Below are 57,671 nucleotides of genomic sequence, written 5' to 3'. Positions count from 1 at the left end.
GGCCGTGGTTGGCAAAAGCGGAGTAAGCGGCGGTCATCTCAAACACAGAAGCATCAAACGTACCCAGGCAAATTGAAGGATAAGGCGGAACATTGGTTGTAATACCCATCTTTTTGATCAGATCAACAACAGGTTCTGGTTTAACCTCGCCCATAACGTGGGCCGTAACCCAGTTTTGTGAGTGCGCCAGTGCCTGCCTTAAAGTAATAAAGCCCGGCAAAGTTTCGGATGGCGACGAGCGCGGGCACCACGGCGCACCATAACCACGAATGGTGTCGGGTACATTATTGATTTTCATGCATGGCGAGTAACCGTTATCAATAGCTACAGCATAAGTAAATGGTTTGGCTGTTGAGCCTACCTGGCGGGTGCCGTTCTTTACCTGGTCATATTTAAAGTGCTCGAAATTGGTGCCGCCAACCCATGCCTTAACATAGCCGGTTGTGGGATCCATACTCATGAGAGCATTACGCAAAAGCATTTTACAGTAGATAATACTGTCAATTGGCCTCATCATGGTATCGATATTGCCGTGCCAGGTAAACAGGTTAAGCATGGTTTTGGTCTTGAAGTTTTCTTCAATCTCCTCGTCAGATTTTTCCTGTTGTTTCAGTTGTTTGTACCTGTCAGATTTTTGCATGCCCTGGTCGAGCAAAAATTTGAAGTTGTGGATGCTTTTGTAAAGGTTACGGCCGCGCCAGTGATCATTGAACTGGGCCTGCAGATCTTTCATATAATCGCGCTGCGCATCCTCGGCATATTGCTGCATGGTAGCATCAATGGTGGTATATATTTTTAAGCCGTCGCGGTCAAGATCATAAGGGGTGCCATCAGGGCGGTTGATATTCTGTTCTTTAAAAATCTTTTGAAGCTCTTTCTTCAATACCGAACGGAAGTAGGGAGCAAGGCCGTCAAAGTGATTATTCTGGTGAAAATCCAAGCCCAGGGGCTTGCGTTTATATTCTTCGGCCTGACCTTCGCTCAGAAAATTTTGCTCAACCATGCGGTTTAGCACCAGGTTGCGCCTTTTAAGTGCATTATCCGGATGACGGATAGGCGAATAAATACCGGGGCCGTTAACCATGCCTATTAACAGGGCAGCCTGATCGGGTGTTAGTTTATCCGGCGTAGTGTTAAAATAAGTGCGCGCAGCCGATTTGATACCATAAGTGTTATAAGCACCAAAGTCGACCGTGTTGAGGTACATGGTCAGGATCTCTTCTTTGGTGTAATGGCGTTCAAGCTTAACAGCTGTAACCCACTCCTGGAGTTTTTGGATGATCCGCTTAAAAGGATTGGCAGATCGTTCTGAAAAAAGGTTAAGCGCCAGCTGTTGCGTTATGGTACTGCCACCCTGCTTTTGCCCAATGAGCAAATGCGCGAAGATGGTAAAGCTTCGGCCAAAGTCAATACCTGAATGGTCATAAAAGCGTTTATCTTCGGTAGCAACCAAAGCGTTAATTACGTTTGGTGACAGTTCGCGGTAAGTAACGTTGGAACGGTTTTGAATATAGTAAGTCCCCAATACCTGTTTGTCGGACGAGATGATCTCTGTAGCCTGGTTGCTCTTGGGGTTTTCCAGGTCGCGGAACGAAGGCAGCTGACCGAACACATCAAAAATAGTGAGTGTTATCATCATAACAACAAAAGCAAAAAGGCCAAGCACAATTCGCCATATGTACCAGTTGTATCTTCTTATATCTGCAGGCTGGAGTTGATTTTTCGAGTTAAACCTTGTGTTAGTGGTTCTCATTTTCTAATAAAATTTCTGATAGTAGTCAAAATAACTATCCAATATACTTTGGGTTGCTAATTTATCCAGATTTTCTTTGGTAATGATAAAAATGCTGTATTTATCCTTTGGAACCTTCATAATATCGGGTAGTAGAGGTACAATGGTACGTGCATAATCTTTAGCATCGGCAAGGCTGTAAAAACGGCCAACGTATATCAGCTGGTTATTTTCGCCAACGCTTTTAACGTGGTGGATTACTTCGCTGCGGGTGTATCGTGTACGGTTAAACTGCCCTACTCCAAAACGTGTAGAAGCCAGATTAGTTGTACCACTGGATACATTTATCACAAAGTAATAGTTGCTGCTGTCGCGCTTGCTGAATATGTAGTTTACCGCTGGTGTATTGTTAATGGCGGCCGGGTGAACCGTAGCCACAGTATCTTTTTGTTTAGGTGCCGGCTGCGTGGCTATATCCCTTGAAGTATCCGGCATTTGGTGTTGCGGTAAAGGGATCTGGCCTACGGCAAGTTGTTTTGGTTGTTGAATTGCAGCCTGCTGAATTTGTGGTGCCGATGTTTTAGCCCCGGCTATTATATGCGTGTCCCGTTCGGGCAGGCGCTCCTGGGGAGTTACATTTTGTGCCGATGGGGTATATGGCGGACGGTATTCTGTTTGTTTTTGATATGCTACCGGTGGGGTAAAAGGGATCTCGTTCGGATCATCATTAAATAATACCACCGGACGCGCAGCTATTTCGGCCTTGTTCGAATCGATATAGGCCAGGTGTTGGTTGACCAGTGGAGCGATGAGCTTATCCTGCGGATATGTTGCAGCGATTAACTGCAGATCGGCCTGAAATGGGGGCAACTTTTCCATATGCCCGGCAGCAATAGCTTTCAGATAGTATAACTGCGCTGCATACCGGTTGTCAGGATATTTGTTAAGCAAATCATTTGCTTTCTCAATCACTTTTGCGTATTGCTTTTGAGCATACTGATCATACACTTCGTTATAAAAGCCGTTAAATACAGCACCTACATCTGCCAGCTTGCGTGCATAATCCGGATCAAGAATTACTTTAGCAAATACACTTTCCGGATACTCTTTAAGCAGCCTGTTCTTGTAATCGTTTGATTTTGTCGCATCGATATCGGCATAAAGTCTGTAAAGGTTATAATAGATAGAAGGTTTATCGCTGCTTTGAGGAAAGCGGCTAAGCAAAGTTTCGTAAGTGGCAATGGCTTCCTTTTTATCTTCCAATACATCACGATAAAAATTGGCCATTTCAAAATAAGCGTTATAGATCTTGAAATTGGATTGCTGCAAAAGGGCAGGGGTGAGAGGCAAGTTTTTAACCAGGTCCTGCCTGAAAGTACCGGCCGATACATTTGTGCTATTGTACGCTACGCTACCAACCGGAGCATCCGGATCATTAACCTGTGAGCCAATGCCGGTATTGGCTGTAGGAATACCAGTATTTGAACGCCTGCTGCGACGCCAGTTATCCTCCAGCTTACGGTTGCCCCATAAACGCTTAAAGTCGTTATAGCCCTGGCTTACGGCGCTGTTGTTGTAAAAGTAAAATGTACTACCGCTGTTTTTATTGGAGGAAGGTGAATTACTGTTTCTGTCTAAGGTATTTGGCATAGTGCCGTTATTGACATTGGCAGCGGCACCGGTGGCTTCCAAAGCGGCTTGTTGTTGCTGGCGTGTTTTGCGGGCTACCATTTCATCTATATGGGCATCGCGGGTTTTATCATCCAAAGCGGCAAGCATTTGCAGGGTATCTTCGCGCGAGATGGTTTCAAGCAGGCGGGTAAGGATCTGCAGGTTATCGGCCTTTTTGCGGATGAGCTGATAACCGGGATAATTTGTCGACAGGTTATTGAGCGTACTGTCATAATAAAGCCTGGCATTTACGTAATCGGCCTTGTTTTTAAAGTTGATATCGGCAATACGTAAATACGAAAGGCCTTTTTGGTTTTGATTTTTGGTGCTTACCCGCACCGATTTCTTGTAACTTTTCAGGGCGTTGTCGATTTCGCCGGCTTTAAACTGCTGTTCACCAATCTGGTAATAGATCTGGTCGTAAAAATCAGTATTGTCTTCATTCTTAAGCAGGGCACGTAATAGGTCGATCTTACTGGCCTTAACACCGTTTTGATTGTCGCGGATGCGGATCCGGTTAAGGTTGGCATTAAATGCCATTTCAAAACTGGCGTTGCTTTTAACTATGCGGGTATAGCTTTCGTGGGCATCGGCCGGCTTGAGGTTAAGCTCCTGTAACTGGCCCAGGATAAAGATCCAGCGGAGTTTGAGATTGCTGATATAACTGTATTTAATGGCCAGTTTAGCCATCTCTTCGGCTTCGGCATAGTTTTGGGTTAGAATATCATATTGCAGCTTACTCGCGTAAACATCAGCAGTAACATTTTTTTTAGGGTTGATATCCTGTATGGCCGAATCAATTACCAGCTTAGCTAAAGGTAACTGGTTAAGGTACATAAGCCCGCGGGCTTTCCATACCAAAGCCTCCTGTTTTAAATTAGCTTGCTTGCCGAACGAACGGGTTACATAATTACAATACTCAACAGCATCAAAATAATTAGCTTCTAAATATCTTGCTTTGCCCAACACCAAATAGGCATCGCCCAAATAGTGGCTCTGTTCTTTTATGCTGATGATCTTGTTGGCTTTTACAATGGCTTCTTCCAGGTCCTTGTCAGGCGTACCTGTTTGTACAGTAGTATCGGGGTAAACATTTAATAGCTCGCTATAGGCATCGGGAAAGGATGCTGCGTAGCTTTCCTGCTTGAGCCTTAAAATTTCGTTAGCATTAAATAATATGTTATAGTGAGCAGTGAGGTTTTGCATGGTGCGGTTAAAGCCGCTTTGTTTTTCAAGCGAGCAACCGGCCGCTATCAATATAACTGCAAACAGAAAAAAAATGCTGGTGTTTGGTTTATAGGATGATGATAATCGCCTCAATGCTATATGGTAGTTAAAAAAGCATTGCTAAAATACTAAAGATTATGCAATAGGTTTAATAAATTTGCGCATGCCCGAAGATGAACAAAATAACGAAGATGAGGTAGGCAAGCCTTTAAGCGCTTATGCTAAATACAGCAGCATCGGTTTTCAGATGGTGGTTATCATTGGCATTTTTACATTTGCCGGTTATAAAATTGATGAAGCCGGCAAACATGATGTAAAATGGGCTACTGCCATACTTGCCCTTATCGGGGTATTCATTGCTTTGTTTATCGTCATCAGATCTGTTAAAAATTGAAACTGCACACTGTTATTTTATCGTTCCTGCTGTTTGCAGTTATCATAGCTGTGCCGCCATTTCTGTTAAGCAAATCAACACATGCCGCCTGGCTCGATCCTCATTTCTGGATGATATATGCTTTTGTAACCGGGCTCACATTTATCACCATTGTTTCCATATTGATGGTAACCAAAATTAACAAGGAAATATATGCTCAAACCTTCCTTGGGGCAACCATGATCAAGCTTTTGACCTGCATGTTTTTTTGCCTGTTTTTTTTAGTTAAAATCAAAGTAAACGGGGTGATATTTGTTGCTAATTTTTTTTACGTATATTTCTTTAACCTCGCCTTTGAAATTTACGGTTTGTTACGTACCTTGCGCAACCAAAAATTAAAGTAAAAATCTCTCTGCTAATGGATTTTAGCCATATTTTGAACTCAAAAAAAATTACCTTAAGCATCATTTTAGGCGTTTTTTCGCTATTTGTAACGTTAAATGCTAACGCTGTACAAGAAAAAAATGAGTCATCAACAACTGTTGAAAGTAAAGAAAAGGAAAAATTTGACCCTAATGAAGCCATTCTTGAACACATTGCCGATTCGCACTATTTTCACATAGGTGGTAAGGTTGCTATTGGTTTGCCTGTTATACTTTATACCGACGGCGGGCTGGAAGTATTTTCGGCTTCTGAATTTGAGCATGGTGAGAAAGCCCACCAGGGTAAATACCACAATTATGCGTTAATTAAAGACAAAATTAAAGTTGTTGGCGCCGATGGTACAACCGTTGATGAAACCGCAAAGATTTTTGATTTGTCAATTACCCGCAACGTGTTTTCAATGTGGATGTCAGTAATATTGCTGATCGTCATATTTGTAAGCGTAGCCGGCTCATACAAAAAGCGCGTAGGTAAAGCGCCTAAAGGTTTGCAATCATTATTGGAGCCGCTTATCCTGTTTATTCGTGACGAAGTAGCGCTGCCTAACATCGGTTACAAATACGCCCGCTTTATGCCGTTGCTGTTAACCATGTTCTTCTTTATCCTGATCAATAACCTGATTGGTATGGTGCCGTTTTTTCCCGGAGGTTCAAACCTTACCGGTAATATAGCGGTAACCATGGTGCTTGCTGTTATTACCCTTATCGTAGTTAATTTTAATGGTAACAAATACTATTGGAAACACATTTTTGCACCTGACGTTCCGTTTTGGCTTTACCCTATCATGTGGATAGTTGAGCTTGCCGGTATCATTTCAAAGCCTTTTGCGTTAATGGTGCGTTTGTTCGCAAACATCATGGCGGGCCACGTTATCGTATTGGCATTGATTTCATTAATCTTTATATTCCAGACACTTTGGGTATCGCCGGTATCAATAGCTTTCGCTTTGTTTATCGATGTGCTTGAGTTGCTGGTAGCTTTCTTACAGGCCTTCATCTTTACAATGCTTACCGCGTTGTTTATTGGCAGCGCTGTTGAAGAGCATCATCATTAATAATTTGTAATTAATAATAACACTATATTCATTTAAATTTAAAAACAATGGTTGGAAGTATTGCTGCATTAGGTGCAGGTTTAGCAGTTATCGGTGCTGGTATTGGTATCGGTCAAATCGGTGGTAAAGCGATGGAAGGTATTTCTCGTCAGCCGGAAGCTGCTTCAAAAATTCAGACTGCCATGATCATCGCTGCGGCACTTGTTGAAGGTGTTGCTCTTTTCGGTGTGATCGTTGCACTTTTGGGTAACAAATAATTTTACCCGAAAAAAATAAAAACCGGGTGGTGTAACGGTTGGTTACACACCGGTTTTTACTTGAATGAATAATGTTAATTAGAACTATAGTCACAACAATAATATAAAAGATGGATTTAGTAATGCCTGATTGGGGTTTGGTTGTATGGACATCCGTAACCTTTTTATTCTTACTTATTTTACTGAGGGCATTTGCCTGGAAACCGATCATGGCCGCCATTGGCGATCGTGAGCGTTCAATTGAAGATGCGTTATTGAAAGCAGAAGCTGCCAAAGAGGAAATGAGCCGTTTAACCAATGAAAACGAATCATTGATTAAACAGGCCCGTGCCGAGCGTGACCTGATCCTGTCTGAAGCGCGCAAAGCGAAAGAGCAGATCGTATCTGATGCTAAAGAACTTGCTCACAAAGAAGGCGCACGTATGATTGAACTTGCCCGTGTTGAAATCAACAACCAAAAAGCTATCGCTTTGGCTGATGTTAAAAACCAGGTAGCTACTTTATCTTTAGAGATTGCTGAGAAGATCCTTCGCAAGCAATTTGAAGATCAGCAGCAACAAGACGAATTGGTTAGCCAATTATTGAAAGAAGTGAAGTTATAAGATTTCGGATTTGGGATGTGGGATTTCGGATTTATTCCGGTACTCGCTAACCAGTTTAAATTCCGAAATTGAATATAAAAATTCCGAAATCGAAAATTCGAAATCCGAAATTAGAAAGAAATGTCAGAAATAACAGTAGCATCGAGATACGCCAAATCACTTATCGACCTTGCGCAGGAACAAAACATTGTTGATGCGGTGAATGCCGATATGGATCTTTTTTTGCATACTTTAAAAGGAAGTTCTGAACTGGCCGCTGTTTTGGCTAACCCTATTATTTCACAAGCTAAAAAGATTAATGTTCTTGAAGCTGTGTTTGGTGGTAAGGTAAACAAAGCGAGCATCATGTTCTTTAAGCTGATGATAAATAAAGGTCGTGGCGAGGTTTTGTATTTTACTGCCCAGGAGTATATCAACCTTTTCAATATTAAAAGGAACATTACTAAGGCTAAAGTTACATCAGCTACAGCATTATCTGATGCCAATAAAAAGACGCTGGTAGATGAATTGCAAAAAGCTATTGGTGGCACTGTAGTGTTGTATACTAAGATTGATCCGTCACTGATTGGCGGTTTTGTGCTTAACGTGGGCGACAGGCAGGTTGATACCAGCATTGCTGCAAGCCTCAGGAAGATGAAAAAAGAATTTGCTGCAAAAGCATAGTTAATTAAGTATTAAAAGTAAAACTCTAAATAAATTTTAAACAATGGTAGAGGTAAGACCAGACGAAGTATCAGCAATTTTGCGTCAGCAGTTGGCCGGCTTCAAGTCAGAATCTGAATTAGAAGAAGTGGGTACTGTACTCCAGGTGGGTGACGGTATCGCACGCGTTTATGGATTAACTAAAGTACAGTCGGGTGAGTTGGTTGAATTTGGCACAGGATTGCAAGGCATCGTACTTAACCTTGAAGAAGATAACGTGGGTGTGGTATTGTTAGGTAAATCTGACGATATTAAAGAAGGTGATACTGTTAAACGTACCAACAGGATTGCATCAATCAACGTAGGCGAAGGCATGCTTGGCCGTGTTGTTGATACCTTAGGCGCCCCTATTGATGGTAAAGGCCCAATCACCGGTCAAACTTATGAGATGCCGCTTGAGCGTAAAGCGCCTGGTGTAATCTACCGTCAGCCGGTAACCGAGCCATTACAAACAGGTATCAAAGCTATCGACGCGATGATCCCTATCGGTCGTGGCCAGCGTGAGTTGGTTATCGGTGATCGTCAAACAGGTAAAACTGCGGTTTGTATCGATACCATCATCAACCAAAAAGAATTTTACGATGCAGGTAAACCTGTAATCTGTATATATGTAGCTTGCGGACAAAAAGCATCAACTGTTGCCAACATCGTTCGTACGCTTGAAGAGAACGGCGCTATGCCTTACTCTATCGTAGTTGCTGCTAACGCTTCAGACTCTGCTACCATGCAGTTCTTTGCTCCGTTTGCTGGTGCTGCTATCGGTGAGTACTTCCGTGATACAGGCCGTCCGGCTTTGATCATCTATGATGACTTGTCAAAACAAGCTGTTGCTTACCGTGAGGTTTCATTGTTGCTACGTCGTCCGCCGGGCCGTGAGGCTTACCCAGGTGACGTATTTTACCTGCACAGCCGTTTATTAGAGCGTGCCGCTAAAATTAACTCAAATGATTCGATCGCACAGCAAATGAACGACCTTCCTGAGTCTATCAAAGGCATCGTTAAAGGTGGTGGTTCATTAACAGCTCTTCCAATCATTGAAACACAAGCTGGTGACGTATCTGCATACATCCCAACCAACGTAATTTCGATCACTGACGGTCAGATCTTCCTTGAATCTAACTTGTTCAATGCGGGTGTTCGTCCGGCTATCAACGTAGGTATCTCTGTATCACGTGTAGGTGGTAACGCACAGATCAAATCAATGAAGAAAGTTGCAGGTACTTTGAAACTTGACCAGGCCCAGTTCCGTGAGCTTGAGGCTTTCTCAAAATTTGGTTCAGACCTTGACGCTTCAACCAAAAACGTGTTAGATAAAGGTATCCGTAACGTAGAGATCCTGAAACAAGGTCAATACTCACCGGTAACTGTTGAAAAGCAAGTTGCTATCATTTACCTGGGTACTAAAAACTTAATGCGTAACGTACCGGTAAATAAAGTAAGGGAGTTCGAAACCGAATTTACCGATCAGTTAGAAGTTCGTCACCCTGAAGTTTTAGCAGCCCTTAAAGCAGGTAAATTTGACGACCAGCTTACCGGCGTACTGGAAACAGTAGCTAAAGAATTGTCAGCAAGGTATTAATTTTTAGATTTGAGATGTTAGATGTGAGATATGAGACTGGTCTCTTCCACATCTGACATCTTTATATAAATTAGATAAACAGATTGAAAGTGCAGATGTGAGGCTATCTCAAATCTCATATCTCAAATCTCACATCTCAATAAAGAATGGCTAATTTAAAAGAAGTAAGAAACAGGATCAAATCTGTATCATCAACCCAGCAGATCACCAAGGCTATGAAAATGGTTTCGGCTGCTAAGTTGAAACGTGCTACCAACGCTATTATTCAGCTGCGTCCTTACGCAAGTAAGTTGAAGGATCTGCTGGCTAACTTATCTGCAAGTTTGGAGGATAACACTTCGCCTTACCTTCAGGAGCGTGAGCCGGTACGTGTATTGGTAGTTGTGGTATCATCAAACCGTGGTTTGGCCGGTGCTTTCAATACCAACGTTATTAAAACTGCCAATAACCTTATTGCCGAAAAATATCCTAAGCAACTTGCCGCCGGTAACGTATCTATCGTTGCTATCGGTAAAAAAGCACAGGAGTTTTACCAAAGGCGTAAGTACAACGTAATTGGCAACAACAACGACCTGTACTCGGACCTTAACTTCGAGAACGCTTCAAAAATTACCGAAGCTATTATGCAGGGCTTTGTTAACGGCGATTACGACCGTGTGGAATTGGTGTATAACCACTTCCGTAACGCTGCAGTACAATACCTGATCACCGAGCAGTTATTGCCTGTGCCAAAGGCAGAGAAGAAAGAGGAAGTAAAAGCAGCTAACGTTGATTATATCCTTGAGCCATCACAACAGGAAATTGTTGAGCAACTGATCCCTAAAAACATCAAGATTCAACTTTACCGCGCTGTATTGGATTCAAACGCATCTGAACATGGTGCCCGTATGACAGCGATGGACAAAGCGACCGAAAATGCCGGCGAGCTTTTGAAATCATTGAAACTTTCATACAACCAGGCCCGTCAGGCAGCCATTACTACCGAGCTTACCGAGATAGTAAGTGGCGCGGCAGCCCTTTCAGGCGGTAACTAAGTTTAAGAGTACTTTTATATAGAAGAGGCTTTCCGAGAGGAGAGCCTTTTTTTGTTGAACCATGATTTTTGGGATTGGAGGATTGCCCTGATACCCCGTTACCCAAACGCTGATTAAAGTTACGCTATCGCTAAACTCAACCAGTACTTGCAAAAAAGCAAATCCCCAAATCAGTTTAATCCAAAAAATCCTGGTTCAGACAAAATCAGCGAAATCACCATAATCATAACAAAAATCAACGGTCAGGGTTACCTCTTGCCACTCTTCGGTATCAATGTATACCAAAGAAAATTAAACAGTTATGAAAACAAAGTTATTCCTGGCGTTACTGGCGGGCGTGTTGCTGCTGGGCGCTTGTAAGGGCTCAAATTATGAAGCCATCCGCGATGACAAAGCTTCTTCATCGAGCGCGGATACGGTGGCTAAGATGACCGACACGTCAAAGGTTGACATCCCGGCAACCAAACTGGTAAAAACGGCCGATATGCGTTTTAAAGTAAAAAATGTTCAGCAAACGGGCGATGCCATTGCCACCCTTACAGCCCGCGAGGGTGGTATGGTGATGCATCACCAAATGCAGGCTTATGTAGAGCGATCAGAAGATATCCGTGTGAGTAATGATTCGGTTAAACGAGTATCGGCGCTAAGAACTGATGCCGACATGACGGTTAAACTTCCTTCAGAGAAGCTTGAAAGCTTTATGACGGAGGTGGCACACATGGGTATGTATGTTACGCTGCGCAAAATGGATATTGAAGACCGTACGCTTGACTATCTTTCCGAAAAACTGAAATTGAAAAACCGGCAGGACCTGGTAGAGCAGCAAAAGAAAGGAAAAGTAGTTATCAAAAATCCGGTAAATGTGATGTTATTGAAGGACGATATGGTTGATCAGCAAATTGGCAATATGCGCACAGATGAAGCGGTAAAATACAGCATTGTTACCCTTAGCTTTTACCAAAGCAATTTTATCAACCAGGAAATGATAGCCAACGACGATCCTTCTGCCTATCAGTTGCCCTTCTTTAACCGGTTGATGATAGCTTTAAGCAATGGCTGGCACCTGTTTGTTGAGTTACTGTTGGGCCTTGCAAACATTTGGGTATTTATAGTACTGTCGGCAGCTTTATGGATGTTGTACCGATATTACAAGCGTAAACACCCTGCATGGTTTGCCGGCGGCATAAAATCATAAAAACTTTGTCGCTTTTTCGGTAAACATTTCTATTTTTGCGCAAACATTAAAAATCGGTACCATGGAATCAATGGAAAATGCTAACGCAGAAGGTCATTACAAATTATTAACTGTAGCTATTGTTATCGGTATAGTAGGCGTGTTCCTGCGTTTTGCCGGCGATGCCAACACAGGCTTCATGTTTACTTCTATATCAAATGTTATTTTGATCATTGGTATCCTGATCGCTTTGAAATGCGTTTTCGCAATTATGAAGTAATAAACCTGTAACAGGAAAATGATATAAAAAAGCGCCTTCATTTTGAAGACGCTTTTTTTGTGCCTTTTATTTGGGGTGATATCCCGATTCGTTCAGAAGCTTTTGGGCATCTTTATCGGCCATCAGCTGTGGTAGCGTTACATCAGGGTGCTTATCCATATATTTCCTTACTATCTGCCAGCCCGTCCACACAGCAAGTTTCGGTGCCGATTCATTCTTTTCGCCAAGGCCGGGAGTGAAGGGGGCTTCTGTAAGATATTTTTGGATTTTTTGATAATCAGTTTCGTACAGCAGGTTTTGTTCTAAAAAGTATCCCCAGATTTTACTTTCAAATTCATGGCACCATTTTAGTTGTTCGGTAGTGTACCGGATCTTGGTGCTATCAGCCACATCGGGCAGTATCTTGTCCATAAAGTACATGATCTTGCCGTTATAGATCATTTTATTCAGGAGGGCTTTGTCATTGTCATCTTCCGGAAACATGTCCTCACGTGCTATACCTTCAACAACGCGGGGCGTAATGTTATCAGGTGTAAACCACCTGGAAAGATAATGCGGAAAAGCATTGGTAAGCGAAGGATAAAAACGTGAATCCGCACCCAGAAACAAATCTATTCCGACGCCGAAGTAGCCATCGCCAATGGTAGTTTGTGCCTGAAAGCCAGAAATGTAGGCATATACCCGCGGGATCGGTTTTTGAGGGTAATAATATTTAATGTATTTAAATGCCTCGGTAAGGCTGGCGTTCTGCCGGTCCATATTAGGGAAGGCGGCATCGGCGTCGTGCTTGAGGTCGTTATAGGCTTTGCCCGCGAATACCTGCCGAAGTGGTTTAAAATAGGTGGTATCCTTAGTACTGCCAACCTGTAAAATGCGTTCGATAAAATCAGGGTAAAAACTGCCGTATTGTTTTTGCAGGTAGGAAGCCTGCAAGACCATCGGTTTGCTGTGCATGGCATCAAAATCATGGTCGAACCGTTCAATTTTGACATTAACGTTGATATTGCTTACATCAATTTTTTTGTTGCGGGTACAACTGCTTAATATCAGGCCGATGGAAAAAATTAAGTAAATTTGCTTTGCTATATACCGGGTAGGGTTCATCTTTATCCTTTAAGGCAAAAGTAAATTTATTTGCATTAATGTTGTTACTATTGTTAAGTCAATAGTCGGTAGTCTTAAATTGAAAGTCTTATTTTTTGACTTTGTACTAAAGACTTGCGACTTAAGACTAAAATATACATATACTATGAAAATCGCGTTAGCCCAGCTCAACTATCACGTAGGTAATTTTGAATCGAATACCAATAAAATCATTGATCATATTATCAAGGCGAAAAATAACGGGGCCGACCTGGTTGTATTTGCCGAGCTATGTGTTTGCGGTTATCCTTCGCGCGATTTTTTAGAGTTTGATGAATTTATAGGCCTGTGCGATGAAGCTGCTAAAAAGATAGCTGAAGTATGTGTTGATATAGCCTGCATCATAGGCTTACCAACACCCAACCATAAAACAGAGGGTAAAGATCTGAGCAATTCTGCTTATTTTATTGAGAATGGCGAGGTGAAAGCAGTGGTAAACAAGGCCTTGCTGCCTAATTACGATGTATTTGACGAATACCGTTACTTTGAGCCCTCAACCGAGTTTAATTGTATTGAGTTTAAAGGCAAGCGAATAGCGCTTACTATTTGCGAGGATCTGTGGAATACCATCGAAAACCCGCTATACGTTACCCGACCGATGGATACCCTCATTCATCAAAACCCGCACCTAATGATCAATATAGCTGCGTCACCGTTCGCTTATAATCACGATGAGGAGCGTATTGAGATATTGAGTGATAACGCCAGCCGGTATAAGTTGCCATTGTTGTATGTTAATCACGTTGGCGCCCAAACGGAACTGATATTTGACGGAGGTTCGTTGGTGTTTGATAATACAGGTAAGCTAATTGATGAGATGCCTTATTTTGAGGAAAGCATGGCTTATTATACCTTAACTGAAGATAACACGCTAAGCTTTGATCATCCAACAACGATAAAAACCGAACGTCCGGGAGATATTGAGCAGATCCATCAGGCGGTGATTCTTGGCATCCGCGATTACTTTTATAAATCGGGATTTAAGCAGGCAATTTTAGGCTTATCAGGTGGTATCGATTCGGCTGTGGTTTGCGCGCTGGCTGCCGAGGCGCTTGGCCCGCAAAATGTGATGGCTGTATTATTGCCTTCACGATTTTCAACAGATCATTCATTAAAAGATGCGCAGGATTTGGTTGATAACCTTGGCTGTAAGCATGAGATTGTGGCTATCAAAACCATCACAGAAGCCTTTGAAACAGCGTTGCACCCACAGTTTGACGGCCTGCCGTTCAACATTGCCGAAGAAAATATCCAATCGCGCAGTAGGGCTGTTTTATTAATGGCGATGTGCAATAAATTCGGGTATATTTTGCTGAACACCAGTAACAAGAGCGAGGCTGCTGTAGGCTATGGCACTTTATATGGCGATATGTGCGGCGGTATCTCTGTTATTGGCGATGTTTACAAAACCCAGGTTTTTGAGCTTGCGCGATACATTAATCGCGATAAGGAGATCATCCCGATCAATTCAATCGTTAAACCACCATCAGCCGAGTTAAGGCCAGACCAAAAAGATACCGATTCGCTGCCCGAATACGATGTGCTTGACAAGATTCTGGCCGAGTATATCGAAAATCGCTGCTCATCGGCCGAGATCATCAGGATGGGATATGACGAGGCAACCGTTCGCCGGGTTATCAAACTTACTAATTCGGCCGAGCATAAGCGTTATCAAACACCGCCTATTTTAAGGGTATCACCAAAAGCATTTGGTATGGGCCGCAGGATGCCTATTGTGGGTAAATACCTGTCGTAACAGCTAAAATTTCACTCTTTAATTGTCAAGTTTACGAATATTGTAAAGCGTTGGTTGTTTTGTTTTAGTTGAGGTTGATTTTTCTTAAAATTGCCTATCTTTCAAACCAATGATCAAACTTTACACAATTATTTCTTTTTGCTTTTTGCTGTTGTTTGCAGTAAGCGACGCTATGGCCCAACAGCCTTTGATCAGCGAAAAGAACAGGCTTCAGCTTAACGATATTTCACAGCAATCGCTCACAAACTATAAAGCATCTCACGACAAGGCAGTGTCATTAGCGTCCACGCATGGATGGACATTATCCCGCCGTACAAAAAACGGCAACCTGGTTGCCTTACAGGGAGTTAATAAATTAGGGTTCCCTATATATCTTATTACGCATAATAATACCACCGCGGCAGCCACCACAGGTACTAATACCCTGCAGCCCGGAGGTTCATTAGGTTTGAACTTGTCAGGATCGTCAGATTTTTTGACCAACAAGCTGGCCATATGGGATGGCGGCGCAGTTTACAAAGCGCACCAGGAATTTGCAGGTAAAACCATCACACTAAAAACAACCGAACCGGTAAATGACCATTCATCACACGTGGCAGGTACCATGATTGCCAAAGGCATTTATGCACCGGCCAAAGGCATGGCATTTGGGGCAACAACGCTTCAGTCGTATGATTTTAATAATGATGAAACCACCATGAGTGCCGCTGCTGCCAATCTTCTACTTTCCAATCACTCATACGGGGTGGTAACGGGTTGGGATTATAATGATTCGGCCGGCCGCTGGGAATGGAATGGTTTACCAGGCGACACGGTAGATTATAACTTTGGCTTTTACGACTCAAAAACAGCCAACTGGGATAAGATAGCTTATACTGCCCCATATTATCTCATTGTTGAATCGGCAGGTAACGAGCGCTCAAGTAATGGCCCGGCGGTGGGCGAAACGTATTACGGCTACAAAAGCAAAACCGATCAAACTTTTGTGAACAAAGGAGCCCGCCCTGCAGGGATCAGCAATAATGATAGTTATGATATTATCAGCACCAGCGGCAATGCCAAAAACATACTTACTGTAGGTGCAGTTTACCCGCTGTTGTATGGGCCAAAAAACCGGAGCGATGTAGCCATCGCACCTTTTAGCAGCTGGGGGCCAACGGATGATGGCCGTATCAAACCCGATATTGTGGGCGATGGTGTTAACGTACTTTCGGTAGGGGTTGATAACACTACCTCATACGCTACTTTATCAGGTACCTCAATGGCTGCCCCTAATGTTACGGGCTCGCTTTATTTGTTGCAGGAATACTATGCTAAACAAAATGGAGGAACATTTATGCGGTCGGCCACATTGAAAGGGTTGGTTTGCCATACTGCCTTTGATGCCGGTAATGTGGGGCCTGATTATATTTATGGCTGGGGATTGCTTAACATGACCGAGGCTGCACAAGCCATAACCAATAATGGTGGTAAAAGCATAGTAAGCGAAAAAACGCTTAAACAGGGACAAACACAAACCTATAACGTAATAGCATCCGGTAACCGCTTACTGGCCGCAACCATATCATGGACCGATCTGCAAGGTACGCCAACTGCCGAAGGCGTAATCAACAGCCGAACTCCTAAATTGGTGAATGACCTCGATATTAGGGTGAGCGACGGTACAACAATTTTTACCCCCTGGGTGCTTGACCCTAATAAGCCCGGATTTGCTGCAACTAAAGGGGACAATATCAGGGATAATATTGAACAGGTATATATCCCTAACTCGGTTCCTGGCAGGACTTATACTATTACGGTATCGCATAAAGGAAGCTTGTCATCCGGGTCGCAGGCATACTCGCTTATTGTTACCGGGGTTGGGGGAACTGCTTACTGTGCTTCGGCTCCGCTTTCAAATGCCGACTCAAAGGTTGATAATTTAAAACTTGCTAATATTGATAATACCGCGGCTGCAGGCTGCACAGGCTATTCGGACTATACCAATCTTACCGTACAGCTTGAGCAGGCTAAAACGTATCCTTTGAGCATCACCCTTGGTACTTGCGGCAACAATTTTAATAAAGCTGCAAAAGTGTTTATAGACTGGAATGCTAACGGTGTGTTTGAAGATAATGAACTGGCAGCAACAACCGGGATCATTAATGGAACCGGTACCTATAATACCAACATTACCGTGCCGGGAACAGTAACTGCCGGGGCTTATAGCCTGATGCGGGTTGTGCTTACTGAAACCGGCGATGCATCAAGCATTAAAGCTTGCGGCAGCTATACCAAAGGCGAAACCCAGGATTACCGGGTGCAATTTCTGCAAACCAGTATTGACGCAGGCGTTATTTCCATTGTTAGCCCGGGCAGCAGCGGTTCGTGCTCGGCGAGTACACCTGTTACGGTGAGGCTTAAAAATTTTGGCAACGCAGCTATAAACAATATCCCGATAACAGTTACCATTACCAATGCCAATAACGTTACAACTACTTACAACGAGATATATAAGGCATCATTGCCCGCGTTGGCCGAGGATAACTTTACCTTTAGCCAGGAATTTAATGCGGTTGCAGGAGCATCCTATACTATTACCGCTACCAGTAAACTCACCGGCGATCCGGTTAGCAGCAATAATTCGGTTACAGCCAATATCACCATCAATTCGCCGGCAACTATTGGCGATCTGAGTGCTTATTATTGTACCACTACCAATCAATACGAGTTATTTGGCACCGGTGACGGTACTGTACTATGGTATCAGAATGCAACTGATGAATTGCCCATAGCCGCCGGAAGCGAAGCGTTAACAACTCAGGCACCGGTTAATAATACTTACTATGCAGGCGTTAATGATTTTAGCGGAACAATTGGTCCTGCTACTAAAAGTATATTTACGGCCGGGGGGTATAACCAGTTTACGCCTTATGTAACTGTAAGCACTAAGGTGCCGGTATTAATTAAAAGCGCGCGTCTTTACATCGGTAATTCGGGGAAAATAACATTTAATGTGTCCAACGCTAACGGGCAAATTGTATCGTCGGTTACTATAAATGCTGTTGCAACCCGTACCACCCCCCTGGCAGGCGCACAGCCCGATGATCCTAACGATCAGGGACAGGTGTATGATTTAAACCTGTCGTTACCAGGCGCCGGCAATTACCAGATCTCGGTTGATTTTGCTGATCAGGCTACCATATATCGTAACAACGGAGGCGTAACAGGTTATCCGCTTAAGATTGGTAATATATTTAGCATTACCGGTAACAGCGCCACTGCAACCAATGGCGATACAACCGCCTACAAAGGGTACTACTATTATTTTTACGATATGAAGGTGCAAAGCCTCGGCTGTGCATCGGCCACGCGTAAAGCGGTAACGTTGAGCAAGCCGCTTATTACCCAAACCAATAACACCCTTAACTCAAACTTTACCGATGGTAACCAGTGGCTGTTAAATGGCAATGTAATAAGCGGGGCCACCGCTGCAACTTATAACCCTGTACAAAGTGGAAAATACCAGGTGCAGGTTACACTGGCCAATGGCTGCCTGGCGCAATCAGATAATTATGTTTACGCACGCGAAGGCAGGGCCGGAAATAAAAATGAAATTGGGTTGAGCGTGTTCCCGGTACCGGTAAGCACTGATTTAAACGTGGTATTTGCGGCTAAAGAAGCCACCACCATGAAATTATCTCTCATTAATGCTTTAGGTGAAGCGGTTTACCAGGGTGGGCAGCAAAATATTGATCAGGGTAATTACAGCACTATTTTGAATGTGAGCAGGCAAACGCCTGGGGTATATGTGCTTAGGGTATTGCTTGGACAGAAGGTCTATTCGCAAAAAGTTATCATCACCCGTTAGGCAGGTGATGATAATCTCTTTTATTTTTTAGAAGGTATACTTCAATCCCAGTCCGGGTGCGATATCAAAAAATGGTCCTCTTGCCAGTTCAAGTCGCGGATTAAGGTCAATGCTGATCGCAATTGGCGCATTAGGGATAACATATTCCAAACCGATAACAGCATCGGCACCTATCAGAATGTGTTTGCCGTTGTAGTATTCGTCGTCGCCGCCAAAACGTTTGTAGTAGCCATTGCCTACCGAACCAAGGTGACCGCCAAAGCCATAATAAAAGCTCAGTTTATCAACATTAAAAGCTTGCTGGTTTAATTCATACAAGCCGGTTAATACCACGCCGTGATCGCGGATACCCAGGATGCCTTCAAGCGCGGTGCCTTTATCCATAAAGTATTTAACAGAGGGGCCAACCTCGTATGCGCCAAATTTTAAACCTACTGCTGTTTTATAGTCTTGGGCCTGTGAGTTTTTGTTGATCAATAAAAAGGATACGGAAAATAATAAAAGGTACGTTAGTTTTTTCATGCAGATGAATTTAATAATTGACAATAATGTAGCTGTAACAAAAAAGTGACCAGCTTGTTTAGCTTAATTTTGAGCTTTTTTATTTCATGCAAATAAACGCCGGAATTGCTTTTTTATGCTATCTGTGTTTAAAAAACATTGTGCTTTGATTGGTATTGAATTGGTTTTCAATAGAAAAGAATGGTTTCGGAGTGTTAAATTAAGTATCTAAATGAGTTATTTTAGTGAAAATTAAATTGCTGTAATGACTATAAATCGCCTTAAAATAAATAATCCGAAATTCCAGATACTGTTTTTATCCGTAATATTTTTTGTTTTGTCGGGATGTGCACCGGGGCAGCTCGGGCGCAATAACAGCGGTCAGTACCGTAACGGAATGGTAGTTTGCGCATATCCCGATGCCGCACAGGTGGGGCTTGATATATTGAAGCGAGGAGGTAATGCAGTTGATGCCGCGGTAGCGGTGCAATTTGCTTTGGCAGTCACTTTGCCCGAAGCCGGGAACATAGGTGGCGGCGGTTTCATGGTTTACCGTGCCGGTAACGGTAAAACAAGCACCCTCGATTTTAGGGAAAAAGGCCCGGGTGCAGCTAATGTTAATATGTATCTTGATTCGGCCGGTAATGTAATCCCCAATATGAGCTTATACACCCACAAAGCGTCGGGCGTGCCGGGATCAGTTGATGGAATGATTGAGGCCCATCATAAATACGGCAAACTGAAATGGGCCGATTTGATTGAACCCGCCATTAAACTTGCCCGCAACGGTTTTAAAATAACCAAACATTTGGCCAGCGACCTTAACCGTACCGCCGAACAATTTAAAAAACTAAATCCAGGTAAAAATTATTTGGTAAAGGAAGGGGAATGGAAGGAAGGTGATTTATTGATACAGGAAGATCTGGCCAAAACATTTGAACAGATCCGGGATAAAGGCCGTGACGGTTTTTATGACGGGCCTGTTGCGGATTTGATTGTTGATGAAATGAAACTTGGTAATGGCCTAATCACAAAAGCCGATCTCAAAAACTATCATGCTGTTTGGCGTGATGCAATCGTTGGTAAATACAAGAATTACAAGATCATTACCATGCCGCCGCCTTCAAGCGGGGGGATTGCTTTATTGCAATTGCTGAAATCGGTTGAGCCTTATCCGCTGAAAAGATGGGGCTACAATCAGGATTCTACCATCAGGCTTATTGTGGAAGCCGAGCGCCGGGTATACGCAGACCGCTCCAAATATCTTGGCGACCCGGACTTTTATAAAGTGCCGGTTGATAGCCTGCTCCAGCCGGCTTATATTACATCGCGCATGAAAAGCTTTAACTGGGACGCTGCTACGCCAAGTGCCAGTATTCAACCAGGCTCATTTGTTGGTTATGAAAGCGACCAAACCACGCATTATTCCATTGTGGACAGAGAGGGCAACGCGGTATCTGTTACCACCACATTGAATGATAGTTTTGGCTCAAAGATCTTTGTTGGAGGGGCAGGCTTTTTGCTGAATAATGAAATGGATGATTTTAGTTCCAAGCCCGGTGTGCCAAACATGTACGGGTTGGTTGGCGGCAAGGCTAACAGCATTCAGCCCGGGAAGCGGATGTTATCATCCATGACACCCACTATTGTTGAAAAGGACGGCAGACTGTTTATGGTGGTAGGAACTCCCGGCGGTTCAACTATTATTACCTCTGTTTTCCAAACCATACTCAATGTAATTGAATTTAATCAGAGCATGCAGCAGGCTGTTGCTTCAAAGCGTTTCCACAGCCAGTGGCTTCCCGACGAAGTAACTATTGAGAAGGACGGTGTTGACAGTACTACAGTTGGCAAGCTACAAAGCAAAGGATATAAGATTGTAACCACCAAATCCATTGGCCGTGTTGACGCTATCCTCAAAACTAAATGGGGCTATTACGAAGGCGGGGCCGACTCGAGAGGGGATGATACTAAGATGGGTTTTTAGTAGCAATAGCAGTTTTTAGTGGCAGTTATAATAGGCAGTAGCAGCATTTTTTAGTTGAAGAATAAATATCCAAAAGCATAATCGAAGCCTATAGTAAGAAGTTTCAACTATTACTGTCACTGCAACTGCTACTATTAGTGCCGCTCCAACTATCGTTACTACTACCAGTGCTACTGCAACTAAATTTGCGTAATCAATAAGCATTTCTTACGTTTGGTATGCATGCATAATAATGTAAAACACCAGGAAACTATCGACTATTTTATAAAGATAGTGTGGCAAACCATGGCTAACCGTTACAACCAGTTGGTGACGGAGTTTGGCTTTACACAATCAATAGGTTACCTGCTCATTAATATCGACGAAAAGGAGGGTACTACCGTATCGCAGGCTGCTGCCTTGCTGGGGCTTAAATCAACCAGCTTGTCGCGCATGCTTAGTCAGCTGGAAACTACCGGGCTGATATATCGCGAAAGCAATGAGGGCGATAAGCGTTCGGTTAAAATTTACCTTACCGCATTAGGTAAAGAAAAACGACATCAGGCCCGTGTAATAGTACGCCAGTTCAATAATTACCTTGATGCTAACATCAGCGAAGCCGATAAACAACACCTCATCGAAACGCTTAAAAAGCTGAACAAGCTTACCGTTAACTATAAACCCTGATTGGTCATTTTGCTTCGCGTCATTGCGCTGCGCTGTCATTTACTCCGTGTCATTGCAATGTGTAGTCATTAAGTAATTTGCTTCGCGTTATTGGGGGATTTGCCTGATGTTATGGGGCGAGCAACAATGACTTAATGACGTGAAATAAATGACTGCGCAGCAAAATGACATTCATACACTTTTACTTAAAATTGAACGTTTTACCTTCGAAATGTCCTTTATGGGGTGTTTTAAACGGCGCCTGCTTTTTATTAATTGTTAAAAAGTGTTAAGCTGCCGTTTTTCTATTTTAAAAGAATAAATTTGCCTTTTGAATTGATGAACAGGATACTGATAGTTTTATTGCTTTTAGGCGTTATTGCAGGCGGTTGCGTAAAATCATCTGTCAGCCCCTTAGTTCAATACAACAAGCAAAAGGAAATTGATAGTGCTATCATTGCCGGTTACCTTGCTGCTAATGGTAGTTTGAAGGCTAAACGAATAGATACAACAGGCGTTTATTACATAGTTAATCCTGGCGAAGAAGGAATAGGTAATGTGCTTTATACCAGTTCGACACAGGTTACAGTTGGTTATACCGGCAAAATACTAACATCGGGGGTAGTATTTGCCCAAACGGACCAGTTTCATCCCACCTATGTATTGGGGAGTGTAATAAAAGGCTGGCAGTTAGGTATCCCGCAGATCAAACCGGGAGGTAAGGTTCGATTGCTGATTCCCTCGCGTTATGCCTATGGGCCATATGCGCAGGATTCGATACATTTGCCGGCAAACTCAGTACTTGATTTTCAAATTCAGCTGTATAACGTAACCAATTAATAAAGCCAGATAAAAGGACAATATAGGCCGGCGAGCAAAAGCTTTAGGCGGTTAAAAAGACAAATTATAATAAATGAAACAAACTATTTTTACGCTCTTAGTACTTATCTCTATAGGCCTTATATCATGCCGGAAAGACAGGAACGATCCAGACATTAAGCAATATGATGACACCCAGATCAAGAATTACATAGCAGCAAACAGCATTACAGGTATGTTGCGTGATACAACCGACGGCGATACAACCGGTATTTACTACAAGATCCTTTCACAAGGCCGCGGTACACCGATGGATTACTCAGATCAGATCTCATTTGTATTTACCGTCCGCACGCTCGATGGTAAGTTTGTATCTGTTGACTCGATTAATACAAACCATTTTTACGGTTACCTGGGACATGTTAGCAACTCACTGCCCAAAGGTTTACAGACAGCTATCCACAACCTGATAAAATATAAAGGTACGGCGGCAAGGGTGATCATCCCATCGCATTTGGCTTATGGCGTTAATGGTTACGGATCGGGCAGCTCAAGTAATGCAAATACTCATATCGGTGGTAACCAAAGTTTGGATTATTATATTAATGTGGTTTCAAACCAGGAGCTGTATGATGATGCTATCATTAAAAATTATATCAAAACTAAAGGGCTTACCGGGTTTACCAAAACGGCCGATGGGGTATATATAAAAGTAGCTACACCTGGTACCGGTTCTGATTTAATAGACCTCGATTCATACATAACTTGTACCTATTCGGGCAAATATTTAAATGATACAGTGTTTGACAGTACCTCCCTGCAAGGGACAACCTCTTCATCTTTTACAGTTAGCGGTTTAGTTAAAGGTGCCCAGGAAGGTTTAACCGGGCAAACAGCCGGGTCTGCAGTATCTATCATAATACCTTCGAGATTTGGTTATGGCAACACTGGCAGTGGTTCATCAATAGCTGCAAATGTGGTGTTGTATTTTGACTTTACTGTAGCTACGGTTACCAATTAAAATATCACTTAGCCAGTGCTTTTTTAAACACTGCTAAACACCTGTCGCGTGCGGCAGCATGATCAACAATGGGTTTTGGATATTTGCTGAAGTCGGCATATTCCGGAACCCATTTTTTTATGTATTTAAGTTCCGGGTCAAACTTTTTGGTCTGGGCATCGGGGTTAAAGATCCTGAAGTACGGCGCCGCGTCGGTACCTGAGCCGGCAGCCCATTGCCAGCCGCCTACATTGCTGGCCATTTCGTAATCCAGCAGCTTACGGGCAAAATAGCGTTCACCCCAGCGCCAGTCAATCAGCAGGTCTTTGCTTAAAAAGCTGGCCACTATCATGCGTACGCGGTTATGCATAAAGCCGGTTGTATTCAGTTCGCGCATCCCTGCATCAATGATTGGGAAACCGGTTTCGCCTTTGCACCAGGCATCAAACTGTTTTTCATCGTTTAGCCAATGGATGCGATCATATTCCGGCCTGAAAGCATGGTCCATCGTATCAGGAAAATGATGTAATATCATCATATAAAATTCGCGCCAGATAAGCTCATTAAGCCAGGTTTTATCATCATGACTGTAGGCCGTACCGGCCAGTTCACGGATGCTTACGGTACCAAAGCGTAAATGCATGCCAATATGTGAGGTGCCTTTAATGGCCGGGAAATCGCGCTGGTCTTTATAATCTTTAATTACACCTTCATAACTTTTGTCAGGCAGGGGCATATTGCTTTTTTTAAAGCCCATTTCTTTTAACGATGGGATAGGAAATGCCTCGGTTTGATAAAGATTTTTAAGATATTTTTTTGTTGGATAGGCCTTTAAATAAAATGGCTTTAGAATACTGTACCATTTACGCTGATATGGAGTGTAAACGGTGTAAGGCTTGCCATCGTCTTTTATAACTTCATCCTTTTCAAAAATTACCTGGTCTTTATAGGTTTTAAGGGGAATGCCACGTTCTTTAAGTTTTGCGTGTACCTCATCATCGCGTTTAGTGGCGTAAGGCTCGTAGTCATGGTTGGTATAAACCCCGGCAATATTATATGTTTTGATGAGCTTGTCCCAGGCATCTGCGGCTTTGTGGTGCAATACCATCAGGCTGCTGCCGTGTTTATGCAGTTCGGCACTTAAGCTTGCTATGGTTTGATGAATGAACGTAACACGTGCGTCGTCTTTGTCTTCAAGTTTTTCTAATATTTCTTTATCGAAAATAAAAACGGGCAAAACCGGGTTCCCGCTTTTGAGGGCATGATAAAATCCCGCATTATCATCAAGCCGCAAATCGCGGCGGAACCAAAATAAAGTTACCGGTGTTTTATGATCCATAAATTTCACTTAATGCTGTATCTATATCAGCAAATTTAAATTTGAAACCGGCGTCTTCAATTTTTTGTGCCGATACTTTGGTACTGCCCAGTACTATACTGCTCATCTCGCCCAATAAAAGTTTGAGCACAAAGCCCGGCACATTTGGCGCCCACAGTGGTTTATGTAATTGTTTGGCAACTGCCTGGGTTAATTGCTTATTGGTGACAGGATTTGGTGCAACCATATTGTAAACGCCGCTAAGGTTCTTATTTTCGATCCCTAAAAGGTACATATTCACAACATCCTGCCAATGGATCCAGGGCACCCATTGTTTACCGCTGCCAATGGGCGAGCCAATATATAGTTTTATAGGTTTTGCAAGGGTTGGTAGTGCACCGCCATCTTTATCCAGTACTACACCGGTACGGAATTTCAAAATTCGAACCCCAAACTTTTGGCCCTCATCAACGGCAGCTTCCCATAGTACACAGCATTGGGATATAAAATCCCCGGCCGGAGCGCTTGTTTCATACATCAGTTCATCTCCACGGTCACTATAATAACCAATGCCTGATGCGGAGATAACTGAAGTAACCTGATGCTGTTTGCGTTTTAGCAGATCATACACCAGCTCAATTGATTTTACACGGCTATCTATCAGGTCTTTTTTACGGGCGTCGGTCCAGCGCTTTTCAGCAATGCCCGACCCGGCCAGATGCACGATGGTATCAATTCCGTCGATACAATGCTCATCAATGATACCTTTGTTGATATCCCATACAAATGTTTTTACCTGCGGATTGTTACCGGCTTTTCTGCTTAAATGACTTACGGTATTACCCTTTGCCAATAATGCTTTGGTGAGATGCGTTCCCAGTAATCCCGATCCGCCGGTTAATAGTATACTTTTGCCCATAATTTTGTCCATAGTGTTTTTACCTGATACGCTATTGCTATGGACTATGGTCTATCGACTATGGTCCCAGCTTTTTCTTTATAATTAACAATCTCCCTTGCCATACCGTTAAATATAAACAGGTGAAAAGGCCACATGGCATACCAGTACAAGCGGCCCCACAGGCCGTTGGGCCTAAAGGTAGCTACCTGACTTAAACTTTGCTTACCATGGCGTTCAATTATTTTAAATTCAAGCCATGCTTCGCCCGGCAATTTCATTTCAGCGTACAGGAGCAGGCGTTTGTTTTCGCGGTCGGCCAGCAAAACCCGCCAAAAATCAATTACATCACCAGGGCTTATATCAATATTGCTTGTGCGCCCCCGGCGCGAGCCAACACCACCAAAGATCTTATCCAGGAAACCGCGGATGTTCCAAATCCAGTCCCAATAATACCAGCCGCGGTTGCCGCCTATAGAAAGCACATTGGTAAACACTTCGTTGGCCGGGCGCTCAAAAGGCATTTTTACTTTGTATTCCTGCGTGCCGTTTTGAGGTACCTTGATCTGGTCCATAAAACCGGGATTAAGGTAACCCTGGTTAAAAGCATCTTTCCAGCTTGATACAATAGAGTTTTGCTCTATCTTCACAAAAGCAAGTTCCAGGCATTCTTCATAAGTCAGGCATTTTCGTGGCACTATATCATCAATGCTATGATCGTGCATTATCGTTTCGTTCTTCATGCTGTTCACCAGGTTTTGGGCAAGGGTATAGCTTGTTGAAGTAACAAAATAAAGCCAGTATGATGATAGTTTGGGCGACAGGAAAGGTATGGTGATCATGTACCTTTTCAGCTTACGTACTTTGGCATAGGTAAGCATCATTTGTTTAAAGGAAAGAATATCAGGCCCGCCAATATCGAAAGTGCGGTTAAACGATTTTTCGTTCAGCATTACCCCTTCCAGGTAACCCAGTACATCGCGGATGCCAATCGGCTGGCATTTGGTGTTCACCCAGCGCGGAACGGTCATCACAGGAAGCTTTTCGGTAAGATCACGAATGATCTCGAATGAGGCGCTGCCCGAACCAATGATAATTGCCGCCCGTAATACAGTTAATGCAGCTTTGCCTTCTTTCAGCACATCCTCTACGTGGCGCCGGGATTCAAGATGGCGCGAAAGATTTTCGTCGTTGGTAATCCCGCTTAAAAAAATAACCTGTTTACAATTGGTTTTATCGAGTGCCTGTACGAAGTTATGCGCCGAGAGGGTCTCGAGCGCTGCAAAATCCTGTGTTTGCGCCATGGAATGCACCAGGTAATAAGCTGCGTCGAGATCTTCAGGAAAAGCTTCGATATTTGATTCTTTAAGCAGATCGCCGGTGATGAGGGTAACCTGCCCGCTGAAATCGCTGTGCTCGTGAAAACGACGTTTATCACGTACCAGGCAAATCGCGTCGTGACCATTCTCCAGTAAAACCGGGATAAGCCGTGTACCTATATAGCCGTTAGCACCAGCAAGTAAAACCTTCATGCATAGTGAAACAACAAAAAAGGCAGGCGGTTTTAAACAACAGTGCCTGCCTTATAATATGTTACCAATTAGTTAGAGCTTATATGTTTATGCTGTCGACAACAACTACTTTGCTGCATAGCGGCTTGGCATATTCTTCGGCAAAGATGATGTGGGTAGGGTCAACCTGGTAAGCCTCCTGAGCTTCGGGCGAATCAAATAAGATCAATAGTGATAAATCATATGAACGGTCAATTACATCGCGGTTGGTATCGGCCGGTATGCCGATATGTATATCGCGGATGTGCGGAATAGGAAGGAGGATGTTAAACCCTTCGATAAGTTTATCTTTATCGGCTTTGTTTTTAAGCCAGAAATGTACATGGTGGACGAATGTGTTTTGGAGTAGAGGCATGGAGAAATAATGTGTTAAGTTGTAAAATTATTTTTAATGCATGCAGCCGGCGTAAACCCTTCCCTTAAAAACAAAGGCTGTTTTAACCTTATCAATAACTTGTAAGGCGCTGTCTGCACTGCTTTTGTTTTCATAAATCCCGGCTACTAAAGTAATCGTTTTTGGGTTTGTATCAAATTGGTAGGTATCAAGATATTCAAGGCTTAACGTTTTGGATGGAAATCTCCGTGGATAATATTCGCCCGCATAAATCTCATCTTTATCCTTATCGGATAATGCAATGAGGTCTTTAGCTTTATTATATCCCCGTTCCATCGTATCAATAGGGATACCGGATAATTTATTCAAGTCAAACATTCTATCCCTGAGCGTATAATAATTGATACCTGTATCGGCAATTAAAATATAATAATTTGCATAAGCAGCCTCGCTATCGGTATTAGATGTATCAATAACCGTTGCTTTAATCTTAGTTGCACTTTTATAGGATGCCGGCAAAACTTTAAGTTTTTTGATTTTAGAAGAATCGATATCTGGTTTTGTATGCTTTGACTTGCAGGCAACTAATGAACACGCTATTAGAAGCAGGTATTGCACTTTCATAAATGGTGACAGGTTTATCCAAATATAGCTAATTATAAACTGGTTCCACTGCAAACTCAGAACTGCCAACTGTTTAATACTCCAACACCACATGCGGCTTAAAAGTATCCGTTTTTACTTTAGCTTTCAGCTCATGCAAGATATTATATAATCCAAAGTTTGTACGGTTTACATAAATAAAGTGCTTTACGCCGCGGGCCTGTTTAAACTCGGGCATTTTAGATATACGCTCGCCAAAACCATACAACTGATCAAAAAACGTAGTTTGGCCAAAATCGAATGTATCGGTAATATATGGCTGCGCGAACAGGCTAATCATCTCTTTATACTGGGTATAATAAAATTCGATCTGCGCCGGGGTATCTCCTTTATGGATCATATCCAGCTGGCGGAATGCCTTGATGGTTTCCTCCTTGTTATCCAGTAAATTGGTTGATGTAAGGGAAAAGAAGGGATAATAAAAATCCTCGGGCATTTCCTTAATGCAGCCAAAGTCAATGACCCCAAGTTTACCTGCTGGTGTGATCATAAAATTGCCGGGATGCGGGTCGGCATGCACGGCCCGGAGTTCATGTTGTTGAAAGTTGTAAAAATCCCACAAAGCCTGACCTATCTGGTTGCGAAGATCCTGCGATGGATTGGTGGCCAAAAACTCTTTCAGGTGTTTGCCTTCCAGCCAGTCCATGGTGATAATTCGCTTACTGCTTAGCTCGGGGTAATAATTAGGGAATACCACATTTTCAAGATTGGCACAGGCATTGGAAAACTCAACAGAACGGCGTACTTCCAATTCGTAATCGGTTTCTTCCAGCAGGCGTTCTTCAACCTCTTTCATGTAAACATCCAGTTCCTTCTCGCTCATGCCCAGCATCCTGAAGGCAAAAGGCTTAACAAGTTTCAGGTCAGACGAGATAGAATCGCCTACACCAGGGTATTGGATCTTAACTGCAAGCTTTTTGCCATTTAGCTCCGCCTGGTGAACCTGGCCTATCGAAGCTGCATTGGTTGAGCGGATATTGAATTTATCAAAAATCTGATCGGGGTTTTTACCAAAATACTTCCTGAATGTTTGCACAATAAGAGGCCCGGAAAGCGGCGGCGCATTGTATTGCGATTGAGTAAACTTATCAACATAAGCCTGCGGCAGCAGGTTTTTATCCATGCTGAGCATTTGCGCTACCTTGAGCGCACTACCTTTAAGCTCACTTAATGATTGATAGATATCAGCAGCATTATCCTCGTTCAACTCCGATTTATCCAGGTCAGGGTTGAATAGCTTTTTGGAATAATGCTTAATATAATTGCCGCCAATTTTAATACCTGTTTTTACAAATTTGGCCGACCGCTGTACTTTGGTAGTGGGTATGCTATTTTGTTCGGGAGCCCCCTCTAAATCTCCTCCGGAAGGGGAGACTTTCTCTTTATCTTCCATATTATTTTAAAATCCCATCTTATCCTTTATCCCACCATTTTGCACCAAAAACTTACCATATTCAAAAAGGTTATCGATAGGTGAGCGTTGAAAAAGATCAAAAGTTACATTAATGCCTTTTTCGATGGCCTCATCGGTTTTCTCAAAGCCTGCCGAGTTATCGTTGATCCAGAAGTTAAGTACGAAGACAAACTGGATCCATAACGCGTCTTTATACTTTTTGGAGAAGTATTTACGATCGCTTAGTTCGGTGCTTTCAATTCCTTCCTTCAAAATCTCATCTGCAAAGCCCTCAAAAAGGTCTTTCAGCAGACTGAATGCCCTGGGCGTAGTAAAACCTTTGGGCTGCTTTTTAATGCTGTAAACCGCGAAGCTGCGGCTGCTTTTCAACAACTCAAAAAAACCGTAAAAAAATGATAAAGCTTTTTCACGTGCTGTATAGCCTTCCCAAACTTCCTGTGCACGGATCTCGGCCAGTGTTTTGGTGGCAAAACCAGCCCAAATGCCCTGCTCAACCGCCTCAAACGAACCGTAGAACTGGTAAAATTCGGCTTCGCTCATTTCATTTTGCTTAGCGAATATATAAACCGACTTAGGCTGTTCGCCTTCGGTTAATACATAATCGATATACGCGGTCTGGATGCTTTCGATAGTTGCCATGTTGATTGGGATTTAAGCCTCACCTAAATCCTCTCCAAAGGAGGGGGCTTTTGAGCTGATATGTTAAAATTGTAAAACCTCATAAATTATATAACTCCCTCTCCATTTGAAGAGGGCTGGGGTGAAGTTATAAAAACTGCTCCACCACCTGTTGCAGCTGCCTGGCCTGTACCACACCGCTTTGGCGCCATTTGCTTTGCCCTTTTTGAAAGATCATAAGCGTAGGCACACTTTGAATACGGTACGCGCTGGCTGCCGCAGGATTTTTGTCGATATCTATTTTGATGATCTTTACCTTATCACCTAACGCTGTTTTAACATCGTGCAGTATAGGTGGCATCATTTTACAAGGCCCGCACCACTCGGCCGAAAAATCGACCAGCACCGGTGTTTCTGATGCTATTATTTCCTGGAAATTTGCCATAAGTATTTTATTAGTTGTTCATGGTTCATGGATGATGGTTCATAGTACGGGCATTATAGTGATGCCTGTTTTCTGTAGATAAGCTAATTGCTATGAACTATTATCCATAAACTATATGCTATTCAAATTTAACCATTAACCCGCGTAAAAGTTTAGTGTTTTAATATCAAAGCATCGGCTATGAAGTATATTTACTTTATGCAAACAAAACTAAGCACTTACCTATTCCTGGTACTCTTTGCGCTCCCTTTTGCGGGTGTGGCCCAGGACGCTGTTATACCGCTTTGGCCAAATGGAGCGCCGGGCTTTGAAAACCGCCGCAACGAGTCAGAGCAGGCTAAGGACTATTGGGTTAAAAATATCCATAATCCATCACTTACTGTTTTTGTGCCGCCGAAGGATAAAGCTAATGGCGCCGCGGTGGTGATATGCCCCGGCGGCGGCCATCGTTTGCTGGTATACACTGCCGAAGGTGTTGATCCTGCAAAATATCTTAATACTTTGGGTGTTACCGTTTTTGTACTGAAATATCGTTTGGGCAGGGATACGCTATCGCCATACAAAATTGATGTACATGCCAAACAGGACGGCTACCGGGCCATGCGGCTGGTACGCAGCAAAGCAGCTGAATATGGTTTGGATACAAACCGTATCGGGATGATGGGTTTTTCGGCAGGCGGCGAGGTGGTTGATATGGTTGCTTATGGCGGGGGTAAAGGTGACCCTGGAGCTGCTGATCCGGTCGATAGGTTAAATGCCCGTCCCTCGTTTTTGATCCAGATTTATCCGGGACCGCTTTATATTCCCGATAAACTGCCCTATGATGCCCCGCCGGCGTTTTTGTTAGCTGCTAATGATGATGTTTGCTGCTCGCCATCGGTAGTAAAATTACTGCAGCGTTACCGGGAAGCAAAAATACCGGTTGAAATACATATTTATACCCAGGGCGATCATGGCTTTAATATGGGTTACCGATCAAAGCTGCAAAGCATCAGCACCTGGCCCCAGCGCATGGCCGACTGGTTGAGCGATAATAATTACCTGCACCCGGCAACAGCCAAAAGGATGAAACTTCATTAAGTACAGTAAAAAAATAGGATTATAAAAAGAGAGGCATATGCATAACTTAACAGCATAGCCTCTTCTTTTAACAATAGCCCTTATTGTACCCCTACGTTCAGGACTAATGTATCTTGTACCAGCTTTCGGTAAAAGCTGTGCATTTTGTAATGAATCTCTCCGGTTCGTATTAATTCATTTTTATACAATTTTCCACTACTTCGGTACGCCGGCCAAATGAATAAGTGGTGTCGTTAACAAATTTGTAACTCAGCGTAGCTGTTTTTACTGTTGAAACCAATATCACGTCTGAAGCGTTATCAACCACAAGTACACCATTTGTATTACTGTTTTGCTCAGGTGCTGATGATGTACTGGTAAGCATCAGGTTAGTATACTTGTCAGGCTGTGTTGATTGGCTTACTGTATAAGTAGTGTTTATCTTCTCATTACCCGAAGATATATCGCTCACCCAGCTTGAACCCGTTTTTAATGCTTCCGAGTTATCGGCAACCAGGTTTAAGCGTGTGCCGGTTATAAACTGATCCTGTTTAAAACCTGCGAATAATAACAGCGTGTCGGTAGCGTATCGCTCATCAGGATCATTTACATCGGTTATGATCCCATTTTTATCAATGGTGAGCGTCACCGATTTGCCTATAAGACTTTGCAGTGCCATCTGGATGTATGAGCTGGTATCGGCAGGCCTGTCTGAGCTGTATTCCATTTTTTTACCAAAGGCATCCATTGTATCGTTGATGTGACTTGTGGTAACAGTTAAAACAAACCCACTACGGGTAATACCTGTAACCTTATAGGTTTTTGATATTGATGATGTTGTATTGATATTGAATGTTTGCTCCCCCCGCTGCAATATACTTGCCGCACTTATATAGGTTGTTTTATTGTACTCATCGCCTTGCTTGAACGTAAGTTCGCGGCGTTGGGCTTTGCTGACGCAGGCTATGAACAGCAATAAAGCTATTAATGCCATTTTTATATTGAAGAGGTGTGTTTTCATTTTTTTAATCGATTTGTATTATCCCCTGTCGCATTGGAAAACTAAATCTAAATCACTGTTTATTAATGGTTTGGTATATGGGTCGGTGGCGGCATGTGCGTAGGCGGTGGCATATGCGTTGGGGGTGGCATATGAGTAGGCGGCGGCATATGAGTTGGTGGTGGCATATGGGTTGGCGGTGGCATATGTGGCCCTGGTCCCGGTGGTGGCGGAGTGGGCGGAATGTTAGGTGGTTTAATCGGTGGCACTGGTATTACCGGTTTATACGGCGGTGGTGGTAGTGGCGGCACTGTGGGTGGCGGAATTACCGGTGGCGGTGGCGTATAAGGAGGTATCGGTGGTGGTACATTCCAATCCGATTGATTGTTTCTGCTTTGGGCAGAAGTCCGCTTAGTGCTTATAATTAAAGTTGCGGACACGACGAATGCTGCTATGATTATCTTTTTCATAGATTTTATATGTTTTAATGAAATAATTAATTTTTGCTGAGAAAGAGTTATCGTCGGCTTAGGGAGAGTGGGTAACCGATAGAGAACACCATATTGGCCTTATCATTGGTATACCGGGTAAGGTTTGCAACCCCCACAGCTAAACTCAAAGGCACGGGGAATGGCCTGATGCCTGCCGAAATACCAAGGTTCATGCCGGTCCATTCGGCATTTACGTTTACATGCTGGATAAGCTCATAGGATATGCTGCCAAATACAGCGGTGCCGTGTTTCCCTCTTCCCACAGCTATATCTTTCGGACTTTTTTCATAAAACCTGCCGCTGCCAATACCAATTGTATAACTGAGCCTTGAGCAGCCTGGCGTTAATGATTTAATAGTTTGTACAGCGTGGCTTACAGCCATATAAAAGGTCGAACCTGATGCGTCTGATTGCCTTACGTTGGCAAACATCTGCAAAGCCCCGGCCGAAATGCTTGTACCTGCAAATAATTTACGGCTTACAATGAAGTTACCTGAGAAATCCCTGAACCGGTGCACATCAGTTATATTTAAACTGGCGGCAAAGTTTATTGCTTTTACAGGGTTGCCAACGCATGCACCCACCGAGGCAATCAGATCGGCTTTGTTGTCCCTGTACACTTCAGGGTAGGTAGCGCCAAGGCCTCCAAACAGGTAGGTGCCGTATCCCCCAAAGCCCGATGGAATTAATATGCCGCCAGGAGCATCGCTTGGGTAAAGCTCATTTTGTGCTGATATTGTTTGCTGGTTGGTTTGAGGGACAGGTGCCAGAAAGTTGTCTATTTTTTGCGTGAGTTCTTTTTCAAACTGGTTTTGGCTATAAGCAGCTTGTGTACTCAAACAAAATGCACCGGTAACACAGCAAATAATTGCCCATATTTTGGTTTTACAGATCATTTTAGTAAACGGATTAGGTGTGTTTTGATGATTGTGATGAACAGATCAACGCCAACAGGCAATGATCTAATGTATGCAATTTACCTGCAAAAAAACAACTGGTAATTTTTTGTTTTTGCGATAGAGCGGCTGGTTTATTAACGGAGCTGCGGGGCTTGTCATAATAAAATTTAACGTGCTGCTGTTAGCAGGCGTTACACCAGAGGTACATGATTGTGGCTTTTTCATTGTGATTTGGATTGTTTTTATATCACAAGTTTACGGAGCCCGTGGAGGGCACACAATACAAAGTAGTTTGTATTTTGGGCTGATTGGGTTGGGAAAGCTTAACCGGGATGTTTTTACAAGAGATACAAAGCAATAACGCCTCCTTGCATTTAGTGCAGGGAGGCGTTATGAAAATTTCTAAATAATGAGCCAGGTTACTTCTTTTCATCAAGTACAACCCATCTGTTCGCTGTATTATTCAATCCTTCAATAACAACCTTATAAAATTTAGAGGGCATATTTTTAACATCAACCAGCACATGCTCATTAGTAACCGGTACAGTAGCTAACAGCTTATAATCATCGGCCTTACCTTCTTTAAAGGTATTATCGGCTGCTACCCAAACCTTAACACTGCCTTTGGGGTCGAGCGCTTTCCAGGTGATATCCAATGAGCCCTGCACATAGTTAGCGGCAGGCTCTGCCACTGATAGCGGACCGATAAGCGAGGTCCCATCCATCTCACGTTGTTGTGCTTCCGGTACTTTTACATTTAAAAAACTATTGATAGAGGGCGTTATATCAACAATACCGGGGGTGTAGAATTTAGCATAGCTATTAAGCGGGCGGTAGCTGGTAACCATCCAGGTTGAGCGCTGGCGGGTGCTTTGACCACCGTGATTTTTACCGGTTGCTTCGTCGCGGCCATGATCTGTTGTGATAAAAATCAGCCAGTCTTCTTTAAAATGTTGCTTCCTGTATTGTATTGCAGTCCAGATCTTGCCTACCTGTGCATCCATTTTTTCAATAGCATCATAATATTGCGGGCTATCGCCGTATTTATGCCCCATATCGTCGGTATATTCCAGGTATATCCATGAAAGGTCAGGAGCTTTATCTTTAATACAATCCGCTGCCGCTGCTGCTACCTGCTCATCTATCAGGTGCATATAGTTCCCGGCTTTATCATGCGGAAATTTAACGGTATCCAGTTCATAACCATCATAAGCAAAATCAGGGTGGATGTTACCAGCTGCGGATAGCCGATCTCCAATTAGCTTGGTGCGGTTATCTGTCCAGCTGCTAAATACAGCTGTCTTTTTGTTGGGATAAGCGTTTTTAAACATCCGGAATATATTCCAGTAATTATAGTTTGGTGCTTTGATGTCGTTGCCCCAAACGTTGTGTTTGTTAACCCAGGTGGCGGTAAGTAAGCTGTTGTAGCCATTTGCCGATATGGTTGGCGTTTGCGAATAACCACCCTTTTCGCCGCCAACATGCGCACGAAGGTAGGTGCCCTGCTTAGCTATCAGTTTCAGGTTAGGGGTATTCAATTTTTCAATAACATCTGCTGGGATGCCATCAGCAATAATAAAGACTGCTTTGCGGGTTTGGGCGGTGGTATTCAGCCCCGCCGATATCAGGAGGAAAAAAGCTGCGGTTTTAAGTAGATTTAGCATCGATATAAGTAAGTGTTTTTAAAGGGCTAAATTACGGTGTTTTAAAAGTACAGGCGTTAAAAAATTGTTATGCTTTTGGGGCCGTTATATTTTTAACATGCTGTAGCGTAAATGATTTACAAGGCGTAATGTAATTATAAACCTATCAGCCATGACGCGCAAACTAACCTTACTTTGTTTTGGGATTTTAGCTATAACCGCCTGTAAAAAGGGAGGTATCAGCCCAGTTAATAAAGATCCGGGTAAAGATCTGGTGCTTTCCGCAACCGAACAACAACAGATTGGACCTGGTAATGCTTTTACCTTAAAGCTTTTCAGCGCTAATGTTAATAGCCTTGACGCGGATAAAAACCTCATCATTTCGCCGTTAAGCGTAAGCTTTGCCATAGGTATGACCAGTAATGGTGCCAGCGGGCAAACCCTTACAGATATCCGCAAAACCATGGAGTTTAGCAGTTTTACCGAAGAACAGGTTAACAGTTACTATCATAACCTCATCACAAACCTCCCCAATCTCGATCCAAATACTACACTTAAAATAGCCAATTCCATTTGGTACGCTCATAATTTTACGGTGCTGCCGGCATTCCTGAAAACCAATACCGATTTTTATAATGCCGAGGTGAAAGCCCTCGATTTTAGCAATGAATCAGCATCTCTAACTACTATTAATGGTTGGGTAAGCCAGCAAACTAACAGCAAGATTCCAAAGATCCTCGATAAAATTTCGGATGGGGCCCGGATGTACCTCATCAATGCTATTTATTTTAAAAGCATATGGAAAACCCGTTTTGATGCAAAAGCAACCTTCAAGGCGCCATTTAGTTTGTCAAATGGCGGCACTGTACAAGCTGATTTTATGACCAATAGCCATGCCGAACTTAAAAGCGCGTATTATAACGGTACAAATGTGGTTGAACTGCCTTATAGCAACAGTAAATACAGCATGATATTGATGATGCCTGATGGAGATATAAAAAGCTTTGCACAGGGCCTCGATTCAAGTAAATGGAATTTACTGATGGGTAAACTCACCGCCGGCAAATCGGACATTACCATGCCCAGGTTTAAATTTAGCTATGATATTACGCTGAATGATATTTTAAAATCATTAGGGATGAGCATTGCCTTTAGCGATATGGCTGATTTTAGTCGAATTAACGGGGTTGGTGGCCTTAGTATATCCGAGGTGAAACACAAAGCTTATATTGATGTGAATGAAGACGGTACCGAAGCCGCGGCAGTAACATCTGTTGGCATAGTGACTACGGCAGCCCCACCAACTCATGTTTTTAATAAACCTTTCATTTTTGCAATACGGGAAATGAAAACCGGGCTGATACTATTTGCAGGGATAGTGAGGAACCCGGCGCTGAGTGAATAAAATGCTCTCCGGGTTTACCCAAAATAGTTTTAATCGCTGCAACATACTTATGATACCAGCTTTAAGTATCCGGTGTTATTTTTAAGCATGGTAATGCCTTGTTTATAAGTCATGTAATTAATGCTTTTTTTTGTTGTTTATCGGGCGTTTTTTGCTGACCTGGGCTAATGTTAATTTTGAAGTTTATCTATTTTGCCTTGAATAATGGCGTTATCAGCAGGTGTTTTTATCAGCGTTAGTGCTTTCTCAAAGTTTAGTTTTGCCTGTTCATTGTCAATGCCGGTGTATAATTCGCCAAGCAGGGTATAGTAAAACTGGTTTCCGGTGAGTTTCAATTTTTCAGCCTCAATAATGGCTTCTTCGGGGCTGTTGGCTTTGGCAAGCGCAAAGGTGCGGTTGAGTGCCGCTATAGGGGAGTATGCTATTTGCAGCAGGCGATTATAAAGCTGCAATATGTTTTCCCATTTTTGTTTGGAATCGTTTTTTTGAGTATGCCAGTAGGCTATACTGGCTTCAATGTGATATTTTGATAATTGAGTACCGGTAGTGGCAAGGTTTAAATAAAAGGCACCTTTGGCTACCAGGTCATAGTTCCAGAGGTTGGTGTCCTGATCTTCATATAAAATTAGTCGGCCGTTTTGATCTGTGCGGGCTTCAAACCTCGAGGCATGAAAATACATGAGCGAAAGCAATGCGTTAACCGGCGGTTTGTTGGTGCCTTCGTTTTCAATAAGCATGTGGCAAAGGCGCATGGCCTCAAAGCAAAGATCTTTACGCAAAACCTGGTTATCACTAACAGAATAATAACCCTCGCTAAACAACAGATAAATAGTGGTGAGCACGTTTTCGAGCCGGTTATCAATTTCAGCCGGACCAGGTATTTCGATTCCTATTTTTTCATTGCGGATCTTTTCCTTAGCCCTGAACAGGCGTTTGTTAATGGTTTCTTTATTGGTCAGGAAGGCTTCGGCCACTTCATCAATTCCGAAACCGCAAAGGATGCGCAATGAAAGTCCGATCTGTGCCTCGGGAGGGATGGCAGGGTGACAGATTGCAAACATCATTTGCAACTGGCTGTCGGTGATGTTTTGGAGCGAAAGATCGATTTCCGGTTCATAGGTCTCCAAGGTTTGGATTTCCGTGGACACCTTGTTTTCAAAAATGCTGTTACGCTGTAAATGATTTTTCGCCTTGTTTTTGGCTACGCTATAAAGCCAGGCGGTTGGGTTAGGCGGGATACCTTTATAGCTCCAGGCTTGGGCTGCGGTAAGGAAGGTATCGCTGGCGATGTCCTCGGCAGTTTCCATCTGATCGAATCCAAAGCGGCGGCACAGCACCGATATTATTTTGCGGTACTCGGTGCGGAATAGATGGGGAATGATTTCGGAGTTTTGCACGGTGCAAATGGAAAAATGTCATTGCGAGCGATAGCGCGGCAATCTCGTAGCTGTGCTTTGCTGCTTTGTATATCTCGCAGGCATAACTACGGGATTGCCACGTCGCGCCGGATACTCTTTTGCCCGAGCTGCTCCTCGCAATGACATCATTTATAAAATTATTTTAATGCACCCCATCATTCTTGGCAACCTTCCGCACTTCAACGGTATTGCCATCGCCCTGCAAAACAGGACAGCCTTTGGCAAATTCCACAGCTTCTTCAACCGATTCGGCTTTTACAGTGATGAAACCGCCTATCGTTTCTTTGATCTCGCCGAAAGGGCCATTGGTAACTACGCCGCCGTGCCCTACAATTTTGGCGTCGGCAAAAGGCAAGCCGGTGCCACTCACAAATTTGTTTTGAGCAGCTATGCCGCCAATCCAGTCCATAGTTTGTTTCATCCAGATTTGGATCTGTTCGGGAGAAGCTATTTTAGTGCCATCCTCGTGCCTGAAAATTAAAACGAATTCGTCCATCTTTTTAAATTTTAAAGGTTAATAAATATATGAATTACACCTCTATATCAAATGGAAATGGCTAAATAGGACAGGGCGGGTAATATTTATTTTGAACTTGAAATGTTCAATTTCGGGATTTCTCTGAACCGGGTAATTTTTTGAATTACGGAATTCATACAATTAAGATGAAAAATTCAATAATGTCTTTCCATCGATTTAATCAGAAAGGCTGTTTTAAGAACGGAAGCGGATACCTGCCATATGGTTAAGGCCCGTGCAGTATGAACGCACAGCCTGGACCGCAGGCAATGCTATGGGTTAGAAAAGCGGCTCTTGCCTATTATCCCAAAAGAAGAGAATATCGATCTGATCTTTCTTTATTTGGTAAAATACAGAACAATTTTTATGAATAAAGCCCTTTCTTATTTGAGCTGAGTTTTTTATCCCTTGAAATATGAGTGGTGATATACTAATTATATCAATTACTTTAAGAGTTCGTTTTTCAAAGTCTTTGACTACTTTAGAACCCCATTGTTCTTGTAATTGCGATTTTATAGCATCAAATGATTCAAGTGCACTTGAAGAAAAAACTATATTATAGCTCATTCAGATATCGTGAGCCGTTTTTTAAATTCTTCCAAACTTATACTGCGTCCAGCCTCAATATCTGCCTGCCCTTTAGCAATACCTTCGATTACATGAGGTGGTAATGTTTCTTCTTCTTTTTTTTCGAAAGGAATATTTAGCGCCTCAAAAAATGCCTTAATAACTTTTTCCTGGGCTTTTGAGGGGTATACAACGTATGCTTCCATATTTAAAGTTATCGCAAAATATCGTCAAAACCAAAAAAGACCATCCGCTTAAGCAGATGGCCTTTTTTATTTTTTGATCCCACACCTTTCAGTGGGCCGGTCGTCTATCAAACTTTGATCTCAACCTCAACACCGCTTGGCAATTCAAGCTTCATCAGGGCATCTACAGTTTTTGAGTTAGAGCTGTAAATGTCTAATAAGCGCTTGTATGAGCAAAGTTGGAATTGCTCACGTGCTTTTTTGTTTACGTGTGGTGAACGTAATACGGTGAAAATTTTCTTTTCGGTTGGTAACGGAAGTGGTCCGCTAACTACAGCACCCGTAGGTTTTACTGTTTTTACGATTTTCTCGGCAGATTTATCTACCAGGTTGTAATCGTAAGATTTCAATTTGATCCTGATTCTTTGGCTCATTGTTATTTTGTTTTTGGGATTTCACCGATTGAATGGTGATTTCACCGATTTTTAATTGATCAACCTAAGAGCTATTTATTAGGTGAGATCATTGGTTATTTATTAATTACACCGATTATCTGTGGAATCACAAACAATCGGTGTAATCATTGAATTTAGTCGATAGCAACTTGTTTGCGACCTTTTGATTTGGCAACAACTTCGTCCTGTACGTTACGAGGTGCATCAGCGTAGTGGTCAAACTCCATAGTTGAAGTTGCACGGCCCGAAGTGATAGTACGTAATTGAGTTACGTAACCAAACATTTCAGAAAGTGGTACCATAGCTTTGATAACCTGTGAGCCGTTACGGGTGTCCATACCTTGCAGCTGGCCACGACGACGGTTCATGTCACCGATAACATCACCCATGTTTTCTTCAGGGGTTAGGATCTCGATTTTCATGATTGGCTCAAGCAATACCGGTTTACATTTTGGCAATGCTTCGCGGTAAGCAGAACGTGCAGCAATCTCGAATGATAACGCGTCCGAATCGACTGCGTGGAATGAACCATCAATCAAACGAACTTTTAAGCTTGTAAGTGGGTAACCTGCAAGTACACCATTGTCCATAGCGGCTTTGAAGCCTTTTTCAACAGATGGGATAAACTCACGAGGGATAGAACCACCAACAATTTCGTTAACAAACTGTAAGCCTTCTTTATTGTCGTCGGCTGGAGAGATAACAACCTGGATGTCCGCGAATTTACCACGACCACCAGTTTGTTTCTTGTAAGTTTCACGGTGTTGGATAGTACCGGTGATAGCTTCTTTGTAAGCTACCTGAGGAGCACCCTGGTTAACTTCCACTTTAAACTCGCGTTTTAAACGGTCCATCAAAATATCCAGGTGTAACTCACCCATACCAGAAATAACTGTTTGACCAGTATCTTGATCTGTTTGTACGCGGAAAGTTGGATCCTCTTCTGCCAGTTTACCTAAAGCGATGCCTAATTTATCAACGTCGGCCTGAGTTTTAGGCTCAATTGCCAAACCGATAACCGGCTCAGGGAATACCATCGACTCAAGAACCAATTGATGTTTCTCGTCGCAAAGGGTATCACCTGTTTTGATATCTTTAAAGCCTACTACCGCAGCAATATCACCTGCACCCACGTTAGGGATAGGGTTTTGCTTGTTAGCATGCATCTGGAAGATACGGCTGATACGCTCTTTGCTTTCTGAACGCATGTTGTACACGTATGAACCAGCATCAAGGTTACCAGAGTAAACACGGATGAAGCATAAACGGCCTACAAACGGGTCGGTAGCAATTTTAAATGCTAATGCTGCAAATGGTTCTTTTACATCTGGTTTAACCAAAATTTCGGCACCGGTGTCAGGATTAGTACCAACAACACCTTTTGAATCAAGAGGTGAAGGCATTAACTCCATTACATAGTCGAGCATGGTTTGTACACCTTTGTTTTTGAAAGATGAACCGCAAGTCATCGGAACGATTTTACCGGCTAATGTAGCCTGACGTAAAGCGTCTAATACTTCGCGCTCAGTGATGGTTGTAGGATCTTCAAAGAATTTCTCCATTAAAGAGTCATCAAACTCAGCAACTGCTTCCAATAATTTCTCTCTCCACTCAGTAGCTTCGTCAAGCATATCGGCAGGGATAGGCACTTCGGTAAAGGTCATACCTTTATCATGCTCATTCCAAACAATACCACGGAAGTTGATCAAATCAACCACACCTTTAAACTGGTCTTCAGCACCGATAGGTAACTGCAATGGGATAGCAACGCTGCCCAACATTTCTTTAACCTGTTTTACCACGTTCAAGAAATCGGCACCGGAGCGGTCCATTTTGTTAACGAAACCAATACGCGGTACGTTGTAGTTGTTAGCCAAACGCCAGTTAGTTTCTGACTGAGGCTCAACACCGTCAACCGCGCTGAATAAGAACACCAAACCATCAAGTACACGTAATGAACGGTTTACCTCTACGGTAAAGTCCACGTGACCCGGGGTATCAATGATGTTCATGTGATAGTTATGGTTGCGATATTTCCAGTTTACGGTTGTTGCAGCCGAAGTGATGGTGATACCACGCTCCTGCTCCTGGGCCATCCAGTCCATAGTAGCGGCACCTTCGTGTACCTCACCAATTTTGTGGCTTACACCAGCATAGTAAAGGATACGCTCGGTAGTGGTAGTTTTACCAGCATCAATGTGAGCGGCAATACCAATGTTTCTTGTATATTTTAGATCTCTTGACATTTTATTTGTTTTGTGATTTCACCTGATCCGTTAATGATTACACCGATTAAAAAGTGTAAACGTAAATAATCGGTGTAATCTTATAATTAAATCGGTGTAATCTAAATTTTTAGAACCTGAAGTGTGAGAACGCTTTGTTAGCCTCAGCCATTTTGTGCGTATCTTCTTTCTTCTTAACAGCGGCACCTTCGCCTTTTGCAGCAGAGATGATTTCGCCGGCTAATTTCTCCATCATGGTTTTTTCACCACGACGACGGGCATAGCTGATCAACCATTTCATACCCAAAGCTATTTTACGCTCAGGACGAACCTCTGTAGGTACCTGGAAGTTAGCACCACCTACACGGCGGCTTTTTACTTCAACAGCAGGCATTACATTGTTTAAAGCTTTTTTCCAGGTTTCTAAGCCGTTTTCGCTTGTTTTTTTCTCAACAATTTCAACAGCGTTGTAAAAAATAGAGTATGCAGTTGATTTTTTACCATCATACATCATGTTGTTTACAAACCTTGTTACCAAAGTATCATTGAACTTTGGATCAGGAAGGATAATTCTCTTTTTTGGTTTTGACTTTCTCATTGCTTTCTATCCTCCTTAATTATTTCTTTTTACCTTTTGTTGGCGCTGCTGCTACCTGACCTGGTTTAGGACGTTTGGTACCATATTTTGAACGGCGTTGGTTACGGCCAGCTACACCTGATGTATCCAGTGCACCACGGATGATGTGGTAACGTACACCTGGTAAGTCTTTAACACGACCACCACGGATCAAAACGATAGAGTGCTCCTGTAAGTTGTGACCTTCACCAGGGATGTAAGCGTTTACTTCTTTACCGTTGGTTAAGCGCACACGGGCAACTTTACGCATTGCTGAGTTTGGTTTTTTAGGGGTAGTGGTGTACACACGGGTGCACACGCCTCTTCGCTGTGGACAGCTGTCCAACGCCGGTGACTTACTCTTGTCAACCAGAGCTACTCTACCTTTTCTAACTAATTGCTGAATAGTAGGCATTTCTTGCTTTTTTGTCTAATTATTTTATCCCGCATTTCGGGACTGCAAAAGTACGAACATTATTTTTGATTTTCAAGTAGTTGTGTGAAAGTTTTTTTGAGGGGAATGTTGCTTAAAAAACTATAAGATGAGCTTATTGCTCTTTATAATGATGGTCTAAACAATATTCAATTGCTTCTTGTATCGTAAATATTGAATACTCGACTGGCAACTCATGCCATTTTTCTCCTGAATTATGGTGGGTGCGTAACATAAATGCGCCGTATCTTTTTCCGATTTGCCCGATAAAGCAATGCGCTTTTTTAAAATACATGTAGTCTATTTCGTCAAATTTACAATTAGAAATAGTATCACCTTTATCGTTTATAATGCCATACTTTTGATTTTTTGAGATGATAAACCAATGTTGATCACCGGTTGTCAGCGTGGTATTTTCAGCTTTATACAAGACTCTTAATGTGTCGCGTTTTTTTTGTTGATCTTTTATCGTGGTTTTTTTTAGCTCGACCTTAGATGTAGAAGTCTCGGGAGACGTAACTTTCTGTAATGGGTTTTTTAATTGATGATTTAACTGAGCTGCAATTTGGTATTCCTTAAAAGCTTCGGCTATGTCTTTTGAGCTATTATAAATTGCAGCAAGATTATAGTGCAGATATGAATTTGATGGCTCTACTGATATTCCATCCTTGTAAGAATTTATTGCCGCCGATGTTTGACCTTGATTTACGAAGCTGTTACCGATGAATAAATGACATATCGAAATGAATTGCTTGTTTTTAGGATTAGTATTTAACCTTAATGCCCCATGCATCGCTTTATTTGACAGCTCATACGCTCCTGCGTGATAAAATAACAAGCCGTGGAGGAATTCAGATATAACGTTCGCTTCTTCTTCGACTGTGAAATTTATAATGTTAGGATTTTGGATATAAATTATAGTACTATCTTTTGTTCTATTAAAGGCCTTAGATGTAAATTTCAAAAAATTGAGAGAATATATTCTGCAGTTGAATTGCATGTTCTTTCTATTCCCGTAAACAATTAATCCAGACTTGCTACAGTTTTCTTCAAAGGTGTTTTTTATGGTATCTAAATAATTGGGGCTGGTTTCTAAGATATATTTTCCCAATAATTTTAATTGTATTGTATCAATATTTTGTAAATCGGAGTTCAGTTTACCATATAATGTACTCGAAAAACCGTCATCTTCCTTTGGTTGAGCGAAATTAGTTATAAGGAGTCCGGTTTTTTTTAAATTTTCACCACATATCTGGTCTAAGGACTTTTTATGATTTTGATAAACAGTAATTTGAATTTTTATAAAGTATAAAGGAATCAACAATAGGAAGAAAACTGAGATTCTTCCAAATTTTGCGATATTAATTTCTGGTTTTGAATAATAATCGGAATTAGCAAACCCTTGTTGTTTTTTTTTTGCAGACCTCGTTGAATGTTGCAAGCAGATAATAAAATACAATGAGTATAAATATTGTTATACAGATCTGACTGTAAATAGGGTTGGATAGGATGTTTGTTAGCTTGTCAAAAGCAACGAAAATTATAGCGATAAATGCTACGAGATTTGTTAAAGTTGAATAGACTTTGTTCTTTGATAAATTATACTTAAAAAGCCTAAATAAGTTCATCTACTAATAATAAGGTGCTTGGCCTTATAAAATTATTCAAATTATTTTAATTAAAAACTGTATTATACACAATTCGATGTAAATACTATAATTATTAATAATATGACCGGTCTATTATTATGACTACAGGTACAAAAAAAAAGGCCGGTTACCGATGTAACCAGGTTTAGGTGACAGCGGGCCGGCCCGTAATACTTTATATATTGAATTAATAAGGGAGCTTATTCTTTTACCTTATTCCAGGTGTCGCGGTTAAAAGCCAACACTTTGGTTGGATTGCCGCTCGCGTCTTTAGTGAATTTTAAGGGAAAGCCAAAGGCTTGATTTAAAAATAACACTTCAGACAATGGTTTAAAATTGATTTCCTTGCCATCCCATGATTGTTTGAGCGTTAATCCGTCGGGTATCGCGGTTATAGTCAGAAAAAGATCAGCCCTCTCATCCGACTGATATTTGCCCGCCAAAACTTTTATTTGTTCGGGTGTCAGTTGTACCTCTTTAGGTGGGGTATAGCTGTTTATCTTTGCCCATCTTTGCCTGCCGCCTAAGGTGATCTGGTTTATTTCACCGGCTTCATTCTTTGAAAACACAACAGGGATTTTTTCATCGCCGTCATCATCTAAAAATTCAAATTCAAGATCTGATTTACGGGTTAAAGTTAGCTTTTGATCTCCGCCAAGTTGTTGGGCAATTAGTTTATCACCATCTGCTGTTATTTTATATACTCTGTACTCGTTATCCTTTTGCTGATAAATGCCTTCAAAAGCTTTGAGCTGGGTATCGGCAATAATTATTGTTGGCGACTTTGCAACTTTTGCGATAACCGGTGCAACGCCCGGGCCGGTTAAAGCAACTGCAGCTATAAATGCGAACCTGCATATATAGCCCGTTGTAGTTTTAATGCTGATCATTTTTGATAGGTTTATAATGTTGAACCAAATCTACAAAAAATGATTTTGAAAAATCAAATTTTACGGAATTAAATTTTGATTATATTTATTTTGATTATTGTAAATTCTGATTTTAATCTATTTTTCATTTAAACCCATAATAAAATTCTGTGCCGAATAAATCAGATGGGCATAAAAAGAGCGCCGGTAAAACCGGCGCCCTCTTTCATCACTCACTAAACTACTTATGGAAAACTTAAATTAACAATTCTTAATAACCGCGGTCGTGATAATGACCGTGATCGTCACCGTCATGGTAACCATTATTATACCCGTTGTTATAGCCGTTGCGGTACCTGTGATGGTGACCATAATCTTCACGAACAACGCAACCTGAGGTTACGGATACTACTGCTGATATTAATAGTGCCAAAGCAACAAATTTCCTTTTCATGGTGTAAAATCTTTAATCATCATCTTTATTGAAGATGTACACATGTATGACTAATGGAAATGGAAAAGGATTAATTGGGAGAGATTAATTTGGAGAGAAGAGAACTATTTGTTGTCAACAATGCTGGTTTATAATCATCAAACCAACCCCATACTTTCCCAATACTCTTGCTGAATGATAAGCAAACAATTAGCACACAAACACCCGTCATATAGCTCGCTCACATATTGCACCTCGTTAATAGTGAGCTGCACAATACTGCACTGGCACTTGCTGAATGAATTGGCTTTACATTCAAAAGCTGTTTGGCAGCGTTCGCAACGGATGATTTCGTGTTTGGGCATTTTGTTTGGTCGATGGTTAATAGTCCATAGTCCATGGAAAAAGTTTACTAAGTTACCTAACCGCGGGATAGCTTGTAAAATATGAATGTCATTAAAATAAAAAGTCCATGAACTATAGCTTTTTGGCTATGGTCCATGGACTATCGTCTATCGACTAAAAAAACTTACGCCGAGCAAGTCACGCAGCCTTCTTCCATTGAGCAGGTTGGGCCTGCCGGAATTTCGTCGGCAACGGCGTCAACAACGGCCGGGATAACCGGATCCATGTTTTTACCGCCCTGGTTTTCAACTGTAAATTTAACAGCTTGCGATGCTGCTTGTGTACGCAGGTAGTACATACCTGTTTTCAAGCCTTTTTTCCATGCGTAGAAGTGCATTGAAGTTAACTTCGAAGCATTTGGTGAGTTGATGAACAGGTTCAATGATTGCGACTGGCAAATGTACGCGCCCCTGTCGGCAGCCATATCAATAATGCTGCGCATTTTGATCTCCCAAACAGTTTTGTACAATGCTTTGATATCAGCAGGGATCTCAGGAATTTCCTGGATTGAACCGTTTGCGCTGATGATCTTATCTTTCATGCTGGTGCTCCACAAGCCAAGGTTAACCAAATCACGCAGCAGGTATTTGTTCACTACAATGAACTCACCGCTCAATACACGGCGGGTGTAAATGTTTGAAGTATAGGGTTCAAAGCATTCGTTGTTACCTAAAATCTGTGATGTTGAAGCAGTTGGCATCGGTGCAACTAATAATGAGTTGCGTACGCCGTGGTTCATTACATCTAAACGCAGGTTTTCCCAATCCCACCTGCCGCTTTCTGGTTTTACACCCCACAGATCGAACTGGAATTTACCTTGTGACAATGGTGAGCCTTTGAATGTTTCATAAGCGCCATCTTTTATAGCCATATCTTTTGAAGCTGTCATTGCTGCAAAGTAGATGGTTTCGAAGATCTCGATGTTTAGTTTTTTAGCTTCATCACTTTCAAACGGCATACGCAGTTGAATGAAAGTATCAGCCAAGCCCTGTACACCTAAACCAATAGGACGGTGACGCAGGTTTGAGTATTCAGCTTCTTTAACCGGGTAGTAGTTGCCATCAATGATCCTGTTAAGGTTGATAGTTGCCTGGTAAGTTACTTCGTACAGTTTATCATGATCAAAAGCACCATTGTTGATGTAACGTGGTAATGCTAATGAAGCCAGGTTACAAACAGCTACTTCGTTTGCATCGGTATACTCGATGATCTCGGTGCAAAGGTTTGAGCTTTTAATGGTACCCAGGTTTTGCTGGTTTGATTTACCGTTGGCAGCATCTTTATATAATAAGTATGGCGTACCGGTTTCAACCTGTGCATCTAACACTGCAAACCAAAGTTCCTGTGCTTTTACTGTACGACGCTGACGGCCTTCTTTTTCGTATTTAACGTACAGCTCTTCAAATTCTTTACCCCAGCAATCGGCTAAGCCTGGTGCTTCGTGCGGACAAAATAAGCTCCAATCTTCATTGGCTTCAACGCGCTGCATGAACAGGTCAGATACCCAAAGGGCGTAGAACAAATCGCGGGCACGCATTTCTTCTTTACCGTGGTTTTTACGCAGGTCCAAAAATTCAAAAATATCGGCATGCCATGGCTCTAAGTAAACGGCGAAAGCGCCTTTACGTTTACCGCCGCCCTGATCAACATAACGGGCAGTATCATTAAATACGCGCAGCATTGGGATAATACCATTGCTGGTACCGTTAGTACCGCTGATGTACGAGCCTGTAGCCCTTACATTGTGGATGCTTAAACCAATACCACCTGCACTTTGCGAAATTTTGGCGGTTTGTTTTAATGTATCATAGATACCCTCAATGCTGTCATCTTTCATGGTTAACAGGAAGCATGATGACATTTGTGGTTTTGGCGTACCTGCATTAAACAAAGTTGGCGTAGCATGTGTAAACCAACGCTCGCTCATTAAATGGTAGGTTTTGATGGCGCTTTCAATATCATCTTTGTGGATACCTACCGATACACGCATAAACAGGTGCTGAGGGCGCTCGGCAATTTTACCGTCGATTTTTAGCAGGTATGATTTTTCGAGGGTTTTGAAACCGAAATAATCAAAGCCAAAGTCGCGGTCATAAATGATGGTGCTGTCAAGCAGTTCCGCGTTTTCTTTAATCACTTCATAAACATCGTCAGCGATAAGCGAGGCATCTTTACCTGTTTTCTTGTCAACATACTCATGCAGGAGGCGCATGGTTTCTGAAAACGACTTAATGGTGTTTTTGTGCAGGTTTGATACCGCGATACGCGAAGCCAGCAAAGCATAATCAGGGTGCTTGGTGGTTAATGAAGCGGCGGTTTCGGCAGCCAGGTTATCCAGCTCGGAGGTGGTTACGCCATCAAATAAACCTTCAATTACCTTTTTAGCCACATCAATAGGATCAACTAATTGAAACCCATAGCACAGTTTTTCAATACGTGCGGTGATCTTGTCAAATTTTACGGATTCTCTTCTTCCGTCTCTTTTTACTACGAACATTTTGCCCCTCCTTTTGCCCCGTTAAAAGCGAAGCTTTTTTAGTTAATATTATTGTGATTTGATTATTTTCTGAACCTTGATTTTGGGATTGGCCTGAGACTACCTAACCTCTAATCACCAATCTCTAACCTCTTCAATTAGAAATCATCATCAAGCGAAAAGCTTTTGCTTTCGGCCGACGCATTCAGTACACCACTTTTTTGATAATCGCCTACACGCTTTTCAAAAAAGTTGGTTTTGCCCTGTAACGAGATCATTTCCATGAAATCGAACGGATTGGTTGCGTTATAGAATTTATCGTAACCAAGTTCGCTCAGCCACCTGTCGGCCACAAACTCAATGTACTGGCTCATTAGCTTGGCATTCATTCCTATCAGGTTAACCGGTAATGCCTCGGTTATAAATTCTTTTTCTATCTCTACCGCATCGGTAATGATCTTGGTAACCTGTTCCTGCGGTAGTTTGTTTTCAAGCATGCCATATAATAAGCAGGCAAACTCGCAGTGTGAACCTTCATCGCGCGAGATCAGCTCATTGCTGAAAGTTAAACCCGGCATAAGGCCGCGTTTTTTAAGCCAAAATATGGAGCAAAAGCTGCCTGAAAAGAAGATCCCTTCAACCGCCGCGAATGCAACCAAACGCTCGGCAAAGTTGCCGTTGTTGATCCATTTCAATGCCCACTCAGCTTTCTTACCAACACATGGTACGGTTTCAATAGCATGGAAAAGGCGATCTTTCTCGGCGGGATCTTTTACGTAGGTGTCTATCAGCAGGGCATAGGTTTCAGAGTGGATGTTTTCCATCATGATCTGGAAACCATAAAAGCAGCGTGCCTCGGGCAATTGTACTTCGCTCATGAAGTTTACCGCCAGGTTCTCGTTCACGATACCATCGCTTGCGGCAAAAAAAGCGAGTACATGCGAGATAAAATGTTTCTCGCCCGAATTAAGACTTTCCCAATGTTTGATATCGTCCGACAGGTCGATTTCCTCGGCGGTCCAGAAGCTGGCTTCCGCTTTTTTATACATCTCCCAAATTGCGGGATACTTGATGGGAAGGATAACAAACCGGTCCTTGTTTTCCCGTAGTAATAATTCGTTTTCCAAACTCATTGGTGTCTACTTTATTAGTTTCTTTCTTCAATCAGGTATTCAGACACGAAAGCAAGCCCTACTTTTCAATAAAGCTTTAAATTTTGATGCCTTCGGATTTATTCCTTAGCAACTGTATTGTGTAACTTTCTGACAGCCAGTTATTTAATTAGAAGTTGACGAGTGCGGCTGGCTGCCGGCTGAATGCCTTTTTTATTACCTTGCTGAGCAAAGTTAATGTTTGAGTTGTGTAGTTGTGAATGATAGTTTTTCACAAACCCCCGAGTTATCCACACTTTATCGGCACTTGTTATATTGATGAAAAATTAATGGACTTGAAAACAGCCGATTAAAAATTTGATTGAAATTTGGAGGCCTTTATACTTGCGGATTACGATAATTTAACATTATAAATTACTTGACTTAACACCGACAATTATTGCCAATAATGAAATGCTTTTGCTTGCAGCAGGTATCAATATTTAAATGCGAAATTAAAAGGTCTCTGCAGGTCGGTATGTGGAAAACAATTACGCCCGTTAATCATGAACCAACGGGCGTATTCCTGAAAGTTTTACGAATTATTTTGCGTCCTCAACCGGAACAAATTTCATCGATACTGAATTTACACAATGGCGGGTGTTTTTAGCGGTCATGTACTCGCCCTCAAACACGTGGCCCAGGTGAGCGCCGCAATTTGCACACAGGATCTCTACCCTGCGGCCATCAGCGTCTACTTCGCGGCGAATAGCTCCTTCAATCTCATCGTCAAAACTCGGCCAGCCGCAAAACGACTCAAACTTATCTTCCGATCGATACAGCGGCGCATCACAGCGTTTGCAAACGTATAAACCTTGCGCCTTATTGTTCAGTAACGAGCCGGTGAACGGCCTTTCGGTACCTTTGTATAATATTACCCTTTCTTCTTCGGGCGTTAATTGATTGTACTCCATATATTTTGATTACTCCGATTTTTTTGATTTCACCGATCAAGAATCCTTTCCGGTTTTTCATCTATATAAAGATACGACAACTCGGGAGGATATAATGTTTTACCGGTTGATGTTTACACTGATTTGACGGGATTTTAGATGGGCAGATGTGCAAATTTCAAATGTGCAAATTACAAGCAACTGCCGCGGGTTTTCCCGCTTGTGGTTAAACATAGCTTTGGCTTTCAGCTGAACTTATTAACTTTAACTTGGTATTTATTAGTCTCTAACTATGCGCATTGCGATCTTATCCATATTCATTTTGCTGCAATCGGTTAACCCGCTTAGCAAACCAAACTCATTGTTTAAGTATCAGCACCTTCACGTTGTTGATATGTCGAAATACGCAGTCTTGCCTGTAAATCAGCAATTCATTGATTCATGGTTTGGAAAAGAGTATCGTACTACACAATTGGCTGACGCAGATTTTGTAGAAATAGACAACATTTTAATCAGGGCTGTTGAAGATCATAATAAAAGGAAAGAATATGGTGCGATATATAACCCCTATAAATACTATAAACAAGTATTAGCCATGATAAATGGAAAGGGAGAAAAAGAAGTGTATCTAAATTGTTTATGCGCAATACACTATCCTACAAACTGGAAGAAGCATTTGGTCAATGTTATGGACGGTGGCAACTGCTATTTTCAGGTAAGGATAAATCTTAAAACTAAACAAGTGATAAGTTTTTCAGTAAACGGCATTGCCTGATCTGCCGTCGTCGGCTTAATATCCCTCGTCCAGTTTTTTTAACAGATCGAGCCCTTTATCCCATTCGCCATAACCTGCTGATACATTGATATGGCCTGCATCACCCATACTAACTATCTCACTTCCCCAACTTTTTGCAAATAACAGGGCTCGTTCCGGGCTTACGTAGAAATCATTGTTACTAACCACCGTTATTGATTTGAATAGCAGTTTGCCTGATGGCATCGGCGTAAAGCCACTTGTGCCGGTTGGATAGCTATCCGCTTCGGTATCGCTCGGTGCAACCAGTAATGCACCCTTTATTGCAATGTTATATTGTTTTGCCCACGAGGCTATGGCAGCACAAGCCAGGCTATGACCAACTAAGATTACGTTTTCCGGATCATAGCGGTTTACATAATCATTTATAGTTTTTATCCAATCGCTGCAAACCGGGGTTTCCCAATCCTGTTGTTCAATACGGGTAAAATTGAACTGCTTTTCCCAAATACTTTGCCAGTGTTGTGAACCTGAATTGCCCAATCCCGGGTGTATAAGAATATCAGCGTTGAAAACCATAGTTTCGGTAAGATGTTAAATAACCTAATAAATGAAAGCTCAATATAGGGATTTTAACCCTCGGTCATGAGTTTGAACTACCTTCAGCCACCTGTTTAATCACTTTATTCCTCTTTACCAACAATTGTGTCATGTAGCTTGAGAGGAACAGAAAGTTTACCGCTTCTCCCAATATTCCACCCGGCGATTCGAACGTGAAAATATCCCGCATCATGGTTTGGTTAAGGATAGGATAAAAATAATGCTCATGCGTAAAGTTTTTGAAAGCACCCTCAACCTGGATATCGGTAAAGTAATTTGGATATTCCATTTCGGTGATCTTTGAGGTAAGGTTTTGCCATATGCCGAAATGCTTTGCCCGCCAGGTAACAGTTTCGCCGAGTTCAATCAAGCCGGTTGTACGCCCGGCAATAGCTCGTTCGCCAGTATGTTTTGTTGACTCTACATGTACATCAATGTTACGGGCAATGTCAAACACTTTTTCAACAGGCGCATTAATATGGGTAGCAAGCAGAATTTGTGATGGCATTTTTTTATTGGGATTACACCGATTTTTTAGAATGATTACACCGATTTGTAACTACTTCATTTAAGGATTTTCGCTACCTCTTAAAATGATTACACCGATTAAAAGTTGATATCATGCTTTAGTTGTTGGTCAAGATAATCAGTCTTTGACGATAATCATCATAACACAACCTAAAAAATCGGTGAAATCAATTTTGAATCGGTGAAATCCTAAAAACAAAAAGTCAGCGTAATCATCAAAATCAAAAAACAATCAACGGTTAAAACTCCGCGTTTTTAGGAAACCTTGGGAAGGGGATTACATCGCGGATGTTGCCCATGCCGGTAACAAACAGCACCAACCGCTCAAAACCCAAACCAAAGCCGGCATGCGGACAAGAGCCGAAACGGCGGGTATCCAAATACCACCAAAGTTCTTCGGTCGGGATGCCCATTTCGTTCATGCGCTGCTCAAGCTTGTCTAAACGTTCTTCACGTTGTGAACCACCTACAATTTCGCCAATGCCCGGGAACAGGATGTCCATGGCACGCACGGTTTTGCCATCGTCGTTCTGGCGCATGTAAAACGCTTTGATCTCCTTTGGATAATCGGTCAGGATCACCGGCTTTTTAAAGTGTTTTTCGACCAGGTAACGCTCGTGCTCACTTTGCAGGTCTGTACCCCAGCCTTCAACAGGATAAACAAACTTTTTCTTTTTGTTTGGGGTAGATTCTTTCAGGATGTCAATCGCCTCGGTATAGGTTAGGCGCTCGAAATCGTTATTTAAGCAAAACTGCAGTTTTTCGAGGAGCGTCATTTCTGAGCGCTCGTTTTGCGGTTTGGTTTTTTCCTCTTCAGTTAAGCGCTGGGTTAAAAATTCAATGTCATCGGCATTTTTATCCAAAGCGTACTTGATCACGTATTTTAGCATATCCTCGGCGAGGTCCATGTTGTCAACCAGATCGTTAAACGCGACTTCCGGCTCAATCATCCAAAACTCTGCCAAATGGCGGGTCGTGTTCGAATTTTCAGCACGGAAGGTTGGGCCGAATGTATAAATATCGCTCAGGGCCATAGCGCCAAGCTCACCTTCCAGCTGGCCGGATACGGTTAAGTTAGTGGCACGACCAAAAAAATCCTGTTTGAAATCGATCTCGCCGGTATCAGTTTTCGGAATGTTATCCAAATCGAAGTTGGTAACGTGAAATGTTTCGCCTGCGCCTTCAGCATCTGAAGCAGTAATTACAGGGGTATGCAGGTAAACGAAACCACGTTCCTGAAAAAACTGGTGCACCGCGAATGCCAGGCTGTTACGTACCCTGAAAATAGCGCCAAACGTACTGGTACGAAAACGCAGGTGGGCGTTCTCCCTCAAAAACTCAAGGCTGTGCTTTTTAGGCTGGATAGGATATTTTTCAGGATCGCTGTCGCCTAAAATCTCAATCTCGTTTGCTACAACCTCAACTGTTTGGCCTTTACCTAAAGATGCTATCAATTTACCCTGAACACTAAGTGCTGCACCAACGGTGATGCGTTTAAGTAATGCCGGGTCGGTATTTTCAAAATCAACAACTACCTGGATGTTATTATTAGTTGAGCCATCATTCAAAGCAATAAAACGATTTGAACGGAATGCGCGCACCCATCCTTTAACTGTTACATCAATTTCGGTTTGCTGGCTTTGCAGCAATGCTTTGATCTTAGTTCGCTGACTCATATCATGTATAATTTTTAGAGTCGCAAAAATACAATTAATTATGAAAGCGCACTTTGAAACATGAGCTAAAAAACATTAGCATGTTAACACGGAAAGATATATCAGGAGAAAAGGGGGGAAAGGAAACCAGCGACTAAAAATGTAGCCGGGAACATGAAGTATCCCGGCTATTTCTTTTTGACGCTTACTTGTTTGTAACCATGATTGTGTCACGGAGTAACGTGTTTGTCGTCGCGCCGCCTACCATAATAGTGTCTTTGCTTTTATTCAATGACTGGTTGGTAATGCTTTTTTTTGCACTAACACTGTCTTGTTTTGGGGCTACGCCATTTTTTTGGCAGCCAGCAAATAACAGAAGTGATACTGAGGCGGTTAATAATAGAGCTTTTTTCATAAAACAAATTTACAACTAATACGAATGATAATTAAGCTTAGTTACAATTAATATAAAAGTTAATATTTGAGCTTAGCTTTAAACTTGCCCTCGCTAAAAGTAACCTTGTCCGGATGACTTTCGGTGTGGCTATCAATTACTTTCAGAAAACGTAATTCGAACAATCCCTGCAGTATTTTATCGGCCTGGTTGTATGAAATTATAGTTACCGAACTAAGATGGGTAGGGTCAGGTTTGTATCCGGCTAACGGGGAGCCGTTTTTTGTAATGTGGTAATAGTTTTCGTTTGCTTTGAGGGTATAATACCCAACACCATCAAACACAATTTTAAAACCTACCTGCTCTTCTTCACCTCCAATGGTGCTTTTTGCTGATATGGTAATGGTATCACCCATTATATTCGAACCGGAAGGATTAGCCTCCCATTTGATGTTGTTTTTTTGCGCAAGCATAAAATCGGGTATGACCGGAAAATTACAACAGTCCTTTTTTTTGCAGGCTGAAAAAAGCAGGGCCACGGCTATGGCTAATATCAAACAGGGATATTTCATTGCTTACTGATGACAGGTTAATAAATTGTACAGGAAATATAAAGATATTTAAAAGTAAGGCATATTATACGTGGTTTCAGTAAGTTTGCCGCTCATTTTGTTTTATCGCCCATGAATCCTAAAGTGAGCCTTGTTATTGGTATTTTATGTATTTCCTTTTCGCCGATATTTGTAAAGCTTGCCGGGGTATCACCTATAGGATCGGCATTTTACCGGGTGTTTATAGCCTGGATTTGTCTTGCTCCATTTTGTGTATTTAGGCAAAAACTAAAAATAGATAAAAAGCAATTGCTTATTTCCATAGCTGCGGGCATGGTTTTCGCCCTTGATATTGCAGTATGGAATATTTCGCTGTTAAAGATCAGCGCCACTGTATCAACCCTTATTGCCAACCTGGCCCCGGTTTGGGTGGGCTTGATGAGCTTCCTGTTTTTAAGAAAAGGATCAGGTCGGCTATTTTGGATAGGTACGCTTATTGCCATCGCCGGTATGGTTGTTTTGGTAGGTTATGAACACATTTTGCACATGGAGCTTAATGCCGGCATACTGCTGGCTATACTTGCCAGTTTTTTTTATGCTACCTATATCATGATCACCAAAAATATTATGGCCGGTATTGATGTGTTTAGTTTTATGTTTTACAGTATGCTGAGCGCCAGTATTTTTTTGCTGGTAATCAATGGATCTATGCATAACGATATTGTTCATCTTTCATTAAAAGCATGGCTTTGCTTTATAGGTATGGGGCTTATTTGCCAGTTAGCAGGCTGGCTAACCATCAATTACTCGCTACGTTATCTGGAACCAACCAGGGTTTCCATTGCTTTATTAAGCCAAACGGTTTTTGCCGGGCTGCTTGCCGCGTTTTTACTTCATGAACGTTTAGGTTTTAATGAGATTGTTGGCAGCATAATTGTATTGGCCGGGATAGCGGTGACATTTTTGAAACCCCGAAATCAAAAAGCTGATACCTTGTTTTGAAAGGGTTTAAGTGCAGTACAAATGAACCTATACCATATCATAATTTTAATATCATCGGTCCGCTTAAGTTGCAACGATCGAAGTACTATCGTATAGTTTTATCAGCTTTTCAATAATTTAGCAATACTTAATGTTAACCCCTTGTTTTGTTAAGTAGTTGATTTTAAGATTTGTATGTCAGTATTGTTGAATTTCTGTTAACCCTGTTAACCCCCTTCATCGCGGTGATGAAAGGGGCATATATTTCAGGATTTTACTTGAAGTATTAAACAGTGAACTTGCCTCTCAAGGAGATTGAATTTTAAAC

55 protein-coding genes (1 of these 55 running past the window's edge) are annotated in these 57,671 nt (G+C 42.2%); 20 read left to right on the top strand and 35 right to left on the bottom strand.

Going from position 1 to position 57,671, the window contains the following annotated elements:
• On the bottom strand, positions 1-1,753 hold the 5' portion of the coding sequence (locus ACEN82_RS21680) for a transglycosylase domain-containing protein (protein WP_413318855.1). Its footprint begins 512 nt before the window's first position; only the first 1,753 of its 2,265 coding nucleotides appear in the window; it begins with the start codon at positions 1,751-1,753; the stop codon falls past the left edge of the window.
• Between the two features lie 3 nt (positions 1,754-1,756).
• On the bottom strand, positions 1,757-4,723 hold the full coding sequence (gene porW / locus ACEN82_RS21675) for a type IX secretion system periplasmic lipoprotein PorW/SprE (RefSeq protein WP_413318853.1): 2,967 nt from the start codon (positions 4,721-4,723) through the stop codon (positions 1,757-1,759).
• A gap of 70 nt (positions 4,724-4,793) precedes the next feature.
• Here porW and ACEN82_RS21670 point away from each other — a divergent pair, with 70 nt between their 5' ends.
• From ACEN82_RS21670 to ACEN82_RS21625, 10 genes are all read left to right on the top strand, one after another.
• Positions 4,794-5,024, top strand: a complete 231-nt coding sequence (locus tag ACEN82_RS21670; RefSeq protein ID WP_112653234.1) for an AtpZ/AtpI family protein — start codon at positions 4,794-4,796, stop codon at positions 5,022-5,024.
• Positions 5,021-5,407, top strand: a complete 387-nt coding sequence (locus ACEN82_RS21665) for a hypothetical protein (protein ID WP_090530339.1) — start codon at positions 5,021-5,023, stop codon at positions 5,405-5,407. Before ACEN82_RS21670 ends, ACEN82_RS21665 begins: the two co-directional genes overlap by 4 nt.
• 14 nt (positions 5,408-5,421) lie before the next feature.
• On the top strand, positions 5,422-6,501 hold the full coding sequence (atpB, locus tag ACEN82_RS21660) for a F0F1 ATP synthase subunit A (RefSeq protein ID WP_413318851.1): 1,080 nt from the start codon (positions 5,422-5,424) through the stop codon (positions 6,499-6,501).
• A gap of 47 nt (positions 6,502-6,548) precedes the next feature.
• Positions 6,549-6,758, top strand: a complete 210-nt coding sequence (atpE, locus tag ACEN82_RS21655; RefSeq protein WP_110585792.1) for an ATP synthase F0 subunit C — start codon at positions 6,549-6,551, stop codon at positions 6,756-6,758.
• 110 nt (positions 6,759-6,868) lie between these two features.
• Positions 6,869-7,360, top strand: coding sequence for a F0F1 ATP synthase subunit B (atpF, locus tag ACEN82_RS21650; RefSeq protein ID WP_354486811.1), 492 nt, complete (start codon positions 6,869-6,871; stop codon positions 7,358-7,360).
• A 120-nt stretch (positions 7,361-7,480) separates the two neighbouring features.
• On the top strand, positions 7,481-8,023 hold the full coding sequence (gene atpH, locus ACEN82_RS21645; protein WP_413318848.1) for an ATP synthase F1 subunit delta: 543 nt from the start codon (positions 7,481-7,483) through the stop codon (positions 8,021-8,023).
• A gap of 43 nt (positions 8,024-8,066) precedes the next feature.
• The gene (gene atpA, locus ACEN82_RS21640; RefSeq protein ID WP_112653231.1) at positions 8,067-9,641 is read left to right on the top strand and encodes a F0F1 ATP synthase subunit alpha; all 1,575 of its coding nucleotides are present in this window, start codon (positions 8,067-8,069) and stop codon (positions 9,639-9,641) included.
• 146 nt (positions 9,642-9,787) lie between these two features.
• Positions 9,788-10,675, top strand: a complete 888-nt coding sequence (atpG, locus tag ACEN82_RS21635) for an ATP synthase F1 subunit gamma (RefSeq protein ID WP_090530320.1) — start codon at positions 9,788-9,790, stop codon at positions 10,673-10,675.
• 301 nt (positions 10,676-10,976) lie between these two features.
• Positions 10,977-11,870 (top strand): DUF4349 domain-containing protein, encoded by an 894-nt coding sequence (locus ACEN82_RS21630; protein ID WP_413318845.1) that lies wholly within the window; start codon positions 10,977-10,979, stop codon positions 11,868-11,870.
• Between the two features lie 61 nt (positions 11,871-11,931).
• On the top strand, positions 11,932-12,129 hold the full coding sequence (locus ACEN82_RS21625; RefSeq protein ID WP_354486821.1) for a hypothetical protein: 198 nt from the start codon (positions 11,932-11,934) through the stop codon (positions 12,127-12,129).
• Between the two features lie 66 nt (positions 12,130-12,195).
• On the opposite strand, the gene gldB is transcribed toward ACEN82_RS21625, so the two are convergent.
• Positions 12,196-13,233 carry a gliding motility lipoprotein GldB gene (gene gldB, locus ACEN82_RS21620; RefSeq protein WP_413318843.1) on the bottom strand — a complete coding sequence of 346 codons (1,038 nt, stop codon included), beginning with the start codon at positions 13,231-13,233 and terminating at the stop codon, positions 12,196-12,198.
• A gap of 145 nt (positions 13,234-13,378) precedes the next feature.
• Here gldB and ACEN82_RS21615 point away from each other — a divergent pair, with 145 nt between their 5' ends.
• Complete coding sequence (locus ACEN82_RS21615) at positions 13,379-15,028, top strand: NAD+ synthase (RefSeq protein WP_413318841.1); 1,650 nt, start codon at positions 13,379-13,381, stop codon at positions 15,026-15,028.
• A gap of 109 nt (positions 15,029-15,137) precedes the next feature.
• Complete coding sequence (locus ACEN82_RS21610) at positions 15,138-18,878, top strand: S8 family serine peptidase (protein WP_413318839.1); 3,741 nt, start codon at positions 15,138-15,140, stop codon at positions 18,876-18,878.
• Positions 18,879-18,905: 27 nt separating this feature from the next.
• Here the strand turns inward: ACEN82_RS21610 and ACEN82_RS21605 are convergent, their stop codons facing one another.
• Positions 18,906-19,400, bottom strand: a complete 495-nt coding sequence (locus ACEN82_RS21605; protein ID WP_413318837.1) for a hypothetical protein — start codon at positions 19,398-19,400, stop codon at positions 18,906-18,908.
• A 244-nt stretch (positions 19,401-19,644) separates the two neighbouring features.
• Here ACEN82_RS21605 and ggt point away from each other — a divergent pair, with 244 nt between their 5' ends.
• The 4 genes from ggt (at position 19,645) to ACEN82_RS21585 (ending at position 23,851) form a co-directional block, all read left to right on the top strand.
• Positions 19,645-21,366 (top strand): gamma-glutamyltransferase, encoded by a 1,722-nt coding sequence (gene ggt / locus ACEN82_RS21600; RefSeq protein ID WP_413318835.1) that lies wholly within the window; start codon positions 19,645-19,647, stop codon positions 21,364-21,366.
• Between the two features lie 222 nt (positions 21,367-21,588).
• Positions 21,589-22,032 carry a MarR family winged helix-turn-helix transcriptional regulator gene (locus ACEN82_RS21595; RefSeq protein WP_090530294.1) on the top strand — a complete coding sequence of 148 codons (444 nt, stop codon included), beginning with the start codon at positions 21,589-21,591 and terminating at the stop codon, positions 22,030-22,032.
• A gap of 318 nt (positions 22,033-22,350) precedes the next feature.
• Positions 22,351-22,851 carry an FKBP-type peptidyl-prolyl cis-trans isomerase gene (locus tag ACEN82_RS21590; RefSeq protein WP_413318833.1) on the top strand — a complete coding sequence of 167 codons (501 nt, stop codon included), beginning with the start codon at positions 22,351-22,353 and terminating at the stop codon, positions 22,849-22,851.
• A gap of 73 nt (positions 22,852-22,924) precedes the next feature.
• Positions 22,925-23,851 (top strand): FKBP-type peptidyl-prolyl cis-trans isomerase, encoded by a 927-nt coding sequence (locus tag ACEN82_RS21585; protein WP_413318831.1) that lies wholly within the window; start codon positions 22,925-22,927, stop codon positions 23,849-23,851.
• Positions 23,852-23,855: 4 nt separating this feature from the next.
• Here the strand turns inward: ACEN82_RS21585 and ACEN82_RS21580 are convergent, their stop codons facing one another.
• The 8 genes from ACEN82_RS21580 to trxA form a co-directional block, all read right to left on the bottom strand.
• Complete coding sequence (locus tag ACEN82_RS21580) at positions 23,856-25,169, bottom strand: cryptochrome/photolyase family protein (protein ID WP_413318829.1); 1,314 nt, start codon at positions 25,167-25,169, stop codon at positions 23,856-23,858.
• Entirely contained in the window at positions 25,159-26,079 is a 921-nt protein-coding gene (locus ACEN82_RS21575; RefSeq protein WP_413318827.1) for a TIGR01777 family oxidoreductase, read from the bottom strand. Before ACEN82_RS21575 ends, ACEN82_RS21580 begins: the two co-directional genes overlap by 11 nt.
• A 32-nt stretch (positions 26,080-26,111) precedes the next feature.
• Positions 26,112-27,578: an SDR family oxidoreductase gene (locus ACEN82_RS21570; RefSeq protein ID WP_413318825.1), complete on the bottom strand. Its 1,467-nt coding sequence runs from the start codon at positions 27,576-27,578 to the stop codon at positions 26,112-26,114.
• A 79-nt stretch (positions 27,579-27,657) separates the two neighbouring features.
• Complete coding sequence (locus tag ACEN82_RS21565) at positions 27,658-27,972, bottom strand: Dabb family protein (protein ID WP_413318823.1); 315 nt, start codon at positions 27,970-27,972, stop codon at positions 27,658-27,660.
• Between the two features lie 33 nt (positions 27,973-28,005).
• Entirely contained in the window at positions 28,006-28,470 is a 465-nt protein-coding gene (locus tag ACEN82_RS21560) for a hypothetical protein (RefSeq protein WP_413318821.1), read from the bottom strand.
• A 178-nt stretch (positions 28,471-28,648) separates the two neighbouring features.
• Complete coding sequence (locus ACEN82_RS21555; protein ID WP_413318819.1) at positions 28,649-30,007, bottom strand: ABC1 kinase family protein; 1,359 nt, start codon at positions 30,005-30,007, stop codon at positions 28,649-28,651.
• 6 nt (positions 30,008-30,013) lie between these two features.
• Positions 30,014-30,667 carry a TetR family transcriptional regulator C-terminal domain-containing protein gene (locus ACEN82_RS21550; protein WP_413318817.1) on the bottom strand — a complete coding sequence of 218 codons (654 nt, stop codon included), beginning with the start codon at positions 30,665-30,667 and terminating at the stop codon, positions 30,014-30,016.
• 127 nt (positions 30,668-30,794) lie between these two features.
• Positions 30,795-31,091, bottom strand: coding sequence for a thioredoxin (trxA, locus tag ACEN82_RS21545; RefSeq protein WP_090530271.1), 297 nt, complete (start codon positions 31,089-31,091; stop codon positions 30,795-30,797).
• Positions 31,092-31,289: 198 nt separating this feature from the next.
• Between trxA and ACEN82_RS21540 the strand changes: the two genes are divergently transcribed.
• The gene (locus ACEN82_RS21540; RefSeq protein WP_495644016.1) at positions 31,290-32,171 is read left to right on the top strand and encodes an alpha/beta hydrolase; all 882 of its coding nucleotides are present in this window, start codon (positions 31,290-31,292) and stop codon (positions 32,169-32,171) included.
• 169 nt (positions 32,172-32,340) lie between these two features.
• On the opposite strand, the gene ACEN82_RS21535 is transcribed toward ACEN82_RS21540, so the two are convergent.
• From ACEN82_RS21535 to ACEN82_RS21525, 3 genes are all read right to left on the bottom strand, one after another.
• On the bottom strand, positions 32,341-33,171 hold the full coding sequence (locus ACEN82_RS21535) for a DUF6263 family protein (RefSeq protein WP_413318812.1): 831 nt from the start codon (positions 33,169-33,171) through the stop codon (positions 32,341-32,343).
• A 496-nt stretch (positions 33,172-33,667) separates the two neighbouring features.
• On the bottom strand, positions 33,668-34,537 hold the full coding sequence (locus tag ACEN82_RS21530) for a hypothetical protein (protein WP_413318811.1): 870 nt from the start codon (positions 34,535-34,537) through the stop codon (positions 33,668-33,670).
• 422 nt (positions 34,538-34,959) lie between these two features.
• A complete protein-coding gene (locus ACEN82_RS21525; protein ID WP_413318809.1) occupies positions 34,960-36,204 on the bottom strand; it encodes an alkaline phosphatase family protein in 1,245 nt (414 codons plus the stop codon).
• A gap of 151 nt (positions 36,205-36,355) precedes the next feature.
• Between ACEN82_RS21525 and ACEN82_RS21520 the strand changes: the two genes are divergently transcribed.
• Entirely contained in the window at positions 36,356-37,588 is a 1,233-nt protein-coding gene (locus ACEN82_RS21520; RefSeq protein ID WP_413318807.1) for a serpin family protein, read from the top strand.
• A 170-nt stretch (positions 37,589-37,758) separates the two neighbouring features.
• Here ACEN82_RS21520 and ACEN82_RS21515 read toward each other — a convergent pair whose 3' ends face one another.
• The 15 genes from ACEN82_RS21515 to ACEN82_RS21445 all read right to left on the bottom strand — a co-directional run bounded on the left by ACEN82_RS21515 (position 37,759) and on the right by ACEN82_RS21445 (position 51,901).
• Positions 37,759-38,985, bottom strand: a complete 1,227-nt coding sequence (locus ACEN82_RS21515; RefSeq protein WP_413318805.1) for an RNA polymerase sigma factor — start codon at positions 38,983-38,985, stop codon at positions 37,759-37,761.
• Between the two features lie 163 nt (positions 38,986-39,148).
• The gene (locus ACEN82_RS21510; RefSeq protein ID WP_354486855.1) at positions 39,149-39,502 is read right to left on the bottom strand and encodes a YciI family protein; all 354 of its coding nucleotides are present in this window, start codon (positions 39,500-39,502) and stop codon (positions 39,149-39,151) included.
• A 300-nt stretch (positions 39,503-39,802) separates the two neighbouring features.
• Positions 39,803-40,090, bottom strand: coding sequence for a type II toxin-antitoxin system RelE/ParE family toxin (locus ACEN82_RS21505; protein ID WP_274986358.1), 288 nt, complete (start codon positions 40,088-40,090; stop codon positions 39,803-39,805).
• Positions 40,087-40,296, bottom strand: coding sequence for a DUF2683 family protein (locus ACEN82_RS21500; RefSeq protein ID WP_090530246.1), 210 nt, complete (start codon positions 40,294-40,296; stop codon positions 40,087-40,089). Before ACEN82_RS21500 ends, ACEN82_RS21505 begins: the two co-directional genes overlap by 4 nt.
• Positions 40,297-40,403: 107 nt before the next feature.
• Positions 40,404-40,709 carry a 30S ribosomal protein S10 gene (gene rpsJ / locus ACEN82_RS21495; protein WP_022830652.1) on the bottom strand — a complete coding sequence of 102 codons (306 nt, stop codon included), beginning with the start codon at positions 40,707-40,709 and terminating at the stop codon, positions 40,404-40,406.
• Between the two features lie 155 nt (positions 40,710-40,864).
• Positions 40,865-42,976: an elongation factor G gene (gene fusA / locus ACEN82_RS21490; protein ID WP_090530243.1), complete on the bottom strand. Its 2,112-nt coding sequence runs from the start codon at positions 42,974-42,976 to the stop codon at positions 40,865-40,867.
• 109 nt (positions 42,977-43,085) lie between these two features.
• Positions 43,086-43,553 carry a 30S ribosomal protein S7 gene (gene rpsG, locus ACEN82_RS21485; RefSeq protein ID WP_022830654.1) on the bottom strand — a complete coding sequence of 156 codons (468 nt, stop codon included), beginning with the start codon at positions 43,551-43,553 and terminating at the stop codon, positions 43,086-43,088.
• Between the two features lie 19 nt (positions 43,554-43,572).
• Positions 43,573-43,986, bottom strand: coding sequence for a 30S ribosomal protein S12 (rpsL, locus tag ACEN82_RS21480; RefSeq protein ID WP_073405808.1), 414 nt, complete (start codon positions 43,984-43,986; stop codon positions 43,573-43,575).
• A 133-nt stretch (positions 43,987-44,119) separates the two neighbouring features.
• The gene (locus ACEN82_RS21475; RefSeq protein ID WP_495644015.1) at positions 44,120-45,463 is read right to left on the bottom strand and encodes a tetratricopeptide repeat protein; all 1,344 of its coding nucleotides are present in this window, start codon (positions 45,461-45,463) and stop codon (positions 44,120-44,122) included.
• A 390-nt stretch (positions 45,464-45,853) separates the two neighbouring features.
• Positions 45,854-46,543: a hypothetical protein gene (locus ACEN82_RS21470; protein ID WP_413318798.1), complete on the bottom strand. Its 690-nt coding sequence runs from the start codon at positions 46,541-46,543 to the stop codon at positions 45,854-45,856.
• 250 nt (positions 46,544-46,793) lie between these two features.
• A complete protein-coding gene (locus ACEN82_RS21465; protein ID WP_090530234.1) occupies positions 46,794-46,976 on the bottom strand; it encodes a hypothetical protein in 183 nt (60 codons plus the stop codon).
• A gap of 137 nt (positions 46,977-47,113) precedes the next feature.
• A complete protein-coding gene (locus ACEN82_RS21460; RefSeq protein WP_413318796.1) occupies positions 47,114-47,320 on the bottom strand; it encodes a cysteine-rich CWC family protein in 207 nt (68 codons plus the stop codon).
• 164 nt (positions 47,321-47,484) lie between these two features.
• Positions 47,485-49,857 (bottom strand): ribonucleoside-diphosphate reductase subunit alpha, encoded by a 2,373-nt coding sequence (locus ACEN82_RS21455; RefSeq protein ID WP_090530228.1) that lies wholly within the window; start codon positions 49,855-49,857, stop codon positions 47,485-47,487.
• 137 nt (positions 49,858-49,994) lie between these two features.
• Positions 49,995-50,969, bottom strand: a complete 975-nt coding sequence (locus ACEN82_RS21450) for a ribonucleoside-diphosphate reductase small subunit (protein WP_176625252.1) — start codon at positions 50,967-50,969, stop codon at positions 49,995-49,997.
• A 560-nt stretch (positions 50,970-51,529) separates the two neighbouring features.
• On the bottom strand, positions 51,530-51,901 hold the full coding sequence (locus tag ACEN82_RS21445; protein WP_413318794.1) for a methionine-R-sulfoxide reductase: 372 nt from the start codon (positions 51,899-51,901) through the stop codon (positions 51,530-51,532).
• A 271-nt stretch (positions 51,902-52,172) separates the two neighbouring features.
• On the opposite strand from ACEN82_RS21445, the gene ACEN82_RS21440 reads away from it, so the two are divergent.
• The gene (locus ACEN82_RS21440) at positions 52,173-52,655 is read left to right on the top strand and encodes a hypothetical protein (protein WP_413318792.1); all 483 of its coding nucleotides are present in this window, start codon (positions 52,173-52,175) and stop codon (positions 52,653-52,655) included.
• Between the two features lie 15 nt (positions 52,656-52,670).
• Here ACEN82_RS21440 and ACEN82_RS21435 read toward each other — a convergent pair whose 3' ends face one another.
• The 5 genes from ACEN82_RS21435 to ACEN82_RS21415 all read right to left on the bottom strand — a co-directional run bounded on the left by ACEN82_RS21435 (position 52,671) and on the right by ACEN82_RS21415 (position 56,383).
• Positions 52,671-53,213, bottom strand: a complete 543-nt coding sequence (locus tag ACEN82_RS21435; protein ID WP_373615153.1) for an RBBP9/YdeN family alpha/beta hydrolase — start codon at positions 53,211-53,213, stop codon at positions 52,671-52,673.
• A gap of 64 nt (positions 53,214-53,277) precedes the next feature.
• The gene (locus ACEN82_RS21430; RefSeq protein WP_274986367.1) at positions 53,278-53,742 is read right to left on the bottom strand and encodes an SRPBCC family protein; all 465 of its coding nucleotides are present in this window, start codon (positions 53,740-53,742) and stop codon (positions 53,278-53,280) included.
• Positions 53,743-54,001: 259 nt separating this feature from the next.
• Positions 54,002-55,438: an asparagine--tRNA ligase gene (gene asnS, locus ACEN82_RS21425; RefSeq protein WP_413318789.1), complete on the bottom strand. Its 1,437-nt coding sequence runs from the start codon at positions 55,436-55,438 to the stop codon at positions 54,002-54,004.
• 184 nt (positions 55,439-55,622) lie between these two features.
• On the bottom strand, positions 55,623-55,832 hold the full coding sequence (locus tag ACEN82_RS21420) for a hypothetical protein (protein WP_090530211.1): 210 nt from the start codon (positions 55,830-55,832) through the stop codon (positions 55,623-55,625).
• A 59-nt stretch (positions 55,833-55,891) separates the two neighbouring features.
• The gene (locus ACEN82_RS21415) at positions 55,892-56,383 is read right to left on the bottom strand and encodes a DUF6252 domain-containing protein (protein ID WP_413318787.1); all 492 of its coding nucleotides are present in this window, start codon (positions 56,381-56,383) and stop codon (positions 55,892-55,894) included.
• A gap of 111 nt (positions 56,384-56,494) precedes the next feature.
• Between ACEN82_RS21415 and ACEN82_RS21410 the strand changes: the two genes are divergently transcribed.
• The gene (locus ACEN82_RS21410) at positions 56,495-57,364 is read left to right on the top strand and encodes a DMT family transporter (protein ID WP_413318785.1); all 870 of its coding nucleotides are present in this window, start codon (positions 56,495-56,497) and stop codon (positions 57,362-57,364) included.
• Positions 57,365-57,671 lie beyond the last annotated feature (307 nt).

It is taken from the genome of Mucilaginibacter sp. Mucisp73, from assembly GCF_059491465.1.
This window is presented reverse-complemented; position numbering and strand designations above follow the sequence as displayed.

Coding starts and splice junctions, on each gene's coding strand:
- ACEN82_RS21670 (WP_112653234.1), top strand. CDS start 4,794: ATGCCCGAAGATGAACAAAATAACGAAGATGAGGTAGGCAAGCCTTTA.
- atpB (WP_413318851.1), top strand. CDS start 5,422: ATGGATTTTAGCCATATTTTGAACTCAAAAAAAATTACCTTAAGCATC.
- atpE (WP_110585792.1), top strand. CDS start 6,549: ATGGTTGGAAGTATTGCTGCATTAGGTGCAGGTTTAGCAGTTATCGGT.
- atpF (WP_354486811.1), top strand. CDS start 6,869: ATGGATTTAGTAATGCCTGATTGGGGTTTGGTTGTATGGACATCCGTA.
- atpH (WP_413318848.1), top strand. CDS start 7,481: ATGTCAGAAATAACAGTAGCATCGAGATACGCCAAATCACTTATCGAC.
- atpA (WP_112653231.1), top strand. CDS start 8,067: ATGGTAGAGGTAAGACCAGACGAAGTATCAGCAATTTTGCGTCAGCAG.
- atpG (WP_090530320.1), top strand. CDS start 9,788: ATGGCTAATTTAAAAGAAGTAAGAAACAGGATCAAATCTGTATCATCA.
- ACEN82_RS21630 (WP_413318845.1), top strand. CDS start 10,977: ATGAAAACAAAGTTATTCCTGGCGTTACTGGCGGGCGTGTTGCTGCTG.
- ACEN82_RS21625 (WP_354486821.1), top strand. CDS start 11,932: ATGGAATCAATGGAAAATGCTAACGCAGAAGGTCATTACAAATTATTA.
- gldB (WP_413318843.1), bottom strand. CDS start 13,233: ATGAACCCTACCCGGTATATAGCAAAGCAAATTTACTTAATTTTTTCC.
- ACEN82_RS21615 (WP_413318841.1), top strand. CDS start 13,379: ATGAAAATCGCGTTAGCCCAGCTCAACTATCACGTAGGTAATTTTGAA.
- ACEN82_RS21610 (WP_413318839.1), top strand. CDS start 15,138: ATGATCAAACTTTACACAATTATTTCTTTTTGCTTTTTGCTGTTGTTT.
- ACEN82_RS21605 (WP_413318837.1), bottom strand. CDS start 19,400: ATGAAAAAACTAACGTACCTTTTATTATTTTCCGTATCCTTTTTATTG.
- ggt (WP_413318835.1), top strand. CDS start 19,645: ATGACTATAAATCGCCTTAAAATAAATAATCCGAAATTCCAGATACTG.
- ACEN82_RS21595 (WP_090530294.1), top strand. CDS start 21,589: ATGCATAATAATGTAAAACACCAGGAAACTATCGACTATTTTATAAAG.
- ACEN82_RS21590 (WP_413318833.1), top strand. CDS start 22,351: ATGAACAGGATACTGATAGTTTTATTGCTTTTAGGCGTTATTGCAGGC.
- ACEN82_RS21585 (WP_413318831.1), top strand. CDS start 22,925: ATGAAACAAACTATTTTTACGCTCTTAGTACTTATCTCTATAGGCCTT.
- ACEN82_RS21580 (WP_413318829.1), bottom strand. CDS start 25,169: ATGGATCATAAAACACCGGTAACTTTATTTTGGTTCCGCCGCGATTTG.
- ACEN82_RS21575 (WP_413318827.1), bottom strand. CDS start 26,079: ATGGACAAAATTATGGGCAAAAGTATACTATTAACCGGCGGATCGGGA.
- ACEN82_RS21570 (WP_413318825.1), bottom strand. CDS start 27,578: ATGAAGGTTTTACTTGCTGGTGCTAACGGCTATATAGGTACACGGCTT.
- ACEN82_RS21565 (WP_413318823.1), bottom strand. CDS start 27,972: ATGCCTCTACTCCAAAACACATTCGTCCACCATGTACATTTCTGGCTT.
- ACEN82_RS21555 (WP_413318819.1), bottom strand. CDS start 30,007: ATGGAAGATAAAGAGAAAGTCTCCCCTTCCGGAGGAGATTTAGAGGGG.
- ACEN82_RS21550 (WP_413318817.1), bottom strand. CDS start 30,667: ATGGCAACTATCGAAAGCATCCAGACCGCGTATATCGATTATGTATTA.
- trxA (WP_090530271.1), bottom strand. CDS start 31,091: ATGGCAAATTTCCAGGAAATAATAGCATCAGAAACACCGGTGCTGGTC.
- ACEN82_RS21540 (WP_495644016.1), top strand. CDS start 31,290: ATGCAAACAAAACTAAGCACTTACCTATTCCTGGTACTCTTTGCGCTC.
- ACEN82_RS21535 (WP_413318812.1), bottom strand. CDS start 33,171: ATGAAAACACACCTCTTCAATATAAAAATGGCATTAATAGCTTTATTG.
- ACEN82_RS21530 (WP_413318811.1), bottom strand. CDS start 34,537: ATGATCTGTAAAACCAAAATATGGGCAATTATTTGCTGTGTTACCGGT.
- ACEN82_RS21525 (WP_413318809.1), bottom strand. CDS start 36,204: ATGCTAAATCTACTTAAAACCGCAGCTTTTTTCCTCCTGATATCGGCG.
- ACEN82_RS21520 (WP_413318807.1), top strand. CDS start 36,356: ATGACGCGCAAACTAACCTTACTTTGTTTTGGGATTTTAGCTATAACC.
- ACEN82_RS21510 (WP_354486855.1), bottom strand. CDS start 39,502: ATGGACGAATTCGTTTTAATTTTCAGGCACGAGGATGGCACTAAAATA.
- ACEN82_RS21505 (WP_274986358.1), bottom strand. CDS start 40,090: ATGAGCTATAATATAGTTTTTTCTTCAAGTGCACTTGAATCATTTGAT.
- ACEN82_RS21500 (WP_090530246.1), bottom strand. CDS start 40,296: ATGGAAGCATACGTTGTATACCCCTCAAAAGCCCAGGAAAAAGTTATT.
- rpsJ (WP_022830652.1), bottom strand. CDS start 40,709: ATGAGCCAAAGAATCAGGATCAAATTGAAATCTTACGATTACAACCTG.
- fusA (WP_090530243.1), bottom strand. CDS start 42,976: ATGTCAAGAGATCTAAAATATACAAGAAACATTGGTATTGCCGCTCAC.
- rpsG (WP_022830654.1), bottom strand. CDS start 43,553: ATGAGAAAGTCAAAACCAAAAAAGAGAATTATCCTTCCTGATCCAAAG.
- rpsL (WP_073405808.1), bottom strand. CDS start 43,986: ATGCCTACTATTCAGCAATTAGTTAGAAAAGGTAGAGTAGCTCTGGTT.
- ACEN82_RS21470 (WP_413318798.1), bottom strand. CDS start 46,543: ATGATCAGCATTAAAACTACAACGGGCTATATATGCAGGTTCGCATTT.
- ACEN82_RS21465 (WP_090530234.1), bottom strand. CDS start 46,976: ATGAAAAGGAAATTTGTTGCTTTGGCACTATTAATATCAGCAGTAGTA.
- ACEN82_RS21460 (WP_413318796.1), bottom strand. CDS start 47,320: ATGCCCAAACACGAAATCATCCGTTGCGAACGCTGCCAAACAGCTTTT.
- ACEN82_RS21455 (WP_090530228.1), bottom strand. CDS start 49,857: ATGTTCGTAGTAAAAAGAGACGGAAGAAGAGAATCCGTAAAATTTGAC.
- ACEN82_RS21450 (WP_176625252.1), bottom strand. CDS start 50,969: ATGAGTTTGGAAAACGAATTATTACTACGGGAAAACAAGGACCGGTTT.
- ACEN82_RS21445 (WP_413318794.1), bottom strand. CDS start 51,901: ATGGAGTACAATCAATTAACGCCCGAAGAAGAAAGGGTAATATTATAC.
- ACEN82_RS21440 (WP_413318792.1), top strand. CDS start 52,173: ATGCGCATTGCGATCTTATCCATATTCATTTTGCTGCAATCGGTTAAC.
- ACEN82_RS21435 (WP_373615153.1), bottom strand. CDS start 53,213: ATGGTTTTCAACGCTGATATTCTTATACACCCGGGATTGGGCAATTCA.
- ACEN82_RS21430 (WP_274986367.1), bottom strand. CDS start 53,742: ATGCCATCACAAATTCTGCTTGCTACCCATATTAATGCGCCTGTTGAA.
- asnS (WP_413318789.1), bottom strand. CDS start 55,438: ATGAGTCAGCGAACTAAGATCAAAGCATTGCTGCAAAGCCAGCAAACC.
- ACEN82_RS21420 (WP_090530211.1), bottom strand. CDS start 55,832: ATGAAAAAAGCTCTATTATTAACCGCCTCAGTATCACTTCTGTTATTT.
- ACEN82_RS21415 (WP_413318787.1), bottom strand. CDS start 56,383: ATGAAATATCCCTGTTTGATATTAGCCATAGCCGTGGCCCTGCTTTTT.
- ACEN82_RS21410 (WP_413318785.1), top strand. CDS start 56,495: ATGAATCCTAAAGTGAGCCTTGTTATTGGTATTTTATGTATTTCCTTT.